General features: G+C 71.1%; 55 protein-coding genes and 1 pseudogene (2 of these 56 cut by a window edge). 30 read left to right on the top strand and 26 right to left on the bottom strand.

Translation table 11 applies throughout. From position 1 onward, the window contains the following. The 3 genes from ACFYSC_RS06410 to ACFYSC_RS06400 form a co-directional block, all read right to left on the bottom strand. A protein-coding gene (locus tag ACFYSC_RS06410) for a DUF1048 domain-containing protein (RefSeq protein ID WP_389957529.1) crosses the window boundary here: on the bottom strand, nucleotides 1-153 show its start. The gene continues 261 nt to the left of window position 1, outside the view; only the first 153 of its 414 coding nucleotides appear in the window; its start codon is at nucleotides 151-153; its stop codon lies beyond the left edge, outside the window. 2 nt (nucleotides 154-155) lie between these two features. Then, the gene (locus ACFYSC_RS06405) at nucleotides 156-485 is read right to left on the bottom strand and encodes a PadR family transcriptional regulator (protein WP_362931562.1); all 330 of its coding nucleotides are present in this window, start codon (nucleotides 483-485) and stop codon (nucleotides 156-158) included. Between the two features lie 244 nt (nucleotides 486-729). Then, nucleotides 730-1,299, bottom strand: coding sequence for a helix-turn-helix domain-containing protein (locus tag ACFYSC_RS06400; protein WP_389957525.1), 570 nt, complete (start codon nucleotides 1,297-1,299; stop codon nucleotides 730-732). Between the two features lie 247 nt (nucleotides 1,300-1,546). Here ACFYSC_RS06400 and ACFYSC_RS06395 point away from each other — a divergent pair, with 247 nt between their 5' ends. Genes ACFYSC_RS06395 through ACFYSC_RS06385 form a run of 3 tightly spaced genes read left to right on the top strand, consistent with a single transcriptional unit; the run spans nucleotide 1,547 to nucleotide 3,730 of the window. Beyond that, a complete protein-coding gene (locus ACFYSC_RS06395; RefSeq protein ID WP_389957522.1) occupies nucleotides 1,547-2,458 on the top strand; it encodes an alpha/beta fold hydrolase in 912 nt (303 codons plus the stop codon). Between the two features lie 58 nt (nucleotides 2,459-2,516). Beyond that, complete coding sequence (locus ACFYSC_RS06390) at nucleotides 2,517-2,870, top strand: hypothetical protein (protein WP_389957519.1); 354 nt, start codon at nucleotides 2,517-2,519, stop codon at nucleotides 2,868-2,870. A gap of 47 nt (nucleotides 2,871-2,917) precedes the next feature. Then, nucleotides 2,918-3,730: a GNAT family N-acetyltransferase gene (locus ACFYSC_RS06385; RefSeq protein ID WP_389957516.1), complete on the top strand. Its 813-nt coding sequence runs from the start codon at nucleotides 2,918-2,920 to the stop codon at nucleotides 3,728-3,730. A 67-nt stretch (nucleotides 3,731-3,797) separates the two neighbouring features. On the opposite strand, the gene ACFYSC_RS06380 is transcribed toward ACFYSC_RS06385, so the two are convergent. Continuing rightward, the gene (locus tag ACFYSC_RS06380) at nucleotides 3,798-4,286 is read right to left on the bottom strand and encodes a hypothetical protein (protein ID WP_389957514.1); all 489 of its coding nucleotides are present in this window, start codon (nucleotides 4,284-4,286) and stop codon (nucleotides 3,798-3,800) included. A gap of 121 nt (nucleotides 4,287-4,407) precedes the next feature. Here ACFYSC_RS06380 and ACFYSC_RS06375 point away from each other — a divergent pair, with 121 nt between their 5' ends. From ACFYSC_RS06375 to ACFYSC_RS06365, 3 genes are all read left to right on the top strand, one after another. Further along, on the top strand, nucleotides 4,408-4,893 hold the full coding sequence (locus tag ACFYSC_RS06375; protein ID WP_389957511.1) for a hypothetical protein: 486 nt from the start codon (nucleotides 4,408-4,410) through the stop codon (nucleotides 4,891-4,893). 104 nt (nucleotides 4,894-4,997) lie between these two features. Next, nucleotides 4,998-6,068: a hypothetical protein gene (locus ACFYSC_RS06370; RefSeq protein ID WP_389957508.1), complete on the top strand. Its 1,071-nt coding sequence runs from the start codon at nucleotides 4,998-5,000 to the stop codon at nucleotides 6,066-6,068. Nucleotides 6,069-6,192: 124 nt separating this feature from the next. Continuing rightward, complete coding sequence (locus ACFYSC_RS06365; protein WP_389957505.1) at nucleotides 6,193-7,464, top strand: serine hydrolase domain-containing protein; 1,272 nt, start codon at nucleotides 6,193-6,195, stop codon at nucleotides 7,462-7,464. A gap of 31 nt (nucleotides 7,465-7,495) precedes the next feature. Here the strand turns inward: ACFYSC_RS06365 and ACFYSC_RS06360 are convergent, their stop codons facing one another. Then, entirely contained in the window at nucleotides 7,496-8,434 is a 939-nt protein-coding gene (locus ACFYSC_RS06360; protein WP_389957501.1) for a hypothetical protein, read from the bottom strand. A gap of 130 nt (nucleotides 8,435-8,564) precedes the next feature. Between ACFYSC_RS06360 and ACFYSC_RS06355 the strand changes: the two genes are divergently transcribed. Continuing rightward, nucleotides 8,565-9,077 carry a SigE family RNA polymerase sigma factor gene (locus ACFYSC_RS06355; protein ID WP_362931580.1) on the top strand — a complete coding sequence of 171 codons (513 nt, stop codon included), beginning with the start codon at nucleotides 8,565-8,567 and terminating at the stop codon, nucleotides 9,075-9,077. Then, entirely contained in the window at nucleotides 9,064-9,804 is a 741-nt protein-coding gene (locus ACFYSC_RS06350; RefSeq protein ID WP_389957498.1) for a hypothetical protein, read from the top strand. The genes ACFYSC_RS06355 and ACFYSC_RS06350 overlap by 14 nt, the downstream gene beginning before the upstream one ends. Nucleotides 9,805-10,159: 355 nt before the next feature. Here ACFYSC_RS06350 and ACFYSC_RS06345 read toward each other — a convergent pair whose 3' ends face one another. Then, complete coding sequence (locus ACFYSC_RS06345; RefSeq protein ID WP_389957495.1) at nucleotides 10,160-10,708, bottom strand: ATP-binding protein; 549 nt, start codon at nucleotides 10,706-10,708, stop codon at nucleotides 10,160-10,162. A gap of 679 nt (nucleotides 10,709-11,387) precedes the next feature. After that, nucleotides 11,388-11,834 (bottom strand): hypothetical protein, encoded by a 447-nt coding sequence (locus ACFYSC_RS06340; protein ID WP_389957492.1) that lies wholly within the window; start codon nucleotides 11,832-11,834, stop codon nucleotides 11,388-11,390. 223 nt (nucleotides 11,835-12,057) lie between these two features. Here ACFYSC_RS06340 and ACFYSC_RS06335 point away from each other — a divergent pair, with 223 nt between their 5' ends. From ACFYSC_RS06335 to ACFYSC_RS06300, 8 genes and pseudogenes are all read left to right on the top strand, one after another. After that, nucleotides 12,058-13,287 carry a helix-turn-helix domain-containing protein gene (locus ACFYSC_RS06335; RefSeq protein ID WP_389957489.1) on the top strand — a complete coding sequence of 410 codons (1,230 nt, stop codon included), beginning with the start codon at nucleotides 12,058-12,060 and terminating at the stop codon, nucleotides 13,285-13,287. Further along, a complete protein-coding gene (locus ACFYSC_RS06330) occupies nucleotides 13,268-15,055 on the top strand; it encodes a S9 family peptidase (protein ID WP_389957486.1) in 1,788 nt (595 codons plus the stop codon). The genes ACFYSC_RS06335 and ACFYSC_RS06330 overlap by 20 nt, the downstream gene beginning before the upstream one ends. A 157-nt stretch (nucleotides 15,056-15,212) precedes the next feature. After that, nucleotides 15,213-16,187 carry a hypothetical protein gene (locus ACFYSC_RS06325; RefSeq protein WP_389957483.1) on the top strand — a complete coding sequence of 325 codons (975 nt, stop codon included), beginning with the start codon at nucleotides 15,213-15,215 and terminating at the stop codon, nucleotides 16,185-16,187. 184 nt (nucleotides 16,188-16,371) lie between these two features. Beyond that, complete coding sequence (locus ACFYSC_RS06320; RefSeq protein WP_389957480.1) at nucleotides 16,372-17,607, top strand: methyltransferase domain-containing protein; 1,236 nt, start codon at nucleotides 16,372-16,374, stop codon at nucleotides 17,605-17,607. Nucleotides 17,608-17,706: 99 nt separating this feature from the next. After that, nucleotides 17,707-17,912: pseudogene (locus tag ACFYSC_RS06315) on the top strand (IS5/IS1182 family transposase); the annotation flags it as partial. Nucleotides 17,913-18,285: 373 nt separating this feature from the next. Then, entirely contained in the window at nucleotides 18,286-18,525 is a 240-nt protein-coding gene (locus ACFYSC_RS06310; RefSeq protein ID WP_389957477.1) for a DUF3592 domain-containing protein, read from the top strand. 98 nt (nucleotides 18,526-18,623) lie between these two features. After that, a complete protein-coding gene (locus ACFYSC_RS06305; RefSeq protein WP_389957474.1) occupies nucleotides 18,624-19,568 on the top strand; it encodes a hypothetical protein in 945 nt (314 codons plus the stop codon). A gap of 93 nt (nucleotides 19,569-19,661) precedes the next feature. Next, a complete protein-coding gene (locus ACFYSC_RS06300) occupies nucleotides 19,662-19,859 on the top strand; it encodes a hypothetical protein (RefSeq protein WP_389957471.1) in 198 nt (65 codons plus the stop codon). A 148-nt stretch (nucleotides 19,860-20,007) separates the two neighbouring features. On the opposite strand, the gene ACFYSC_RS06295 is transcribed toward ACFYSC_RS06300, so the two are convergent. Then, nucleotides 20,008-20,811, bottom strand: coding sequence for an inositol monophosphatase family protein (locus ACFYSC_RS06295; protein WP_389957468.1), 804 nt, complete (start codon nucleotides 20,809-20,811; stop codon nucleotides 20,008-20,010). 254 nt (nucleotides 20,812-21,065) lie between these two features. On the opposite strand from ACFYSC_RS06295, the gene ACFYSC_RS06290 reads away from it, so the two are divergent. Beyond that, the gene (locus ACFYSC_RS06290) at nucleotides 21,066-21,824 is read left to right on the top strand and encodes a hypothetical protein (protein ID WP_389957465.1); all 759 of its coding nucleotides are present in this window, start codon (nucleotides 21,066-21,068) and stop codon (nucleotides 21,822-21,824) included. A 127-nt stretch (nucleotides 21,825-21,951) separates the two neighbouring features. Here the strand turns inward: ACFYSC_RS06290 and ACFYSC_RS06285 are convergent, their stop codons facing one another. The 3 genes from ACFYSC_RS06285 to ACFYSC_RS06275 form a co-directional block, all read right to left on the bottom strand. Then, a complete protein-coding gene (locus tag ACFYSC_RS06285; protein ID WP_389957463.1) occupies nucleotides 21,952-22,848 on the bottom strand; it encodes a family 16 glycosylhydrolase in 897 nt (298 codons plus the stop codon). 388 nt (nucleotides 22,849-23,236) lie between these two features. Continuing rightward, nucleotides 23,237-24,133, bottom strand: a complete 897-nt coding sequence (locus ACFYSC_RS06280) for a family 16 glycosylhydrolase (RefSeq protein WP_389957460.1) — start codon at nucleotides 24,131-24,133, stop codon at nucleotides 23,237-23,239. Between the two features lie 350 nt (nucleotides 24,134-24,483). After that, nucleotides 24,484-25,098: a TetR family transcriptional regulator gene (locus ACFYSC_RS06275; RefSeq protein WP_389957457.1), complete on the bottom strand. Its 615-nt coding sequence runs from the start codon at nucleotides 25,096-25,098 to the stop codon at nucleotides 24,484-24,486. 122 nt (nucleotides 25,099-25,220) lie between these two features. On the opposite strand from ACFYSC_RS06275, the gene ACFYSC_RS06270 reads away from it, so the two are divergent. After that, complete coding sequence (locus tag ACFYSC_RS06270; protein WP_389957454.1) at nucleotides 25,221-25,604, top strand: nuclear transport factor 2 family protein; 384 nt, start codon at nucleotides 25,221-25,223, stop codon at nucleotides 25,602-25,604. A gap of 119 nt (nucleotides 25,605-25,723) precedes the next feature. Here the strand turns inward: ACFYSC_RS06270 and ACFYSC_RS06265 are convergent, their stop codons facing one another. Continuing rightward, nucleotides 25,724-26,701 carry a zinc-binding dehydrogenase gene (locus ACFYSC_RS06265; RefSeq protein ID WP_389957451.1) on the bottom strand — a complete coding sequence of 326 codons (978 nt, stop codon included), beginning with the start codon at nucleotides 26,699-26,701 and terminating at the stop codon, nucleotides 25,724-25,726. 156 nt (nucleotides 26,702-26,857) lie between these two features. Here ACFYSC_RS06265 and ACFYSC_RS06260 point away from each other — a divergent pair, with 156 nt between their 5' ends. Then, entirely contained in the window at nucleotides 26,858-27,823 is a 966-nt protein-coding gene (locus tag ACFYSC_RS06260; RefSeq protein ID WP_389957448.1) for a hypothetical protein, read from the top strand. Between the two features lie 174 nt (nucleotides 27,824-27,997). Then, nucleotides 27,998-28,267: a hypothetical protein gene (locus ACFYSC_RS06255; protein WP_389957445.1), complete on the top strand. Its 270-nt coding sequence runs from the start codon at nucleotides 27,998-28,000 to the stop codon at nucleotides 28,265-28,267. Between the two features lie 84 nt (nucleotides 28,268-28,351). Here ACFYSC_RS06255 and ACFYSC_RS06250 read toward each other — a convergent pair whose 3' ends face one another. The 4 genes from ACFYSC_RS06250 to ACFYSC_RS06235 form a co-directional block, all read right to left on the bottom strand. After that, entirely contained in the window at nucleotides 28,352-28,729 is a 378-nt protein-coding gene (locus ACFYSC_RS06250) for a GntR family transcriptional regulator (RefSeq protein ID WP_362931645.1), read from the bottom strand. After that, nucleotides 28,726-29,535 carry a hypothetical protein gene (locus tag ACFYSC_RS06245; RefSeq protein ID WP_389957442.1) on the bottom strand — a complete coding sequence of 270 codons (810 nt, stop codon included), beginning with the start codon at nucleotides 29,533-29,535 and terminating at the stop codon, nucleotides 28,726-28,728. The genes ACFYSC_RS06250 and ACFYSC_RS06245 overlap by 4 nt, the downstream gene beginning before the upstream one ends. A 241-nt stretch (nucleotides 29,536-29,776) precedes the next feature. Continuing rightward, a complete protein-coding gene (locus ACFYSC_RS06240; protein ID WP_389957439.1) occupies nucleotides 29,777-30,559 on the bottom strand; it encodes an SAM-dependent methyltransferase in 783 nt (260 codons plus the stop codon). A 146-nt stretch (nucleotides 30,560-30,705) separates the two neighbouring features. Further along, nucleotides 30,706-31,317, bottom strand: coding sequence for a hypothetical protein (locus ACFYSC_RS06235; protein WP_389957436.1), 612 nt, complete (start codon nucleotides 31,315-31,317; stop codon nucleotides 30,706-30,708). 863 nt (nucleotides 31,318-32,180) lie between these two features. On the opposite strand from ACFYSC_RS06235, the gene ACFYSC_RS06230 reads away from it, so the two are divergent. Beyond that, on the top strand, nucleotides 32,181-32,435 hold the full coding sequence (locus ACFYSC_RS06230; protein ID WP_362931691.1) for a MerR family transcriptional regulator: 255 nt from the start codon (nucleotides 32,181-32,183) through the stop codon (nucleotides 32,433-32,435). A 183-nt stretch (nucleotides 32,436-32,618) separates the two neighbouring features. Further along, nucleotides 32,619-36,980, top strand: coding sequence for a hypothetical protein (locus ACFYSC_RS06225; RefSeq protein WP_389957433.1), 4,362 nt, complete (start codon nucleotides 32,619-32,621; stop codon nucleotides 36,978-36,980). Between the two features lie 76 nt (nucleotides 36,981-37,056). Here the strand turns inward: ACFYSC_RS06225 and ACFYSC_RS06220 are convergent, their stop codons facing one another. Both ACFYSC_RS06220 and ACFYSC_RS06215 read right to left on the bottom strand, forming a co-directional pair. After that, entirely contained in the window at nucleotides 37,057-38,439 is a 1,383-nt protein-coding gene (locus tag ACFYSC_RS06220; protein ID WP_389957430.1) for an RNA polymerase sigma factor, read from the bottom strand. Beyond that, a complete protein-coding gene (locus ACFYSC_RS06215; RefSeq protein WP_389957427.1) occupies nucleotides 38,436-38,807 on the bottom strand; it encodes a YciI family protein in 372 nt (123 codons plus the stop codon). Before ACFYSC_RS06215 ends, ACFYSC_RS06220 begins: the two co-directional genes overlap by 4 nt. A gap of 237 nt (nucleotides 38,808-39,044) precedes the next feature. Between ACFYSC_RS06215 and ACFYSC_RS06210 the strand changes: the two genes are divergently transcribed. Both ACFYSC_RS06210 and ACFYSC_RS06205 read left to right on the top strand, forming a co-directional pair. Beyond that, nucleotides 39,045-40,538, top strand: a complete 1,494-nt coding sequence (locus ACFYSC_RS06210) for an MFS transporter (protein WP_389957424.1) — start codon at nucleotides 39,045-39,047, stop codon at nucleotides 40,536-40,538. Nucleotides 40,539-40,570: 32 nt separating this feature from the next. Continuing rightward, the gene (locus ACFYSC_RS06205; protein ID WP_389957422.1) at nucleotides 40,571-40,726 is read left to right on the top strand and encodes a hypothetical protein; all 156 of its coding nucleotides are present in this window, start codon (nucleotides 40,571-40,573) and stop codon (nucleotides 40,724-40,726) included. Between the two features lie 16 nt (nucleotides 40,727-40,742). Here the strand turns inward: ACFYSC_RS06205 and ACFYSC_RS06200 are convergent, their stop codons facing one another. Continuing rightward, entirely contained in the window at nucleotides 40,743-41,162 is a 420-nt protein-coding gene (locus tag ACFYSC_RS06200) for an SgcJ/EcaC family oxidoreductase (RefSeq protein ID WP_389957419.1), read from the bottom strand. Between the two features lie 291 nt (nucleotides 41,163-41,453). Between ACFYSC_RS06200 and ACFYSC_RS06195 the strand changes: the two genes are divergently transcribed. Continuing rightward, nucleotides 41,454-42,875 (top strand): hypothetical protein, encoded by a 1,422-nt coding sequence (locus ACFYSC_RS06195; RefSeq protein WP_389957416.1) that lies wholly within the window; start codon nucleotides 41,454-41,456, stop codon nucleotides 42,873-42,875. A 63-nt stretch (nucleotides 42,876-42,938) separates the two neighbouring features. Here the strand turns inward: ACFYSC_RS06195 and ACFYSC_RS06190 are convergent, their stop codons facing one another. After that, complete coding sequence (locus ACFYSC_RS06190; RefSeq protein ID WP_389957413.1) at nucleotides 42,939-45,725, bottom strand: LuxR C-terminal-related transcriptional regulator; 2,787 nt, start codon at nucleotides 45,723-45,725, stop codon at nucleotides 42,939-42,941. A gap of 143 nt (nucleotides 45,726-45,868) precedes the next feature. On the opposite strand from ACFYSC_RS06190, the gene ACFYSC_RS06185 reads away from it, so the two are divergent. After that, complete coding sequence (locus ACFYSC_RS06185) at nucleotides 45,869-46,411, top strand: TetR/AcrR family transcriptional regulator (protein ID WP_389957410.1); 543 nt, start codon at nucleotides 45,869-45,871, stop codon at nucleotides 46,409-46,411. 119 nt (nucleotides 46,412-46,530) lie between these two features. Continuing rightward, entirely contained in the window at nucleotides 46,531-46,716 is a 186-nt protein-coding gene (locus ACFYSC_RS06180; protein ID WP_389957407.1) for a hypothetical protein, read from the top strand. On the opposite strand, the gene thrS is transcribed toward ACFYSC_RS06180, so the two are convergent. The 3 genes from thrS to ACFYSC_RS06165 form a co-directional block, all read right to left on the bottom strand. Then, a complete protein-coding gene (gene thrS, locus ACFYSC_RS06175) occupies nucleotides 46,709-48,181 on the bottom strand; it encodes a threonine--tRNA ligase (protein WP_389957404.1) in 1,473 nt (490 codons plus the stop codon). The two genes, ACFYSC_RS06180 and thrS, sit on opposite strands and share 8 nt — an antisense overlap. Before the next feature lie 68 nt (nucleotides 48,182-48,249). After that, the gene (locus ACFYSC_RS06170; protein ID WP_389957401.1) at nucleotides 48,250-48,840 is read right to left on the bottom strand and encodes a TetR/AcrR family transcriptional regulator; all 591 of its coding nucleotides are present in this window, start codon (nucleotides 48,838-48,840) and stop codon (nucleotides 48,250-48,252) included. 1 nt (nucleotide 48,841) lies between these two features. Beyond that, nucleotides 48,842-49,231 carry a hypothetical protein gene (locus ACFYSC_RS06165; protein ID WP_389957398.1) on the bottom strand — a complete coding sequence of 130 codons (390 nt, stop codon included), beginning with the start codon at nucleotides 49,229-49,231 and terminating at the stop codon, nucleotides 48,842-48,844. Between the two features lie 217 nt (nucleotides 49,232-49,448). Between ACFYSC_RS06165 and ACFYSC_RS06160 the strand changes: the two genes are divergently transcribed. Then, entirely contained in the window at nucleotides 49,449-50,774 is a 1,326-nt protein-coding gene (locus ACFYSC_RS06160; protein WP_389957949.1) for an alpha/beta hydrolase family protein, read from the top strand. Nucleotides 50,775-50,929: 155 nt separating this feature from the next. Here ACFYSC_RS06160 and ACFYSC_RS06155 read toward each other — a convergent pair whose 3' ends face one another. After that, entirely contained in the window at nucleotides 50,930-51,514 is a 585-nt protein-coding gene (locus ACFYSC_RS06155; protein WP_389957395.1) for a TetR/AcrR family transcriptional regulator, read from the bottom strand. Nucleotides 51,515-51,603: 89 nt separating this feature from the next. Here ACFYSC_RS06155 and ACFYSC_RS06150 point away from each other — a divergent pair, with 89 nt between their 5' ends. Beyond that, the gene (locus ACFYSC_RS06150) at nucleotides 51,604-51,975 is read left to right on the top strand and encodes a DUF4267 domain-containing protein (protein WP_389957392.1); all 372 of its coding nucleotides are present in this window, start codon (nucleotides 51,604-51,606) and stop codon (nucleotides 51,973-51,975) included. Between the two features lie 44 nt (nucleotides 51,976-52,019). On the opposite strand, the gene ACFYSC_RS06145 is transcribed toward ACFYSC_RS06150, so the two are convergent. Continuing rightward, nucleotides 52,020-52,436 (bottom strand): VOC family protein, encoded by a 417-nt coding sequence (locus ACFYSC_RS06145; RefSeq protein WP_389957389.1) that lies wholly within the window; start codon nucleotides 52,434-52,436, stop codon nucleotides 52,020-52,022. Nucleotides 52,437-52,677: 241 nt separating this feature from the next. Between ACFYSC_RS06145 and ACFYSC_RS06140 the strand changes: the two genes are divergently transcribed. After that, entirely contained in the window at nucleotides 52,678-53,223 is a 546-nt protein-coding gene (locus tag ACFYSC_RS06140) for a hemerythrin domain-containing protein (RefSeq protein ID WP_389957386.1), read from the top strand. A gap of 6 nt (nucleotides 53,224-53,229) precedes the next feature. Here ACFYSC_RS06140 and ACFYSC_RS06135 read toward each other — a convergent pair whose 3' ends face one another. Further along, nucleotides 53,230-54,290: the 3' portion of a hypothetical protein gene (locus ACFYSC_RS06135; protein WP_389957384.1), read on the bottom strand. 706 nt of this gene lie beyond the right edge of the window; 1,061 of the gene's 1,767 nt are visible here — the last part of the coding sequence; its start codon lies beyond the right edge, outside the window; its stop codon occupies nucleotides 53,230-53,232.

Raw genomic sequence — 54,290 nt, 5'->3', positions numbered from 1 at the left:
CTCCATCGCCTCGGCCGCCGTACGGTAGTCGGGGGGAAGCTCCTTGATCCGCGCCTTGTACCGCCGGTAGCGCCGCTTGTCCTCCAGCGACCCGGTGACCACCTCCAGATACCGCAGGTAGCGGTTCTTCGGCTCGTTCGACTCTGCCGCCATGGCTACTCGCCTCCTTCGCGGAGCTGTTCGAGCCTTCCGGCCAGGAAGCTCCAGGTCGTCCAGAATTCTTCGAGGTACTCCCGCCCCTGAGCGTTGAGGGAGTACACCTTGCGCGGCGGCCCCTTCTCGGACGGGACCTTCTCCACGTCGACCAGGCCGCGCTGCTCGACCCTGACCAGCAGGGCGTAGATGGTGCCCTCGGCGATGTCGGAGAAGCCCTGGTCGCGCAGCCAGGCAGTGATCTCGTAGCCGTAGGCGGACCGGCCGGCCAGGATCGCGAGGACGATGCCCTCCAGCGTTCCCTTGAGCATCTCCGTCACGAGCTTGCCCATGGAACACCCCCTTTCAGCTACTTCGTGTTGCTAGGTACCAGTAGAAAGTAACACTGACTACCAGTACTTAGCAACGCCGAATAGCTGAGGCGCAGGCCGGGACGTGAGACGAGATCGTGAACCGTGATCGTGAGCCGAGGGCGCGGGCCGAGGGCGCGGGCCGAGAGCGCGGGCCGAGAGCGCGGGCCGAGAGCGCGGGCCGAGGGCCGGCGTCCGCCGCGCCCCGGCCCCTCAGGTGCGCCCCCTACGGCGTTTCCCCGGACGTTTCTCCCGACGTCTCCCCCGGCGGTTCCTCGGCCGGGAACAGGATCGGGCTGAGCAGGTGCCGGGTGCGGTGCGGGGCCGGGCCGTACGCCAGCCGGGGGAGGATCGCGGCGCGCAGCTCCTCGATCAGCTCGGCGCGCTCCTCCTCGCCGAGCCAGATCGCGTGCTGCCGGTAGCCGACCAGGTCGGCCGCCGGGTCGGCGCCCTCCCGGTCGAGATACGCGCCGAACTCGGCGATCAGGGTGGCCATGGCGGCGGCGAACACGCGCCGGTGGTCCTCGGGGGACAGCGACGCGGCCGTCCCGGCGTCCACGACCACCCGCTCCCGGTGCAGCCGGTAGCGGCGCTCCACCGCGCCGCGCACCCGCTGCTCGCCGGCCACCTCCAGGAGGCCGTGCTCGGCGAGCAGGCCGACATGCCGGTACACGGTGGCCTTGGAGACGTCGGGCATCCGGTCGCACAGCTGGGCGGTGGTGAGGATCCGCCCACCGGACATGGCGTGCACGACGCGCAGCCGTACCGGATGTGCGAGCAGTTCCAACGCGTCCACCGCGTCATGTTCGCAGAGCGCCCGACCGTTCGCAATGTTGCGAACGGTTCCGTCCGGGTCTACCGTTCTCAAACATGCGAAAGGTCGGGCGCGTGCCCGGCCCGGTCGGGGAGATCGGGCCGCGCCCCGTCCGATCTCCCCGACCGGGCCGCACGCCCGGTTCGATCCCCCGCCCGAAGGAGCGATGATGCACGGTCGGCCCGTCGAGAACGCCCCCGCCAGTCCCACGAGTCCCACGAGCTCAGCGATGACGGCCGGCACGGAGCCGCCGCTGGGACGCCTCCACGACGTGGACGGCAGGCGGCTGCTGCTGCACCGCGCGGGCACCGGCGGTCCGAGCGTGGTGTTCCTGCCCGGAGCCGGACTGGTCGGGCTGGACTTCCTGAACCTCCAGGAGCGGGCCGCCGGACTCACCACCGCCGTCGTCTACGACCGCGGCGGAACCGGCTGGAGCGACCCGGCCCGCCTGCCCCGCTCCGCCGCCGAGGTCGCGGGCGAGCTCCGGGACCTGCTGCGCGCCGCCGGAGTGCCCGCGCCGTACCTGCTGGCCGGGCACTCGCTGGGCGCGTTCTACGCCCGCCGCTACGCGCAGCTCTTCCCCGGCGAGGTCGCCGGACTGCTGCTGCTCGACCCCGGCCACGAAGACATTTTCGACCACCTGCCCGAAGGGTCCGCCGAGCTGAACGAGCGGATGAAGCAGGACCCGAAGACGATGCCGGACCTCACCGGCGAGCAGCTCGCGTCCGCCCGCGCCGCGCTGACCGGGCTGCTGGCCGGGTGGCCCGACGAAGTCCGCGAAGCGCTCGTCGAGCACCACCTCACCGACTGGCGGACCCAGCTCCACGAGACGGCCAATTTCGAGACCGAGGTCTACGGCGAGCTGCGGAACGGCGGGCCCCTCCCCGACGTGCCGCTGATCCTCCTCACCGCCGGCGGGCGCAACCCGTACTGGGCGCACTTCATGACCGAGGAGCAGATGCGCGCCACGCACGACGGCATCCGCGCCATGCACGCCGCGCTGGCCGCGTCCGTCCCACGGGGGGAGCGCCGGGAACTGCCGGGAGCCTCACACCAGTACCTGCACATCGAGCAGCCCGACGCGGTGCTGGACGCGCTCCGCGACCTCCTCGCCGCCGCCCGCGCCGCGGACGACCGGTAGGATTCCGGCCATCACCGGCGCCCGTCGTGGCGTCCCCCTCCGGTGACGGGAGCGACGGATGGCACACTCGGCGACCGCCGGACGCGTGGTGGGAGCGGCTCTCGCCGTACTGCTGCTGGCCGGCTGTTCGGACCAGCTCGGCGACCGCGGCGGCAAGGACGGCGCGCCGCCTGACCGGATCGGTGACGTCGACTACGTCGAGGTCTTCCGCAACGCCGACAACTTCCCCAACATCGCCCGGATCTGCGTCGAGGGCCTGGCCTTCGCCGGCACGTCGAGCGGGTCGCGGGGCGAGGACGTCGCCGACCCCGCGCTGGTCCGCGTCCCGGAGTGGGACATCAAGTGCGCCGCCCACGCGAAGTCCGCCCCGGGCCCCGGGACGAGCCCCTCACCCACCTCCTCGCCCGGCTGACTCCCGGCCGTGCGGCCCTCCCGCCGTGGGTGGCAGACTCTTCCGCGATGAACGGCGAACGGAAGACACTGACCGGGCCCGACGGCGCCCCGGTGATCGGCTATGTGGAGGACGTCCGTGAGGGGCGTCCCTGGGCCCGTCACGTCGAGGAACTCGGCCCGGGAGCCGTCGACGCCGTCATGGCGAACCTGTCCGGCTGGGCCGTGTCGGCGCCGGTCGAGTTCGCCGGGCGTCTCGTCGCGCGAGGCGCCCGGACGCTGCGGCACGCGCACCGGATGCGATGCGACCTGCCGGCCGTACGGCCCGCCGCGACCTCCGGCGCGCGGTCCACGCCCGTGGCCCCCGGCGACCCGAGACCCACGCCCGCGGGCGCGGCTCCGGACGGCTTCCGGTTCGTCTCCTGGGACCGCGAGCCCGCCGACGTCTTCCCCGCGTGGTTCGCGGCCTACCCGCCCGGACACCCCGACCACCGTTCCCGGGACCCCCGGAAGGCGCTCGACGAGGAGCTCACGCCCCTGATGCGCGGCGAGGTGATCGGCCCCCTGCTCCCGTGCGGCGTCCTCGCCGTACGGGACGCCGCCGGGGACGCCGGGGACGTCACAGGGAACGGGGAGGAGGTGGTGGGCGGCGTCCTGGTCACCGACTCGAACGACGGCCCGTGGCTCACCGAGGTCTTCCGGCACCCGGACCGGTCGCCCCGCGGCCTCGGCTCGCTCATGCTCTCGGCGGTCCTGTCCCGGGCCGCCGCCGACGGGCTGACCGAGATCGGCCTGGCGGTCACCGAGGGGAACCCCGCGCGGCGCCTGTACGAGAGGCTCGGGTTCCAGGTGGTCACCACCTCGATCACCGTCCTGATCTGACGGCCCCCTCCGGTGCCCTTTCCGGTGTCCACCTGGATCGGCGCCCCCGGGCGGGGTCCCGTCCGGCTCAGCAGTACGAGCGCACGTGCCAGAGCTTCAGCAGCGCCTTCGGCGCCTTGTCCAGGCAGCCGCCCGTGTCGCCGCGGTACGACCACGCGCCGTGCGCGCTCCTGCGCCACACGTGCGGCCCGTCCTGGTAGCTGATCGGGTCGCCCTTGACGCCGATGGAGCCGACCGCCCAGTACACGTCCTTGCCGCCGCTCCTGACCTTGCCGTAGTAGACATGCTTCGGCCCGTCCACCTTCGCGCGGCCGGTCCCCGGGCGGTATGGCCTGACGTACTGCTTCCAGTAGGCGTCGGCGAGCGCGTGGCGGACCTTCTCGGTCACCTTGAGGTTGACGGCCGTCTCCCGGGGCCGCGAGGCCTGTGCGACCGTCTCCTGGGACTGCGGGGCCGTCGAGGACCGCACGGCGCTCATCGCCGTCCCCGGTGAGAGGGTGGTCACGGTGACCGCCGCCACCGCGGCGACCGCGAACCGGTGTGCTGTCTTGGTCATGTCCGCTCTCCCATCGCGTTTTGAACTTCGACGCTCCTCCGCGCCGAAAAGTTGGGAGCGGACGGACGGGTTCAGCGAAAGCCGCTGGGCCGGCGGGGCTTCCGCGTGCCATCCTCGGGAGGTGACAGCGATCAAGGAGAGCGGGCCGGCGGCCGGTCGGAGACTTCCCCGGCGGCTGCTCTTGGCCGCACTGACCGGGGTGATCCTCACCGCCCTCCTGGTGGGAGCCGCCTTCCTGATGACGCGGTCCCTCACCGGCTCGGGGACCTGCGACCAGTCCTTCGCCTGCCTCGGCGCCATCGGCCTGACCTGGTTCGTGGGACGCTGGGTGGCGGTCCTCATCGCCTGGCCGCTGCTGCACCTGTTGCGCGTACGGCCGGCCTGGCCCGTCGCCGTCGCGGCGGTCCTCTTCCTGGTGGCGATCTGGCGGTTCGCCCAGTCGCCCTGGGCGGGGGACGGCGCCTCCGCCCTCATCCTGCTCAGCGGTGTGATCGCCTACCCGCTCGCCGCCCTGGTCACCGCGCCGCGCCTCGCCTGGCCGTGGCGCGCCGTACCCGCCGCCCTGTTCCTGGCGCTCTGCGTCCTGACCTTCCTGCCCGCACCCTGACAGCCGGAGTACGGCGGCGCGGCCTCCTCCGGGTCTGTCAACGGTGATTCGGGATCCGTCGTCACGGGAGGAACCGATCGCGCCGGGAGGCGGTCCAACCCGGTGTGATCGACACGTCAGGCACGCCGCCGCGACAGGTGCGCGTCGCGACCGCGCTGCTGTGGTCCGTGGTCCCGTACGGCCTGGCCGTCACGGTGCTCAACGGCGTCGCGCTCGTCATGACCGACCGGCGGCTCCCGCAGGCGCCGGTGACGATGAACGCGGACGCCGTCCCCGTCGCATTGCGGGAGTTCGCCGGGTTCGCCTGGGGACGGACCGCGCTCATCGCGCTCTTCTTCGCCGTCGCCGCCGTCGCGTCCGGGCTGCTCGCCCGAGCCGCCCGGCGGGGCGTGCGGCGGAGGTCCGGGCGGATCCCCCTGTTCGCGGGGCTGCTCGCCATCCCCTACACGATCGGCCTGGCCCTGGCGGGCGGTCTCAACCCCGTCCTGGCCTACCAGAGCCGGCTGTTCCGGGTGGGTGACGGGTCGTTGGCCGCCGGAGCGCCCTTCGACATGGCGGCGGCCGCCCCGTCCTGGTACCTCCTCCCGCTCGCGGCGCTCCTCGCGACCGGCTGGGCCTGCCAGCTCGCGGGCATGATCCTGCTGACCCGACCGGCCACCGTCGGCTGGTACGCCGGACAGGAGACGGCGGCCCCGGCGCGGCAGCCCCGTACGGTCCTTACGGCGGCACTCGGTCCCGTCTTCGTCGCCGTGATCGCCGCGTACAACCAGGCGGCCATCTGGCTGACCGAGAACGCGGCCGACCGGGCCGCCTCCGTCGGGTCCGTCGCGTCCGTGGCGGACAGCGCGCGGCACGCGGCGCTCATCCAGTCCGCGCTCCTCGGCGTCCCGGCGGTCGCGCTGGCGATCCTCCGCGTGCATCCTCTGCTGTGGACACGTCCGGCAGCCCTGTTCGCCTCGGGCGTGCTCACCGTCCTCTACCTGCTCGCCCTGACGCCGGCCCAGCTGGCCAACCCCCTGAGCACCGGTGTGCTCCCCGACGACCAGTCCGGATTCAGTGAGCACATCCCGCCGTGGTACCTGCCCGCCCTCACGGTAATCCAGGTTCTCGCCGCACTCACACAGCTGGCCGCCCTGGCCGAACGGTCCCGCGGGTCGCTCACCCGGCCGGGATGAGCGGCTGGGGAGGATCTCCCTCCCGGGAGGGAGAGGGAAGATCCCCTGCGTCGGCGATCCGTACGGCGGGGCCGGATCGGCAGGATCGACGACATCACCAGCACTTCCCCCCGAACCTCTGGAGATGTCCACGATGAAGCGCACCCGCGTCGCCGCCGCCGGCCTCGCCCTCGCCGCCCTGGTCCCGGTCACGCTCTCTGCGGCGAGCACTCCGGCGCTCGCCGCCGTCACCGCGGGGCCGCCCGCCACCGCGACGGGGTCCTCCTTCGTCATGGCGGGGCCGTCCGCCGTCACCGCCGGGCGGGCCACCGTACGGACCGGAGTGCCGCCGATCAACGCGGCGGCGCTGAAGCGGAGCATCGCCGGGCTCCCCGCAGCCGACGCCACCGCCGCCGAGGTCAGGGTGGGCGGCTCGGCCGGATCCTGGCACGGCGTCGCGGGCATCACCGACCTGCGCACCAGGCGGCCCGCCAGGGAGGGCGCCCGCTTCCGGGCCGGCAGCATCACCAAGATCCTCACCGTCTCGGTCGTGCTGCAGCTCGTGGCCGAGGGCAAGGTCTCGCTCGACGGCACGGTGCAGGAGTATCTCCCCGGCCTGCTGCCCGCCGGCTACCCCGTGATCACGGTCGGACAGCTCCTCAACCACACCAGCGGCCTGCCCGCGCCGACGTTCGACGGCGGCTTCGAGCGGGTCTACGCCACCAGGTTCGAGAAGGTGACTCCCGAGGAGTACGTCGCGGAGGCCGTGAAGAACCCGATCGAGTTCGAGCCGGGCACCCGGCAGCACTACCTCAACATCAACACGTTCGTGGCGGGCCTGCTGATCGAGAAGGTCACCGGCCGCTCCTACGAGCGCGAGGTGACCACCCGCGTCCTGCGGCCCGTCGGCATGCGCGACAGCTACCTGCCCGGCGAGTCCGTCAGGATCCGCGGGCGGCACAACCACGGCTACCAGACCGTCCCCGCGGGCTTCCCGGACGCGATCAGGTACGGCCAGGGCCACGTCGTGGACATGACCGAGGGCAGTGCGACCTCCACCTGGGCCTCCGGCGACCTGATCTCCACCACGGCCGACCTGGAGAAATTCATCAAGGCCCTGTTCCGCGGCAAGGTGGTGCCCGCCGCGCAGATCGAGCCCATGTTCACCGTGCCGAAGGTCACGATGTACGGCACCGGCGAGCCCGCCGTCTACACCTCGGGCCTGACCGAGCTGAAGCTGCCCGGCGGCATCACCGCGTACGCCAAGACCGGAGCGAGGTACGGCAGCGCGGCCGGCGTCGGCGCCACCCGCGACCTGAGCCGCACGGTCGTCTACTCGATCAACTCCACCGACGCCAAGGCCGCGGGCCAGAACGAACGCGGCCTCGGCATCGCACTCGCGGCCTTCGCCGACTGACGTGCTCTCCCGCGCTCCCCCGCGTGCGCCGCTACGGCAGGGCGGGTACGGCCGGCGCGGTGTTGGTCCAGCCGACCTCGAGCATGGTCCGGGTGCTGGTCTCGTTGAAGGACAACTTGCCTCTGACCGTGGTCGCCTGGCTCTCGGACAGCAGAAGCATCGTGCCGGTGTCCACGATCAGGTCGACCTTGTCCTTGACCGTCAGTCCGTTCATCTGAACGGTCTTCGGGCGGTCGATCGACAGGGCCGCGCCGGCTCTGCCCATGCCGTCCTTGGACTCTCCCCGCGCACGGACGGCGGGCATCGTCAGCAAGGCCTGGTAGGCCGCGGCGCGGACGTTCCTGGGCGCCGGAAGCTGATAGAGCATCCCCGGCAGCGCCCCGGTGATGTACTCGTCCACCCTGTCCTGCTTGACCCGTGAGACCCGTGCGGCCTCGGAGAGCCAGGACTTCAACGCGTTCGGGTCCGCGGGCAGTCGCTGGACCTCGTCGTACGTCAGCCGCTGTCCGGCCAGAGAGAACATGTCATGCGTGCCACGCACGGGCCCGACGTGGCCCTTGTCCGGTCCGGTCGACAGCTTCACGACCTGGCCGTCGGCCGTGCGGGTCCACTTGGCCGGCGAGCCGTCGCGACGCCACGCCTTCCGGTCCGCCGCGCTCTTCGGGTACGCCCCCGCCTCCCGGTATCCGGACCAGGCCTTGCCGTCGGGCGCGGTCCATTCCTCGCTGAGCTCCCGCTCCACCACCCAGTAGCGATTCGCGCCGCTGCCCATCTGGCGGGGACCGGTGCGCTGGATCAGCACCCTCGTATGCCAGTAGGCGCCTTCCGGCAGATCTGACGCGGCGGCGGCGAGCCGCGTCTCCGGTGCCCGCACGACGCTCGGCAGGCCCGGCAGGGCGGCGGCACCCACAGCGGCCAGGCCGGCGCCGACGGCGATCAGCAGCCGGACCGGTGCGGTCGCGAGCTTCATGTGTCTCCTCCAGAGGTTCGAAGCGATGCCTCCCAATACGCCTGAGCGCCGCACAAGGTTGCCCGCGAAACCCGGGCAACTGTTGGAGGATCGAAAGCGTATTAGGTGGCGTGAAACCGGATGGACAAACGTGAGCAGCGCGGAGGGTGACTTCGGCGCATTCGTAGCCGCGAGGGCTACCGCCCTGCTGCGGGTCGCCTACCTCGCCTGCGGGAACAAGGCGGAAGCGGAGGACCTGCTGCAGACGGCGCTGGAGCGCACCTACAAGAACTGGGACAGGGTGCGGTACGAAAGGCCCGAGCCCTACGTGCGCCGCATCATCATCAACACCGCCATCAGCCAGGCCCGCCGCCGGGCGATTCTGAACATCATCCCGATGCGCATCCTGCCGGACAGGGCGGCGCGTTCGACCGACGTCGATCTGCGCCACCTGCTCATGGACGCGCTGCGTGGCCTGCCTCCCCGGCAGCGCGCGGTGGTCGTCCTGCGGTACTGGGAGGACCTCACCGAGGCGCAGACCGCGGAGGTGCTCGGCTGCACGGTCGGCACGGTGAAAAGTCAGACGTCGAAGGCGATGGCCAAGCTGCGTGTAGCGCTCGGCGAGGCACCCGTGGAAGGAGCGATCGGCAATGCCCACACTTGAGGAACGCCTCCGCCAGCTCATGGCGGACGAGACCGCGGAGCTGCACGCCGCGCCCGACCTGATGGACCGGGTCACCGGGCCCACGAGGCGGAAGAGGACACCGGGCAGGGTCGCGGCCCTGGCCGCGACGGTGGCCGCCCTCGTGGCGGGCCCCTTCTATCTGACGGTGGGTCCGGGCGCCGTGCAGTCGCCCGTCGCGTCGGAGACGGCGGCCGTCTCCGAGACGCTGGGGCCGCCCGCCATCGACGACACCCCGCCCGTGCCGTCCGCCCGCCCCAGCCTCGGGGACCTGGGTGACGGGAAGACTCTCAAGCACGTCAAGGTGGGTTACCTGCCCGAAGGCCTGAAGTGGAGCAACTGGTCGGTGGACTACGGCGACAGCTACTCCACCTCGTGGAACTTCGACGGCGACAAGAAGGGCTTCTACTGCGTGCAGATCTTCGTGTACGAGGGTGAGGCCGTCCAGGAGGTCGACGACCGTATGCAGACATACCGCGATGAGGGGGAGGGCGAAGCGGTGACCATCGGCGACCGGACCGGCTATTCGGTCCTCGCGAATGTCGGCGAGGACGGCATGAAGGGCACCCCCACGCTCATCCTGAACATGGGGGAGCAACGGCGGGCCGAGATCACGTTCAGCCCCGTGTACGTGAAGAAATTCCCCGACGCCAAGGCCGTCGACCGCGAGCTGACCAAGATCGCCGAAGGTCTCACCGCCGACAGCTGACGCTGTGGCCGGAAACATTCGCCGGGTCGGTGGTCAGCTTGCACCGAAGTGGCGAACCCGACCGACCGACCCGCGTGGTGAAGACCCACAGACACCGCTTCGTCGCCCGCGGTTCGCCGAGAACGGCGCACCGGCCGCCGAGGGCGGCCGGTGCGATCGTCACCATGCCTGATGCTCATCGGCTCAGTCGTCTCGGCCGAGCGCGGGAAGCAGACGGCCCCGGACCGCCATCCGTCCGGGAGGGCCGCCGGTGGCGTGGGGCACGGGCATCCGTGTCCCGGCCACCGGCGGCCCGCCGCTGACGTGGTGGTGCGGCTCCCCCTCCGCCGCACCACCGCACGGGAGCACCGGGTCTTCAGACAGGCGGGCCGAGTTCGAACCAGATGACGGTGCCGACGGAGTCGCGGTGGAAGCCCCAGCGGGCGGCGAGCGCGTCGACCAGCGCCAGTCCGCGTCCGCCGACGGTGTCGGGTCCGGGGTCGCGGGGGCAGGGGATCCGGGAGGAGCCGGGGTCCTGGACGGTGACCAGCACGCCGCGCCCGACGAACGCCACGGTGACGAGGAACTCCCGTGGTCCGCTGTTCGGCCCGGCCGCGTGTTCGACGGCGTTGGTGGACAGTTCGCTGGTCAGCAGTACGGCGTCGTCGCGCAGCGGGTGGCCGTCGCCGAGCAGTTGGGCGACGAAGTCGCGGGCATGCCGGACCTGGTCACGGCTCGCGGGGAAGCGGTGGGAGATCACCGGCAGGTCTGCCCCGGTCCGCCCGGGACGCGGCGGCCAGGCGGCTTGCGCCTCTCCCCGCGCGGGCTTCGGCCGTACCGGTCCGGTGCTGTCCGGTTGTGTCATTCCGGCACGGCGGACGAGCACGCCGAGCAGCCGCGACAACAGTCGTGCCGCTCTCTCCACCTCTCCATCCGGTCGGGAACGCGGGGTCGGGTCCATCGGTTCGTCGGTCTGACGCTTCGAAATCATGCCGGCACCCCTTCATGACGTGCCCCGCGCCTGCTTCCGTACGGTGGACGTGGACCCGGCGGTGAGTTCCGCACGTATGGATCCTGCGAATGCGGCCCTCCTCGTCCGTACGGTGTGACGGCGGCCGCGGCCGGTCGCGCGTGCCGTCCTTGGCCCGCGGGGAGTCCCGCAGCCGACCTGCCGGCCGGGAATCCCGTGGCCGGGTGGAACAGCCTGGGGGAGCGGGCCGTGGTGGGCTTCGCCGTGCCGGGGAAGGGGCGGTCGCACAGGCCGAGCCGTCGCCGGGCGCTCATGCGGGCGCGTACCTGGACGGGCGTGGGCTGCTCCCACAGGTGGCCGGGCCGGTGCGGCAGGCCGGCGGCGTCGTGGGCGTAGGGCGGATGTCCGCACCACCGGCACCCGAGGGGGGTGGGTGGTTGTTCGGCGTGCCAGCGGACCCGGATGATCCGTAGGGCTCGGTTAGGGTTGGGCATGGGTCGCACCTCCGCGTGCGATCAAGGCCCTGCCCGGTGACTAGACCTCGCCTGGTGGGGCCGTTTCCTTCATGGACTATGAGGGTTCCGGGGCTTGCTGGAGGCTTTTTTCCACAGGCTGTGGATAAGTGTGCGGATCGTCAGACGGGACCCTGAGGCCGCTCAGGCTCCGGGGCCGTCGCCCGCTCGTCGGCCTGGGCTCTCGGCCACTCGGCCTGCTCCCCGGACCGGACCCGCCCCGGGTCGGTCCGTTCTCCGAACCGGACTCGCCGCAACTCCGTGCATCGAACGGCGACCAGGCGGGCGACCTCCTCGACCCCGGACACCGGCCGCGACGCGTAGGCGGGCCGCCCGCACTGCTCGTCCCACCCGGCCTGCCACCAGAACCGATCCCCGTTGCACCACACCACCAGGCCGACCCAGACCGACACCAATGCCAGCTCGTGGCCTACGTGAACGTCGGCAACGACGCCCTGCTGCTCAAGCTCTCGTTGTAGAAGCTCGGCGTACTGACGGGGATCGACGGTTCTCTGCGGTGCGATGTCGTCCGGCACGTTTCCTCCAGGGCGGATGAGCCACTGCTGCACAGAGCGCAGGACCGCCCGTTTCCCCGCAGGTGACGGGTGTTTGCGGTGCCGGTCCTTGCAGCCTGTGCCTCTCGTGCTTGAAGTTGTTCAACGTGCTGACAGGAGACCTCACGGCCTGATTTGCTCGCAACGAGCAGCAAAAACAACAGGAGGTGCGCACGTGGACACGGAGGGGAAACGCGGGCGTGGGCGCCCTTCCAAGGACCTCGATCCTGGGACGTCGTTGCTCGCAGCCCTCGGCGTCAAGCTGCGTCGGCTCCGCAAAGAGCGATCACTGACGTTGATGGAACTCGGCGCGCTCACGGGCTACTCCTGGCAACACCTCGGCGCGGTGGAGCGAGGCACCGTCGCTCCTTCGGAGTCGGTGATCTGCGCCTGCGACACCGCTCTCGGTGCCGGAGGAGCATTGACCGGCATGTTCCCCGAGGTGATCCGGGAACAGGCGCACCTACGTCACAGCAGCGAGGCCGCGCGCCGGTCCGTCCCGAAGGAGGCCGGCCCGGACATCGACTGGGGCCGACTCAGCGCGTGCGGCGAACGCGCCTCCAGCATCACCTCGGTGGTGGCGGACGACATCGAAGCGATCACGGCACATCAGCGGCGTCTCTACCACGAGCTGACGTCGACGCAGATGCTCACTCCCGTCGACGCGCATCTCGGCCTGTTGCTCTCCCTGTTGGAGGTGCCCACGCCAGAGACGTTGCGGCGACGCATCGCCTCAGCCGCCGGGGAAGCGGCCGGATTCTCGGCGTGGATCTGGTTCGACCTCGGCGATCACTTCAAGACCCGGCGCCGGTACGGCACCGCTCTGAACGCCCTCAAGGAGGCCGGCGACGGCGGGCTGCTCTCCTACGTCAGCGCCTACCAGGCGGTGACCACCGACGCCGCGGGACGGCCCGACGAAGCCGTCCACCACGCGGCGATGGCCGTGGACACCGCGAAGCGCTCCGTCTCGCACACCACGAGATCCTGGCTGCACGCCGTTCACGCCACCGCCCGCGTCCACGCGGGTGACGGCCGTACCGCTCTTGCCGAGCTAGACCGGGCGCACAAGGCCATGGAACGGGCCGGGGGAGAGAACGACGAGTGGATGTACGACTTCGACCACGAGCGGCTGATGGGCTACGAGGGAAACTGCCACCTGGAACTGGGGCGCTACGCCCAGGCGGCGCGGTCCTTCGAGCAGGCGCTGAGCGGTGTACCCGCCACCTGCGTACGGCGGCGCGCGGAGTTGACCGTGGACCTGGCACGAGCCCGCCTCGGAGAAGGAGAAACCGCCGAAGCCGTACGGCTGGCAACCGAGGCGATCACCGTGTTCGCCCAGCGGGGATCGACTGCGGGCATCGCCCAGGTCCGCAGACTCCGCGACCACATGATGAAGGGCGATTCGGCTGTGGCTCGCGAACTGGACGAGTTCGTCCGAACATTACAGAGTGAGCCCTATCCCGGCTGAGCTGGTCGCCCGCGCCACTGTCTCGTACGACGCCGTCCAGGCCGTCGGCGAGACCGTCTACTGGATCGAGGGACGGCCCGACGGGGACGTGCTCGTACGGTGGACTCCTCACGACGGCACCCAGGATGTCCTGCCCGAAGGGGTGCACGTCGCCTCCTACGTGCACGAGTACGGCGGAGGCGCGTACCTCGCCACCGAAGGCGACATCTGGTACTGCGATGCTGAAGACCAACGGATCTATCGAGCGAGCGGAGGCGCCGGTCCCGTCCCGGTGACGCCTCCTGCGGCCCGCCCTGGGGCTCTGCGCTATGCCGATCTGCGTCTCGTACCGGGCAGTGACACGCTGGTCTGCGTCCGGGAACGCCATGAGGACGATGGCACCGTGCACAACGAGCTTGTCGCCCTGTCGGCCACCAAGCCGGGTGAGCCAGTGGTGATCGCATCCGGCGACGACTTCTACATGTCACCCGAGCCCAGCCCCGACGGGAGGCGCCTGGCATGGGTGTCATGGAACGCACCGCTCATGCCCTGGGACGGCTCCCAGCTGTGGACAGCCGATCTCCAGCCAAACGCGACCCTGACCGACCGGCGGCTCGTCGCGGGAGGTGAGGACGAGTCGGTGTGCCAGCCGCGGTGGAGCCCGGACGGCGTGCTGCACCTCCTCTCGGACCGCTCAGGCTGGTGGAACCTGTACGCCTGGCATGACGGCCGTCTTGAACCGGTGATCACTGGAGAGTTCGAGGTCGCGGCTGCTCCCTGGGAGTTCGGCTACCGAACGTACGGGTTCCAGGCCGGCCGGATCGTGGCCGTTGTCCAGGAAGGCCCGCTGCACCGCCTCGTGATGAGGAACGCCGACGGCTCCGTTGAACCGGTGGCTCTGCCGTACACCTCGATCAAGCCCTACCTGGCTGTGGTGGGAGAGTTGCTCGCCTTCATTGGCTCCAGTCCTGCCAAGCTTCCTACCGTGGTACTCGCTGACACGGCCGGGGCGGTCCGTGAACTCACCACGAACGATCTCGGCATCGACGAGTCATCTCTTGTCGTTCCGGAGCCCTTCATCTTTCCCACCCGGGACGGTGAGCGGGCGTACGGCCTGTACTACTCGCCTCCGCCGTCCTCACGGACCAATGAGCGGCCTCCGCCGCTACTCGTCCGAGCGCATCCGGGACCAACGGCGAACTGGCCGATGCGACTCGACCTTCACGCCCAGTTCTTCGTCAGCCGTGGCTTCGCTGTCGCGGACATCGACTACCGGGGCAGCACCGGGTACGGCCGCGCGTACCGGCTCGGCCTCCGCCACCGATGGGGAACGGTCGACGCCACCGACTGCGCTGACGCTGCGCTTCACCTGGCCTCCATCGGCCGGGCGGATCTGGAGCGCATGGCTATCTGGGGAGCGAGCGCGGGCGGCTATACCGTTCTGCGGGCTCTAACCACAACTGATGTGTTCGTAGCCGGGACTGCCAGATCGGCTGTCGTGAACCTCACGACCTGGGGTGATGCCGCGCCGAAGTTCCAGGCCCATCATGCGGAACTGCTGCGTTGCGAGGAGCCAGATAGGTCTGAAGTCCAGGTAAGACGTCCACTGTTGCTGACTCACGGAGATGAAGATCGTGTCACGCCCTTAGAGGAGGTTCAGTGCTTCATGCGTAACGTTGGGCCCGGCTCATGCCTAGTTGTCATCTCTGGAGCGAGCCATACCTTGCGGCGCTCGGTAGACGTTTGTCGATTGCTTGGTTTAGAGCTTGATCACATCAGGGCGTGCTGATCTCAGCTTTGCTGATAACGGTTTTGTCGCGACAGCCGTTTGCGCGCTGTATATATGAAACCTTTTATGCACCAATATCCCTTTTGATGTCGTGTGGGTGATTTAGGCGTTCGGTCGCATAAGGCTAAAAGATGGACAAGTAGCCTAGAATCCCTGTATGGCTGATCTGCACCCTCCAGTAGGAAAAATAACTACACGTGACAAGATGAAGAGGGTCTTCGGGGGAAGCACGCAGGGAGGAATCTGTCCAGCTAAAAAGTCTTCGACCGTTCTGATCTACTCGGATCCGGAGAGTGGGGAGCGGAGGGGGTACAAGGATGGTTGGCTGGCTGAGAGGGACGATCGTGGCCTGATTTTTGAATACACCGGCCATGGCGAGGGAGACCAAGTATTCGGGGGTCGAAACGGCGTGGGAAACCAGGCCATCCTGCGTCATCGAGAGGACGGCCGGAAACTTCATCTATTTCGTGCCGCTGGTAAAGTTCCTGGATCTGGAACTAAGCTACAACGTTACATCGGTGAGTTCGAGCTAGATATTGAGCGGCCATATGTAATGCGCCAAGAAAGGAATAACGACGGGGTTCTTCGCTGGGTGATTGTATTTATGATGCGCCCGGTGGGGAAATTTTTCCTAGATGAGCAAGATAATATCCCTCTGGCGAGGGAGACCGAAGTTCGCAGAATTCCGGCAAGCGCTACGGTTAGCGTAGTTGTTAGCCCGGAAACTAGCAGGGCTACTCGGACGCTTCGGTCGGAGGTTCCTGGAACGGTGATGGAACGACGGGAGGCAAGGCTGTCGGATGAGTTTCGCGACTTCCTGGAGTCGCGACATCACGAAGTGCGGCGCTTTCAGGTGAAACCGAAGGGGTCTACTTCTACGCTGCTTACAGACCTCTATGATGTTACGGACCATGTCCTATATGAGGTCAAGGCGAACTCTTCTCGGAATTCTGTACGGATGGCTGTTGGTCAGCTCTTGGATTACCGACGTCACGTTGATCCCGTCGAACCAAAGCTTGCTGTTCTTCTACCAGAAGAGCCGGAGGGCGACTTGAAGGAATATCTAGAATCTGTTGACATATCCCTTGTTTATAGGGAAAATGGCAATTTTTGCGGTTATCCCGTTAAGTAGCGACTGGTTGTCGCTGTGGCAATGTCGCGAAGAGCCGCCTAGGAAAATCTGCTTCTGCCTGCGGATGGATAACCACGTGGTCACACTAGAAAAGTTCCTCGGAGGGTGCGCGACGTCACTCACCATGGATCGCCAGGTCCTAAGCCATCGTTGCTCCTAGGCGCCCTGATTTATGAGGGAAAATGTGATCGACCACAGGACATCCGACCTAGCCGTACGGCTTCGCCGTACGCTGGCCGACCATCTCGCCCGCGACGGCTGCCTCACCGACCCCGCGTGGCGGGCGGCCGTCGAGGCCGTGCCGCGGGAGGTGTTCCTCGGGTCGGCGATCGCTGGCCCCACCGGGCACGGTGACCGGTGGGAGGTGGTCCGGCGGGACGACGTGGCGGCCGATGAGTGGCTGGAGCTGGTCTACCGCGACGAGACCTGGGTGACCCAGCTCGACGAGGCCATGGTTGAGGGCACCCCGGGAACCGAGGGCGCGCCGAAGGCCGAAGCCGTGCCAGGGGCCGGAAAAGCACCAGAGACCGAAGCTGTACCGGAGGCCGGAGGCGTTCGGAGGGTCGTCTCCGGCGGGCCCACGTCTTCATCCACCATGCCCGGCCTGGTCATACGGATGCTGGAAGCCGCCCAGATCTCCGACGGTGACATGGTGCTGGAGATCGGCACCGGCACCGGTTACTCCGCCGCGCTGATGTGCCACCGGCTCGGCCCGGCCGCCGTGACCTCCGTCGAGTACGACCCGGTGGTGGCCGGCCGGGCACGGGAGGCGCTCGCCGCCGCCGGGTACGCGCCGACGCTCGTGACCGGGGACGGCCTCGCCGGATACGACGAGAACGCCGAGTACGACCGGCTGATCGCCACCTGCTCGATCCGCTACGTCCCCCTGCCGTGGCTGTGGCAGGTCCGCGACGGCGGCACGATCACCGCGCCGCTGTCCGGGTGGCTGGGCGGCGGCGCGTTCGCGCACCTCACGCTCGCCGACGACGGTACGGCCAGCGGGCGGTTCCTCCCGGACGACCTCCACTTCATGACCGCCCGGCCCCACGGCCGCCCTCCGCTGGCCTCCCCGCACCTCGGGGTGGGTGAGGTCCGGGACGGCCGGGTGGACCCCCGGGTCCTGGACGACCGGACCGGGGTGTTCGTGGCGCAGCTCGCCGTACCGTCCGCCGTACGGCTGGGCGGTGGAGACGAGGTCGTGCTGTGGGACGTGGGCACCGGCTCGCTCGCCGAGGTCACCGCCGGGACCGTACGGCAGCGCGGGCCGCTGCGGCTGTGGGACGCGGTGGAGGACGCCGTGCTGACCTGGCGGGCCGCCGGATCCCCGGACCAGACGGCCTTCGGGCTCACCGTCACCCCGGCCCGCCAGTACGTCTGGCTGGGCGAACCGGACGGCCCGAACTGGGACCTCCCCGCCTGATCGGTACGGCGGAGCCGTCGCGGTCACCGGCCTCCGCAGCCGGCCTGGGCCCAGCGGTTCGGGACGGTCCGGTCCGAGGGCCGGTGCTTGATCGGGGTGGAGCACCACCGGCACCGGCCGCGCCTGTCGCGCCACCAGAAGTTCGTCAACCGTTCCCACGCCCGTATCCGGGTTGTCGGGGAACGCGTCGCCGTGATTTTGAAGACCTGGAAGGTGCCGGCTGGTCGCGCTGCCGCCCGCGCCGCGCCACCGCGGTCCAGGCCATCGTCGTCCCGCAGTTCATCGAAAAGGGCCGCTACTCAGGATGGGAAGCGCTCCGTGGGCTGGTACTTCGCCGTCCGGCGCGACGAGGGCGTCCTCATCCGGCTCATCGGCGCTCGTTCACCCTCGTGAAGACGTATTGTGATGAGAAACGTATATGCCGTCGCCATGGAGATTGACATGGCCATCAGTGCCGGACCGCCTCCCAGGGCTGACCTATTTCAGCGAAAAATTCCTTTTGGTCCGGATCGATTAGCCCGGAAAAGTATTGAGACTCCTTCCGCGCTCTGATCACTTTCATGGACAAACCCTCCGATACCTCAGTCGACCAGCTGAAGAAGTCATTTCACATCTGCACACCACGTGCCCGAAGGAGAAGTCTGACCTGGTGCGGAGTCGCGACCCCGATAGCTCTACGTGCAGTCCGATCTTCCGCTTCGCCGCGCTCGAAGGCCACGAGGTCGAGGTCACCTCGAAGTTCGACGAAGCCAACCCCCTCGACCAGGAGATCGCGTCATGATTCTCTACGACCCTCAAAAGCCGCGACATGCTCGCATCGACACCGGCGGTCAGCGCGGTTCCACCATGGGGTGGATCCTGACGGGCCTCGGCCTTCTCGCGACCCTCGGCGTGCTCACAGCCGTCGATATCGTCTGACCCCGGTGGGGCCGCGCTCCGACCTCCTGCGAACTCTGACCCCGCAGCGCGACCATCGGAGCGTCCACGGCACCGAGTCGATAACACAAGGGAGCCGGATGTCCGCAGTACGATCGAAACACGGCCGCAGCCTCGAACCGGATAATGGCAACGGCTTCAGGCGTGTCATCGTCACCGTGCTCTTTCCATGGATGGCCGCCAGGTTCCTGTTCAAACCCCGGGTCGGCCCATCGCGCGAAGACAGGATGCTGGATCGGCTCGCGTTCTGGCGATCGACGATCGGTCTCGGCGTGGTCCTGGTGGCGACCTCCCGCTACCAGAACGTCTGGGTCAACACCTTCCGAAAGATGGGGGACACCGGGTGGCTTGCCTTCCTTTTGCTGCCGCTGCCGATCCTCGCGATATTCATCGTGACCCGCTCCGGCCGCCGCGCCAGCCTTCTGCCTGGCGTGCTGCTCCTGATGAGACGTGCGTTGCTCACACTGGCCGTCATCTACCTGCCGATCGGGTTGCTCATCGTCGCGGCCGATGAGCGTAACACCGACCCCCTCGCTGACAGTGACATCCAGCTTCGATATGACATCGACCTCAACGTCCAGGGGGAAGCAGGATTCTGGCTGCTCGTCGCGATAGCCTTGGCGATCGTCCTCGTTCTCTGGTTCTGCTGCTTCTGGTACTGCACGCTCTACTGGGCGGCGCGCACCGGATTCTGGATGGGCCATATGCATCCGCTGCTCGCACCGATCGGCGCAGTGAGTCTCATGCTGCTGATCAGCGGCCAGGAGATCATCACTCACAACACCAATGGCGTGCCCGACGGGCTGTGGCTTACGCTGAACCTTTGCGGCGCGGCCACGGTGCTGGTGCTGGCTGCGTTCGAGTACCGGCACCTCCGGTCGGTCGGCTACCGGTTTCGCAACGGGCCGGAACCCATAACCATGGATTCGGGCGGCCGGACGGCCGGCGTGGAGGGCGCGATCGGGGCCGCGGGATCAGAGACCGCACCGCCCATTGCCGGCACACCTATCCAGCCGGACGAATAGATCCTCTAGCCTGGGCTACGGTCCCGGCATCTCGAAGTTCTGACCGAGTTTCATTCCTCGCGCGCGAATGGCCGCGCCCCCGCGAACTCGGCGGTGAAGACCACCATGATGTCGTCGGTGCCCAGGTGGTACGTCTCGTCCGACGGCCAGTCCGCCGGGCGTCCGGCGGTGATCCACACCGTCCCCTCCTGTGAGCGCAACCGGATGGCCTTCGGGCTCACCGTCACCCCGGCCCGCCAGTACGTCTGGCTGGGCGACCCGGACGGCCCGAGCTGGGACCTGCCCGCCTGACCGGTGCCACGGTGTGCCGTCATCGGGCCGCGACGCCGGACGGGGAGAACGTCCCACCGAGGCAGGACACGAGGCAGGACGGCGGAGCGTACCGCCATGGCAGGACGGGGAGAGCCCAGCCGTGGCGGGGGCCGGGCAGGCGCGTGGCCTACCGGTCGGGTGGGGACTGGTCGGCGATGAGGTTCAGCAGCGTCGCGTGGGTCTCCGCGTCGGCCGCCACGACGAGGCCGCCCGCGCCGGTGTGCAACGGCTGGCCGTGGATGCCGGTCACCACGCATCCGGCGGCCCGGCACACCGCGATGCCGGCGGCGAAGTGCACGTTGTCCCGCAGTCGGCCGTCGGTGACGTACGCGGCGCGCCGTCCGGCGGCGACCCAGACGAGCGCCAGGGTGGTGGAGACGACACGTGGGCGGAACCGTTCGGCGAATCCCGGTTCGGCGAGGAGCCGGACGGCGCGGAAGCGCGGTTCGTTCGGGAACGGCGGGTCGAGGTTGACGTCCACCAGCCGTGAGTCGGGCGACGGTGTGAGTTCCTGGTCCGTGCCGTCGCACCGGACGCGGGCGTGCTCGCCGTCGGTCCAGAAGATCTCGCCGGAGAACGGGTCGGCGCAGGCCGCAGCCGTGATGCCCGAGCTCGTGCGCAGGGCGACGTTCACCGCGACCAGCATGTTCCGCGCGGCGTAGTTCAGCGTGCCGCACAGGGGGTCGACCAGCCACATGCGTTCCGCGTCGCCCGAGCCGGTGCGCCCGCTCTCCTCGCCCGTCACGGCGTCATCCGGCCGGGCCGTACGGAGGACGTCGAGGATGGCCTTCTCCGCTTCGATGTCCGCTGTCGTGGCGAAGTCACCCGCGGATTTCTCGAAGCGTGTCAGCGGCGCGCCGTACCGGGCGTGCACGACGGCGGCTCCCGCCTGGGCCGCGGTCAGGGCCAGCTCCCCGTCTGTGATCAGCATGCGCGCAGGATAAAGCAGGATGGAGCGGACCCGCGCGGCCTGCCGGGGCCGGCCGGCGTCCCGGCTCGCCGAGCATAGGCCCTGGAGATCGAGCGCGAGGCCGCCGAGCACGGAAGACGCCGACAGGGACAGGCTCGACATAAGCTCCGATTCGGTTTCAGCGCGCTGAAAGTATGCGTTCAGCTCATGATCAAGGCCATTGAAAGAGGCGATTCCTAACGTTCTGCGTGGAAACTTCAATCGCAAGGAGTGACATGAGGTCAATCGCAGCAATCGCCGCCACAATGGTGCTCGTCTCCTCCCCGGCCGCGGCCGAATCCGAGGAGAGCGACCGGGAGATTCCCCTGGCGCACATCGAATACACGAGCGGTCTCACCGTGGACTTCTCCGACAGCCAGCCCTCCAACGAAGTGGGGATGTCCCAGCTCGGGATCATCGGCCGCGCGCCGCTCATCGCCTGGGACCGGAGCAACAGCTACCTGCAGACCTACCTGGAGATCACCCCGCCCGACGTGCCGGTGCCCCAGCGTCTCGTCGACGACCACGGCCCCGACCTACCCGCCGAGTTACAGCGGCGGCGGGTCACCAGCGAGCCGGTCACCGTACGGGGCCTGACCGCTCCGGCCGCCGCCGTGCTCTCCGCCTCGTGCACCGCCGAATACTGGAGCTGGCACCTCTGGCACGACAACGCCAAGGCCGGTATGGCTCCCAAGTCGTACACCACCCAAGACTTCGGCGGCTTCAAGGAGCGTCGCGCGGAGAGCTTCGTCTTCAACTGCCTGCCTGAGGGCTCGCCGAGCCACCTGTGGGCCCGGCACCGGCTGTACTACTGGAACGGCACCGGCTGGTGGAAGCAGAAGGAGGAGAAGGTCGGCCCCGGGCTTCAGGCGGAAGAGGTCAAGGGCATTGCCAAGTACCACCGCAAGGTCACCTATGACGACAACTGGGGGTCCAACCCCAACTGCCTCAGCGGGGCTTGCAAGTACACCCGTGAGGGACGTTTCACCAGCTGACGGGTGGCCGGTCGCCTGCCGGCCGCTCACCGCGGGCGAACGTCCGGGGTTGACGCGTCGCCGGGCGCGCATGCGGCCGGCCCGGGTGACCACCGGGCGCGCGCGTGCGGCCGGCCGGGGTGACGCGTCACCGGGCGCGCGTGCGACCGACCCACACGTTGCGGGCGCGGAGATAGGTGTTTCCGGCGGGACCCGGCTGCTTGTCCCAGCCGGGGTCGTCGGATTCGATTCCCGAAGCCCAGGCGCCCATCTGCAGGTTGATGATGAGCCACTGGGGGACGCCGGCCCAGCCGACTCCCCGGTGGGTCGCCTTCCGGACCCCGTCGAAGTAGTAGTCGAGCATGACGTCTTTTCCCCGTTTGGACATCCGGACGCGGTACCGGTGCCAGGCATCGGGGTCGCGGACGCTGATCCGCTTACGCTCGACGAGCTCATTGTCGTCGGCGCTTCTGTTCCAGGTGTTGAAGAGGTTGGTGGAATTCCCCACGTATTCCAGGATGTCGCTCTCCGGCGGCCAGTCCGGCCAGATCCCGATGGTCCAGAAGGCCGGCCAGATGCCCTTCCCGGTCTGCGTGCGGAACTCGCCCTCGATGTCGTATTCGGGGAACCGGTCGTCGACGAGGATCTGCTCCTTGGCGTGGACGGCGCCCGAGCGGTACCACAGCGGAGCGTACGGCGCGTGCGGACTGTCTCCGTCGGGCTGAGCCAGCCGGGTCGCCGTCAGGGTCAGCACACCTTTGGCGAGGGAGACCTTGTCGGCGTGCATCCTGGCGGCGCCGTTATGGGTGTCGGCGTCGGCATCCCAGGGGTAGAGGTGGTTCCAGCTCCGGTCGAAGGCCGAGGAGCTGCTGAGGGAGGACCTCTTGATGACGTTCTCCCACGAGGCGCCGGTCCGGCGGGGGCGGCCGGCGGCTGAGGACGTGGCGTGCGCCCCGGCGGGGACGAGCGAAAGCCCTAACGACAGGCCGCCGACGCCCGCCGCCGAGGCCAGGAGCCGACGCCGGCTGACTTCTCGTTCGGACATGTTCTTTCCTTTCTCCGGCCCCCGAAGTCTCCGGCCCCCGAAGTCTCCGGCCCCCGAAGTCTCCGGCCCCTGAAGTCTCCGGACTCCGAAGTCTCCGGCCTCGAAGGCTCCGGACTCTGAAGCCGTCGGTCACCGGCGTCCGGAGGGAGGCCGGCCGCCGAGCCGGACCCGGGCCTGATCGCAGAAAAGCACATGAACGTCACAGATCGCGTACGGCCCGCCGTGAGTTTCCTCCCCGTGGGACGGACACCTCGTCCTGCGATCCGCGGCTCTGCTCCCCGAACCCCGAACCGGTCTCCCGAAGCCGTTCCCCCGGGGCTCGGACCGGCCCCCGATAGCCAGAGAAGCCCGGTGACGCGTCACCCCGGTGGACCCCCGGGGCGACGTGTCACCGGGCGCGCATGCGGCGGACCCACACGTTGCGGGCACGGAAGTAGGTGTCGCCGGAGGGGCCCGGTTGGCGACTCCAGTCAGGACCGAGGGGTTCGAGTCCCGAAGCCCAGGAGCCCATCTGCAGGTTGATGATGAGCCACTGCGGGGCGCCGGCCCAGCCGATCCCCCGGTGGGTCGCCTTCCGGGCCCCGTCGAAGTAGTAGTCGAGCACGACGTCGTCTCCCTGCTTGGACATCCGGACGCGGTACCGGTGCCAGGCATCGGGGTCGCGGACGCTGACCCGCTCACGCTCGACGAGTTCCTCGCCGTTGGCGCCCTTGCTCCAGGTGTTGAAGAGGTTGGTGGAATCCCCCACGTATTCGAGGATGTCGCTCTCCGGCGGGAAGACCGGCCAGATCCCGGTGGTCCAGAAGGCCGGCCAGATGCCCGGCCCGGTCTGCGTGCGGAACTCGCCCTCGATGTCGTACTCGGGGAACCGGTCGTCGACGACGATCGGCTCCTTGGCGTGGACGGCGCCTGAGAGGTACCACAGCGGAGCGTACGGCGCGTTCTGGCTGAATCCATCAGGTGTGGTCAGCCTGGTCGCCGTCAGGGTCAGCACACCCTGGGCGAGGGAGACCTTGTCGGCGTGCATCCTGGCGGCGCCGTTGTGGGTGTCGATCCTGTCGTTCCAGGGGTAGAGATGCTTCCAGCTCCGGTTGAAGGCCGAGGGGCCGCTGAAGGAGGACCTCTCGATGACGTCCTCCCACGAGCCGCCGGCCCGGCGGATATGGCTGCCGGCTGAGGACGCGGCGTTCGCCCCGGCGGGGACGAGTGAAAGCCCTAATGACAGACCGCCGACCCCCGCCGCCGAAGCCAGGAGCCGACGCCGGCTGACTTCTCGTTCGGACATGTTCGTTCCTTTCTCCGCCCCCTGAGTGCCTTTCTCCGGTCCCCGAAGCCGTCGGTCACCGACGTCCGAAAGGAGGCCGGCCGCCGAGCCGAAACTCGGGCCCCACCGCAGAAAAGCACAGAAATGCCACAGATCGCGTACGGCCCGCCGTACATCTGGGCGCCGGCTTTCCTGGGCACGCGGACCGGCGTGTCAGGTGGGCCGACTCGCAAGAGGTCCGATGGGGGCTCGCGGGGAGAACGCCGGGCACGCCGGTGTCGCCGGGCGGACGGCTCGTGGGCCGCTCACCGCGTCTGAGGCCGTGGGTCGTGGGCCGCTCACCGCGTCTGAGGCCGTGGGTCGTGGGCCGCTCACCGGGCCTGGGGCCGGAGCCCGTCGAGGATGAGACGGGCGAGGTGCGCGGAGCGTTCGCGGCTGGTCTCCGCGCCCGCGTGGCGGATCGCGGCGAAGGCCCCGGCGACCAGCGCCATCACCTCGTCGGCGGCGAGGTCGGGCCGTACGGCGCCGGCCGCGTGCGCGCGGTCCAGCAGGTCCGAGACGTGGCGGGTGAGGTCTGCCGCGAGGTCGGGGGCGGCGGTGCGCAGGTCGAACTCGGCGGCCACGAGGGCGCTCTTCACCGCCACGTTCTCGGCGCCGCTGGTCATCATCGCGGACAGCAGTGTGAACAGGGCCGCGGGATCGCCGGACGCGGCGAGTGCCTCCGCCTCCGCCACCAACCGCCGGATCTGGTCGGTCGCGACGGCGAGATACAGCGCTTCCTTCGTCGGGAAGTGCCGGTGGACGGTGCCGGGGCCGACACCCGCGCGGCGGGCGATCTCGTCGAGCGGGACGCCGAGACCCTCGGTCGCGAAGAGGCGCTGCGCGGTCCGCAGGACCCGCTCGCGGTTGCGGCGCGCGTCGGCCCGCAGCTCCCGGTCGCCGCCGGGGGCCGACGCCGAAACCGGCTTGGGTGGCTGGCTGGACATGTCGGGATCAGTATAACCGGGGCGTCGCACCGTATAGTGTGTCTGTAAGCGGGGCGGCGCACCGGTTGGAGTGCGCGCCGTTTCCCGTGCCCCGATCCGCCGGCCGCGAGGAGAGCACGCCGATGACCACACGCGAGGACGCCGCCGACCTGATCCGGCGGATGCAGGAGTGCTTCAACAGCCGGCGGTTCGACCAGGCCGCCGACCTGCACACCCCCGGCTTCTTCAGCCACCCGCTCGGCATCGCCGGGTTCGAGGCGGGCAGGGAGGCATGGCGGGCGGTCACCACCCGGTTCCCCGGCATGCGCGTCGTCGCCGAGGACATCCTGGTCGACGGCGACCGGGCCGCCGTCCGCTCGGTCGTCGAGGGGATCGCCGTCCCGGACGGCGACGCGCGGCCCGCGCTGTTCGAGATCTTCCGCTTCGAGGACGGCCGCTTCGCGGAGATGTGGGGGGCCAGCACGGGATTTCCCGCTTCCGCCGGTCCCGAGGACCTGGTCGGTTAGACCCGGGAACGCGCACCGCGCACCGCGCACCGTACACCGCGGAGTGCGGGCCGGCCTCCGCCGTCGTTCCCGCCACTCCGGTCCCGTCGTCGTCACGCGGCCCCCGGCCCGGCGGCCGGTCAGGCCCCGGTGGCGCCGGGCAGCAGCAGTGACTTGCCCACCGTGATGCGGGCGGCCAGTGCGCGGTGGGCGTCGGCGGCCCGCTCCAGCGGGTAGGTCGCGCCGATCGCGGGCCGCAGTCGTCCCTCCGCGGCCAGCTCCAGTGCCAGGGCCAGCCGTTCGCGCGCGGCCTCCCGGGTCGGCCGGCCGTCGGCCAGCGGGGTGAACACCCGCAGGTCGCGGCGCGCGGCCAGCTCCCGGTCCGGGGCGGCGAAGCCCTCGGCGGTGCCGTAGGTGACGAACCGCCCGCCGTCGGCCAGCGCGTTCAGGGCGGCCGTGCCGAGCGGGCCGCCCGCGCCGTCGTAGACCAGCGCGGCGCCGCCGCCGGTCGCCTCGCGGACCCGCTCGATCCAGTCCGGCCGCGTGTAGTCGACGGTGACCTCCGCGTCCAGCTCGCGGGCCAGCGCCAGCTTGGCGTCGCTGGACGCGGCGGCGACCACCCGCGCGCCGGCGTCGACGGCCAGCTGCACCAGCAGCGAGCCTGCTCCGCCGGCCGCCGCGGTCACCAGCACCCACTCGCCCTTCTGTGCCACACCCAGCCGTTCCATCATGATCGCGGTCGTGCCGTCGTGCACCAGCGCCGCCGCCGTCTCGAAGGTCATTCCGTCGGGGATCGGCATGATCTCATCGACGTCGGCGACGACCCGCTCGGCGTAGCCGGTGCCGGTACGGGCGACCACCCGCCGGCCGGCCCACGCCGGGTCCACGCCCTCGCCGACCGCCACGACCTCACCCGATCCACCGCCGCCCGGGATGTACGGCAGCTCGCGCGGGAAGAAGTCCCGGCCCCAGCCGCTGCGCAGCAGGGTGTCGAGGAAGATGACGTCCGCCGCGGCCATGCCGACGACGACCTGACCCGGGCCGGGCTCCGGGTCGGGCAGTTCCACCGGGGACAGCACCTCAGGACCGCCGAACGCGGCCACCTGGATCGCACGCATGAGCAAGCACCCTTCATGGGGAGAACGTGCGGCCCACTCTTCAACCTGAACCATGGTTTAGGTCAAATGGGTGGCCGACGGACCGTGTCCCCGTCGCGCGGTGTCCGGCTCCGGCGTGCCGAGGGCCCGGCCGCAGGTGCCCGTAGTCTTGCGTTCATGATCGAACGGGTGAAGGTCGCGGTGGTCGGTGTCGGCAACAACGTGTCCGCGCTGGTGCAGGGGATAGCGCTGTACCGGGCCTCGGGGAGTGCGGCGGGGATTCGCCGGCCGATGCTGGAGGGGCTGGGCGTGGGCGATGTCGACTTCGTGGCGGCCTTCGCCACCTCGCCGGAGAAGATCGGACGGGACCTGTCCGAGGTGATCTTCCTGCCGCCCAACAACTACCCGCGGATCACCGGCGAGCTGCCGCTCTCCGGCGTCGCGGTGTGCCGGGGCATCACCGACACCGCCGACGGCGCCGAGGTGGATCGGGTGGCCGGGGAACTCGCCGGAGCAGAGGTCGTGCTCTATGCCGCTCCCAGTGGCCGGCCGGAGACGGCGCGCGCCTACGCGGAGGCGGCGCTGCGGGCGGGAGCGGCGTTCGTCAACACCACCTCCGATCCGGTGGCCCGTGATCCGCGGCTGCTGGACCGCTATGCCGCGGCCGGGGTGCCGCTGCTGGGCGACGACCTGACCAGCCAGTTCGGCACCTCGGTCGTGCATCACGCGCTGCTGCGGCTGCTGGAGGAGCGCGGGCTCACCCTCACCAGCTCATACCAGGTCAACCTGGGAGGCACCGAGGACTTCCGCAACCTGGCCGAGAACGGCGACACCAAGATGCGGTCCAAGCTCAACGCCCTCGCCTCGGAGGGCGAGGCGTCCGCCCGGGTGCAGGTCGCTCCGCTGGGATATCTGCCGCACCTGAGGTCGCACAAGGTGGCGCACATCAACATCGAGGCGCAGGCCTGGGGTGAGACCACGGTTTCCCTGGACGTGAAGCTGAAGGTGCACGACCCCAGTGGCGCCGCCGGAGTCAACATCGATCTGATCCGCATGGCGGCCGGCGCGTTGCGGCGGCGTCGTGGCGGTTACCTCGACGAGGCCGCGTCGCTGCTCAAGTCCCCTCCGGGGACCGCTGTCTAGTTCCTCTGGATAATTCTGATTCCTGATTATTGAATGTTGCCCAGGTGGTGACTGTCACGTCCGCGTTCCACGGGCGACCGCCGCCATCCGACCTGCGAAAAGAAGCGCCCGTGTAATGACATGGGCGTCAAACCGGTGCGAAGTCATCGGCTTGGCGAGCGTAGGAGGCAGACCGTGGAAGTGCTGGTGATCCTGATAATCATCGGAGTCGTCCTCTACGCGTTGGACGGCTCCGGCTCCGGCTCCAGTTCCAGTTCCAGTTCCGGCAGAGGCTCCGGCAGTCGCGCCGCGGACAGGTACGCGAGGAAGGTGCAGCGGAAGCGGGATCGGGAGATCGAGGAAAAGCTAAAGAAAATGCGCCGGTCCGGCTATTCCGACAGCGGCGCGGGTGCCGGATTCGGTGGAGGCGGGTACGGCGGTGGCGACGGCGACGGCGGCGACTGACCACTCCTCACCGGTGACGAGGCGGCGGACACCCGGGCCCCGGCGTCGAGGGGCCCGGGGGCTGCAGGAGCGGTCGGGGCGCGGTCATGGCGAGGCCGGTGCCGTCGTGCCGGACGCCAGAGCCGCCTGCACGATGCGGATCGCCTCGCCCGCGTCGAGGCCGACGCTGGCGATCACGGCCGCGTAGTCGGCGGCGGCCCGGCGGGCCCGCTCCCGGCCTTCCTCGCCGGCGGCCGACACGAACGAGCCCGCCCGCCCGCGCGTCTCGATCAGCCCCGCCTCCTCCAGCTCCCGGTAGGCCCGGCCGACCGTGTTGACGGCCAGGCCCAGGTCGGCCGCGAGGTGGCGGATGGTCGGCAGCCGGGCGCCCACGGCCAGCGTGCGGTCCTGGATCTGCCGGGCGAGCTGGGCCCGCAGCTGCTCGAACGGCGGCACCGGCGAGGCCGCGTCGATGACGATCATCGGACGCCCATGGCCCGCCGGGCCGTCGTCGCGCTCGACGGCGTCCTGGCGTGGAGCGCGACGCCCGTGACCAGGCTCAGGATCAGGTAGGCGATCGCGGCGGCTCTCCACCAGCCGGGCGCGGTGCCGAACAGCAGCACCACGGGCAGCGCCCACTGCACGGCCGGCAGGTTGAGGTCGCGGGCGTCCTCGACGCGCATGATGACGTCGGCGGTCAGCGACTCCTCGTCCTCGGCCACGACCGGGTGCCCGAGCAGGTGACGCAGCTGCACGGCGATGATGGCCGTCACGCCGAGCAGGCCGATCAGCAGGACGACGGCCGGTTGCCGTACGGCGGGGTCGGGAACGGCCAGGGCGCTCCCGGCCAGCACCACCGCGCCGGCGGACGTGGCGACCGCGAAGACGGCGTACGGCCGGCCGAGCACGGCGCGCCAGCCGGGCTGGACCAGGTGGGTGGCCCTGCGGGACAGCGTCGCGCCCGCCCGCTGGTCGACGCGCCGCACCCACCGGTCGAGCAGCGACTGCGCCAGCAGCAGCCCGGCCATCGACGCGGTCAGGGCGAGCAGCGGCAGCGGGCGATACGGCTGGAAGCCGCTGAGGGCCGTGACGAGCGCGCTCACGAGGATCAGCGCGGCCAGGACGACGTGGGTGGCGAGGCGGGCGCGTCTGCGGACCGCCAGCCGGCCGGCCAGCAGCGGGGTCGGCTGGGCGTCGCCCAGGTCGTGCCCGGCCAGCCATTCGGCGGCCGACCGCAGATCGGCCGCACGCGTCGGCGGGCCGGCGTCCGGCGATGACTCGCGGGTCATGGCGTCTCCTTTTGTCGCAAGGTTTGTATTAACAGTGTGCGTCATAACTTGCGACAAAATCAATGCCCCGCGAGCTTCCGCCGATCGGGCCCGGAGCATGGACGGGGGAGCGGCGCGGAGGGTCCGCCCGGCGCCGCGCTCCTCGAACGTGCCGGAGGGAGCGGGCCACCTGGTCCCCGAGGAGACGGGAGGCGACTTCTGAACCGGCCGTCCCCGGCGGCCCGCCCCGCTCATCGGGGACTCAGCGGGCAGGGAGCCGGCCGACGCCGGCGAGGATCTCGTGGGCCGTTTCGGGATAGAGCTCGATGTCGGGGGCGGGCCGCCAGTCGGCGGGGAAGACGACGCCGGGGGGAAGGATGTCGAAGCCGTCGAACAGGTGGTGGATCTCGGTCCGGGTGCGGGGATGCACGGGGTTGGCGGTCTGGGCGTAGACGGCTTTGCCGAGATCGAGTTCCTGCTCCGACATGGTGTCGGAGCAGGCGTGGGTGGCGGCCAGGCAGCTTCCCGGGGCGAGGGCGTCGCGGAGGGTCGCGATGACGGCGTGGACGTCGCCGGGGATGAAGTGCAGGACGCCGACCGCGAGCACGCCGAGGGGCCGGGTGAAGTCGAGGGTCGCCCGTACGTCCGCGTTGCCGAGGATGGCCTCGGGGTCGCGGAGGTCGCCGGCGATGGTGACGACGCCGCCGCCGTCGACGACGGCCTGGCTGTAGGAGACGACGGCGGGGTCGTTGTCGACGTGGACGACGCGGGCGTCGGGGTGGGTTTCGCGGGCGATGTCGTGGACGTCGGGGTGGACGGGCAGTCCCGATCCGAGGTCGAGGAACTGGGTGATGCCGGCGGCGGCGAGGTCGCGGACGGCGCGCAGCAGGAACCCGCGGTTGGCGCGGCCGCTGTCGCGGACGCTGGGGAAGGCGCTGACGAGCGTCTCGGCGGCTTCGCGGTCGGCGCGGTGGGTGTCCTTGCTGCCGATCAGGCAGGCGTAGATGCGGGCGGAGCTGGGCTGTGAGCCGTCGGCGGGGATCATGCGGGGGCGGCCTTTCACGGGGGGAGGGGGGACCTTTCACGGGGGGAGATGGTGGATGCGGCGGAAGCCGCGGTGCCCGTTCTTCAGACGGCTGATCTCCGAGGCGATCACGCGGATGCGCCGGAGTCCGGGCGGATCGAAGGTGCTCAGAGTGGCGGGTGGTCGGTGATGCCGGGGCGGTGGTGCGGTCGCAGGCTCTGCAGCGCCTCGTTGATTCCGGCGCCGGAGCCGGCGGCGACCTCGGTGCCGGCGGGCCCGCGGACGCTGGCGTGGTAGACCGGCTCGACCGGCCCGGCGGTCGCCGCTCCGTCGTCATCGAGGCGACCGGTCCGCCCGGGGCCGAACCGCAGGACGATCTGCGCGCCGTCGCGCAGCAGCGCCTCGGCGTCCAGGAGGTCGGGGGGGACCGGGCGCGGGGCGAGGGAGTCGGCGGGGCACAGGGCGGCGATCGGCGTGCGGTGGCGGGTCAGCAGGATCGCCGAGCCACTGGGGCGGCCGGCCTGGCGGACGAGGTCGCCGAGCTTGGCGCGGGCCGAGGTCGCGGGCCAGGTGGGCAGGCCCATCATCGGGCCGGTGACCTCGCTCATGGGGACGAGGGCGGCCCATTCCCAGTGTTCGCGGGTGATCAGCGTGGTGCGGCCCTCCCGGGCGGCGCGCACCAGTGCCCCCCAGTGGGTGCGGGCCTCTTCGACGCCGAGCGGGGCGCCGTACCGGTCGACCAGGGCGGTGTAGGCGGAAGGCGTGGAGACGTCCATCATGCGAAAATCGTAAGCCGCCTTACGAATATATTGCAAGGCGGCTTACGAAAAATGAGGGTGGCCGGGGGTGGTCCTCATCGGCTTCGGCCCGCATGGCGGCCGTGTCGCCGACGCCGCCCCTGATCGGGCGGATCCGGATGGAGGGTCTGCTCTCTCCATGGCCGAAAATCTGTAGTGGCGACGGTAGACATTCGCGATGAGCGAGGGTAGGGTTTCTGACATCGCAAGGGACGGATCCACGAGGGCAGAGCAGTACGCAAGCACCACGACGAACTGCCCGGACGCACGTGGACAGCAGAAGACGAGGTAGATGGACGGCAGAAGGTCGGACGTGCCGGGGCCGACGAAGTGGAAGGGTCCTGGCCGTGGACGCGCTGCCGAAGCAGTGGCGGATGAAGTCGAAGTAGAAGTAGAGATACCGAAGGGAGCGTTGAACGCCATCAGGATCGCCCGTCGTCGGCTGAAGTTCGCCGCACGGGTGCCGCACCTCCACGGATTGGACGGTGGTTCACGGTCACGCATACGCGATCCCCGCACCCTCGCCCTCTCGGGCGGCCGGTGCGGAAGCAGTGAACCGGTCACAGGGCCGGTAGATGGTGTTGAACCTCAATTGGGCCCCGGCGCATCATGGCGCCGGGGCCCCTGTCCGCGTTAGGGAAGGTTTTATGGATCAATCAGTCATATCCCCGGGCTCTGGCGCCCGGGACATCGCTGGGAAAGCGAAGACGAAGGCGGCCCGCACACCCCCCGACGCGGCCGGTGACAAGGCGGCCCGGACGTCACCCGATGCGGCCGGCGGCAAGGACACGGCCGACGACGGGCCCGGCCGGAAACTCGATGACGAGAACTACCCCGCCTACAGCATGGGCCGGGCAGCGGAGATCCTCGGCGTCACCCCGGCCTTCCTGCGCAGCCTCGGCGCCGCCAAGCTGATCGAGCCGCAGCGATCCGAAGGCGGCCACCGCCGCTACTCGCGCTACCAGCTGCGACTGGCCGCCCGCGCCCGGGAACTGGTCGACCAGGGCACCGCCCTGGAGGCCGCCTGCCGCATCATCATCCTGGAAGACCAGCTCACCGAAGCCCTGCGCATCAACGACGAACTGCGCCGCCGCGGCTGATCGGTCACCAGCCTCACCACACCTGGATCCGCGATCCGTCCCGCCTTCCGTCGCCGGGTGCCGGCCACCCGATGCGGGACGGCGTCCACTCCCACGTCGCCGGCGACGACCCGGTTCGGGGGCGTCTGGCCGGGGATCGGGATTGTGCGGACTTTCCGGCCCCGGGTGGGTGATAGTGGCGGGGTGAGCGCTGAGGAGCAGGAGGGGCAGGAGGCTCGGTCGGAGCTGATGCGGGCCGGGGTACGGGCCCGGGTGGCACGGCTGGCCCGCACCTCTGTCTCCGGAGCGCGCCGCTGGTCGACTCCGGCGCTGCTGGCGATACTGTCGGCCGGGGCGTTCGGGGCGTTCCTGGAACCGGGCGAGGCCACGGCGGGGGCCGCGATGCTCGGAGCCGCCACCGCGGTCGGCGGCAACCTGCTGACCGACATCGTCAAGACAGGCATCGCCCGCCTCGGCCGAAACAGCGGTGACGACGCCGTCGGCGGCGAGTCCTCGCGGGAGGCGCTGGAGGCCGAGCTGGAGCAGCGCATCCAGCGGATCCTGGAGAGCGGCGGGCCCGAGGCCGAGGAGTTGCGCGCGGAGATCGCGCGCCTGCTGGAGGAGGTCGGCGCGGTCGGCGCCGCGATCGAGGCGACGATCGAGGTAGGAGACCGCGACCTGCAGGCGCATCTGACCCGTGGCCTGGCCGGTCTGGGCCGGGAGTTCGTCGAGTTCGCCTTCACGCTGGCCGCCGTAGAAGATCAGCTGCGGGTGCTGCGGGACGGCCAGGACGTCCAAGGGGCGCAGCTCGGCCTGGTGGTGGATCTGCAGTATCGGCAGGCGACCGACATCCGGCTACTGCTGCAGCTGGTGTCGGAGCTTCCCCGGCCGCACCCCGGCGGGACGCCCGGCGCCGGCCGGGCACGCTGGAGTGGCGGGAGCCCGTACCGGGGGCTGGTGCCCTTCGGCGAGGCCGACGCCGAGATCTTCCACGGCCGGGAGGTGACCACCGCGCAGCTGGTCACCACCGTCTCCCGGCGGCTGACCACCCCGGGCCTGGTGGTGGTGACCGGGGCCTCGGGGGCGGGCAAGTCCTCACTGCTGCGCGCGGGCCTGCTGCCGGCGATCGGCCGCGGTGAGCTGACGGCGGCGGCCCGGGACTGGCCGGTGCAGATCCTGGAGCCGACCGGCTCCCCTCTGGTCCGTCTGGCGACCTCCCTGGCCGCGCTGGCGGGTGTTCCGGCCCCTGACGTGGTGCGCGGCCTGCGAGAGGATCCCGGGCAGACGCCGCTGCTGGTGCGCCAGGCCGTCGAGGCCGACGCCCGCCGCCGTACCCTCCCGGCCGTGGCCGAGGGCAGGCTCGTCCTGGTCGTCGACCAGTTCGAGGAGGTCTTCACCCTCGTCCCCGACACCGCCGAGCCGGCCGTGGCGGAGCGGGAGGCGTTCGTCACCGCGTTGCACGCGGCCGCGACCGTCCCGTGCGGGCCGCACGGCGCCGCGGCGGCGCTGGTGGTGCTCGCGGTGCGCGGTGACTTCGTCGACCGCTGCGCCGCCCACCCCCACCTGGCCACCGCCCTGCAGGACGGGGCGTTCGTCGTCGGCCCGATGACGCGGACGGACCTGCGGCGGGTGATCACCGGCCCCGCCGACACAGCCGGCCTGGAAATCGAGCCGGGCCTGGTCGACGTCGTCCTCGGCGAGCTGCGCGCGCCGGGCGGCGGCTATGAGGCGGGGGCGTTGCCGCTGCTGTCGCAGACCATGCTGACCGTCTGGGAACACCGCGACGGCGAGCGGCTGACCAGCCGGGGATACGCCCGCACCGGCGGGGTGACCAAGGCGGTGGCCTCCAGCGCCGATTCCGCCTACACCGATCTGGCCCCGGATCGCCAGGAGACGGCGCGGCGGGTGTTCGAGCAGCTGACGGCCGTCACCGGCGATGACACTCTGGCCCGCCGTACCGTCGAGCGTGCCGCTCTGCACGCTGGCCGTTCCGAGGCCGAGCGTGCCGCCGTCGATGAGGTTCTGGAGGTCTTCGCCCGGAGGCGGCTCGTCGTCGTCGACGCCGGCCGGGTCCAGATCGCCCATGACGTGCTGCTGGGCTCCTGGCCGCGGCTGCGCGGCTGGCTGGCCGACGAGCGCGCCGACCGCGCCCTGCACACCGAGATCCTGGAGGACGCCGCCGAATGGGATCAGCGCGATCGGGACGCGTCGTTCCTGTACGGCGGAGTTCGTCTGCAGGCCGCCGAAGAAGCCGTCGCGCGTTGGCGGGCCGACCCGGACCGCTACGACGGATTCGGTCTGCCCGGCCCCGCCGCGGTCTTCCTGCACGCGGGCACCCGCGTCGCCACCCGGGCCCGGCGCCGTCGGCAGCTCCGGTTCACGGTGCTGGCGGGGCTGCTGGTGGTCGCGGTCATCACCGCGGTGGTGGCGGTACGTTCCAGCTGGGAGGCCGACCGGCAACGCGCCTTGGCGTTGACCCGCAGCGCCCAGGCCGCCTCCCAGAATGCGGCGACCTACAGCCAAGCCCTGCCCGACGACCCGGTGGTATCGGCGCGGCTCGCCATCGCGGCGCAAGCCATCACCGACACCGACGAGGCACGGGTGAGCCTGGCCGCGCTTCTCAGCAGACCCGCACGCGCTGTCTTGACCGGCCACACCGGCTCGGTGCGCTCGGTGGCGTTCAGCCCGGATGGTGAACGCCTGGTCTCCGCCGGAGACGACGGGACGGTTCGGGTCTGGGACGCGGCCACCGGCAGGCAGCTCGGTGCCCTCCTCACCGGCGACACCGGCGCGGTGAACTCGGTGGCGTTCAGCCCGGACGGCGAACGCCTGGTCTCCGCCGGCGCCGATGGCACGGTTCGGGTCTGGGACGCGGCCACCCACAGGCAGCTCGGTGCCCCTCTCACCGGCCACACCGGCTGGGTGCGCTCGGTGGCGTTCAGGCCGGACGGTGAACGCCTGGCTTCCGCCGGAGACGACGGGACGGTGCGGATCTGGAACGTGGCCACCGGCAAGAAGGTCGGTGCCCCTCTCGTCGGCCACACCGGCTGGGTGCGCTCGGTGGCGTTCAGCCCGGATGGCGAACGCCTGGTCTCCGCCGGAGCCGACAAGACGGTGCGGATCTGGAACGCGGCCACCGGCAGGCAGATCGGCGCCTCCCTCACCGGCCACACCAGCGCGGTGAACTCGGTGGCGTTCAGCCCGGATGGCGAACGCCTGGTCTCCGCCGGAGCCGACAAGACGGTGCGGATCTGGAACGCGGCCACCCACAGGCGGATCGGCGCCCCCCTCACCGGCCACACCGGACCGGTGTACTCGGTGTACTCGGTGGCGTTCAGTCCGGATGGTGAACGTCTGGTCTCCGCCGGAGACGACGGGGCGGTGTGGGTCTGGGACGCGGCCACCGGCAGGCAGATCGGTGCCCCTTTCACCGGCCACACCGGCTGGGTGCGCTCGGTGGCGTTCAGTCCGGATGGTGAAAGTCTGGTCTCCGCCGGAGACGACGGGGCGGTGCGGGTCTGGGACGCGGCCACCTACAGGCAGATCGGTGCCCTTTTCACCGGCGATACCGGCCCGGTGTACTCGGTGGCGTTCAGGCCGGACGGTGAACGCCTGGCTTCCGCCGGCGCCGATGGCACGGTGCGGGTCTGGGACGCGGTCACCCACAGGCAGATCGGTGTCCCCTTCACCGGCCACACCAGCTTGGTGTACTCGGTGGTGTTCGGTCCGGACGGTGAACGTCTGGCTTCCGTCGGAGTCGAGGACACGGTGCGGGTCTGGGACGCGGTCACCCACAGGCAGATCGGTGCCCCTTTCACCGGCCACACCGGCTGGGTGAACTCGGTGGTGTTCGGTCCGGGTCGTGAACGTCTGGCTTCCGCCGGAGACGACGGGACGGTGCGGATCTGGGACGTGGCCACCGGCAAGAAGGTCGGCGCCCCTTTCACCGGCCACACCGGCCCGGTGTACTCGGTGGTGTTCAGCTGGGATGGTGAACGTCTGGCTTCCGCCGGAGCCGACAGGACGGTGCGGATCTGGGACGCGGCCACCGGCAGGCAGATCGGCGCTCCTCTCGCAGGCCACACCGGCCCGGTGCGCTCGGTGGCGTTCAGTCCGAACGGTGAACGCCTGGCCTCCGCCGGAGTCGATGGCACGGTGCGGGTCTGGGACGCGGCCACCGGCAGGCGGATCGGTGCCCCTTTCACCGGCCACACCGGCTCGGTGCGCTCGGTGGCGTTCAGTCCGAACGGTGAACGCCTGGCCTCCGCCGGAGACGACGGGGCGGTGCGGGTCTGGGACGCGGCCACCGGCAGGCAGATCGGCGCCCCTCTCACCGGCCACACCGGCTCGGTGCGCTCGGTGGCGTTCAGCCCGGACGGTGAACGTCTGGCCTCCGCCGGCGCCGATGGCACGGTGCGGATCTGGAACGTCGGGATACCGTACGACCTTCAGAGCCTCCTGCGGGCCGCGTGCGGTATCGCGGTTCGGCCGTTCGCCCCCGAAGAGTGGCGGCGATACATCCCCGGCGAGCCGTACCGTCAGCCCAACTGCCCGGTCACTCGATGAGGTCAGCCGCTCCCGCCCGCCGTACCGGACCCGCCATGGCCGAGGCGGAGGTCGATCGGAAGAGGAACGTTCGGGGCTACGGTCGCAGGCGGGCGGCGCGGGACTCCAGGTGGCGTTGTTCGGCGATGCTGGCGGTGGCCTTCGCCGCGCGCCGGTAGTGCTCGTACGCCCCGGCCGCGTCACCGGTCTCCTCCAGCAGGTGAGCCCGTACGGACAGCAGCCGGTGGTGCCCGGCCATCCGCTCGTCGCCGTCCAGGGCGGCCAGCAGGTCCAGCCCGGCCGCCGGGCCCTCGACCTCGGCGAGCGCGATCGCGCGGTTGAGGGTGACCATCGGGTTGGGCGCGATCCGTTCCAGGATCAGGTAGAGCGCGTGGACCTGCCGCCAGTCGGTCTCCGCGGCCGTGACCGCGGCGGCGTGCGTGGCGGCGATGGCGGCCTGCAGTCGGTACGGCCCCAGCTCCGGGCCGGCCAGCGACGCCTTGACCAGATCGAGGCCCTCGTCGATCATCCCGCGGTCCCAGCGCGTACGGTCCTGCTCGTCCAGCGGCACCAGGTCGCCGGTCGCGGTCGTGCGCGCCGTACGGCGGGCGTGGGTCAGCAGCATCAGCGCGAGCAGCCCGGTCACCTCGCCGTCGCCGGGGAGCTGCGCGTGCACCATCCTGGTCAGCCGGATCGCCTCGTGCGCGAGGTCGGCGCGGTGCAGCTCGCTGCCCGAGGAGGCGGTGTAGCCCTCGTTGAAGATCAGGTAGAGCACGTGCAGGACGACGCGGAGCCGTTCCTCACGCTCCGGACCGGCCGGCAGGCCGAAACCGGAGCCGTCCGGGCCTGAGCCGGAGCCGGAGCCAACGCCGGAGGCGGTGCCGGTGCCGGAGCCAACGCCGGAGGCGGTGCCGGTGCCGGAATCCGAGCCGCCCGGACCTGAGCCGGAGGCGACGCCGGAGCCGCCCGGCGGGCCGAACGAGGCGCCCGCGGCCCTGATGCGCTGCTTGGCCCGGCTGATCCTGGCCGCCATCGTGGCCTCCGGCACCAGGAACGCGCGGGCGATCTCGGCGGTGGTCAGGCCGCCGACCGCCCGCAGCGTCAGGGCGGTCTGGGAGGCCGGGGTCAGCGTCGGGTGGCAGCACAGGAACAGCAGGACGAGCGTGTCGTCGGTGTCCGGCACGTCCTCCGGGACCACCTCGGCGGCGGCCGTCGCCGTCTCCCGCTCGCGGCGGGCGTGCTCGCTGCGGATCTGGTCGATGAGCCGCCGGGACGCGACGGTCACCAGCCAGCCGCGCGGATTGTCCGGCACCCCCTCGGCCGGCCACTGCACCGTGGCGGCGAGGAGGGCCTCCTGCACGGCGTCCTCGCACTCCTCGAACCGGCCGTGCCGGCGGATCAGAGCGCCGAGAACCTGCGGCGTGAGTTCACGCAGCAGGTCCTCGATGGGCAGCGGGTCCTCGGTGGATGGCGACGTCACATCTCCGATTGTCCATCGGCGAACATCACCTGGCGCACCTCGACCCCCAGGCCCTCGATCGCGGCGTCCGGGATCTGCGCCGCCAGCTCGATCGCCCGCTCCTTGCTCTCGCAGTCGACGAAGTAGAAGCCGCCGAGGTACTCCTTCGCCTCCAGGAAGGGGCCGTCGGTCACCACCGGCTGGCCGTTGCGCACGGACACGACGGCGGCCTGCGACGGGTCGACGAGCGCCTGCGTGGTGATCAGCTCACCGGACTCCTTCAGCATCTCCATGAACCTTCCGTGGCCTTCGCCGATCGCGGCCTTCTCCTCGTCGGTCAGCGCGTCCAGCACGGCCGGGTTGATGTGCATGCTGATCAGGAACTTCATCTGGCACTCCTCGTGGTTCGCGGGCCCCGTCCGGGTCCTTCGCCGGTCGGTCGGAGCCGTCGCCGTCGTCTTGACATCCCCACCGGAACTTTCTCAGAAGATTTTCGCCGCCCCGCGCCGGCGGTGCCGGAAACCGCCTGCCGGCGGTGCCGGAAACCGCCTGCCGTACGGATGTCAAGAAACCCCCCCGCCGCTCCGACCAGGCGGCGAGACGTCGAGAGGACAGGGGTTTTCGATATGAGAGTCGACCGGACATGGCTGGGGCTGGCGCTCCTCACACTGCCGACGCTGCTCGTCGCGGTGGACACGACGGCGCTGCTCCTCGCGCTCCCGCGGCTGAGCGCCGACCTGGGGGCCACGAACGTCCAGCAGCTGTGGATCAGCGACGGCTACGGGTTCATGGTCGCCGGGCTGGTCATCACGATGGGCACGCTCGGCGACCGGATCGGACGGCGGCGGCTGCTGCTGGTCGGCGCGGCGGCGTTCGCGACGCTGTCGGTCGTGGCGGCCTTCGCGACCGGCCCGCTGACGCTGATCGTCGTACGGGCGCTGCTGGGCGTCGCCGGAGCGACCCTGGCTCCGTCCACGCTCGCCCTGATCACCGATATGTTCCGTGACGAGCGGCGGCGCGGGAAGGCCATCGCGATCTGGGCGACCTGCCAGTTCACCGGCGGCGCGCTCGGGCCCGTGCTCGCCGGGTTCCTGCTCCAGCGCTTCTGGTGGGGATCGGTGTTCCTGATCGCCGTGCCGGCGATGGCGATGCTGCTGTTCGCCGGGCCGTTCCTGCTGCCGGAGTTCCGCGACGACCGGGCCGGGCGGCTCGACCTCGCGAGCGCCGGACTGTCGCTCGTGGCGGTGCTCGCGATGGTCTACGGGGTCAAGCAGCTGACCGTCGAAGGCGTGTCGGTCGTGCCGGCGGTGGTCCTCGTCGCCGGCGCGGCCGTCGGGGCCGTGTTCGTACGGCGGCAGCTGCGCCTCGCGACGCCGCTGCTGGACCTGCGGCTGTTCCTCAACCGCCCGTTCACGGCCGTGATCGTCGGGCTGGTCCTCGCCGGTGTCGCCATGGCCGGCACGGGCCTGATGGTGACCCAGTACCTGCAGGGTGTGCTGGGCTTCTCGCCGTTCGCGTCGGCGGTGTTGTTCGCGCCGATGGGCCTGGGCGTGGCGGCCGGCACCATGACCGCGCCGATGCTGGTCCGGTGGATGAGGCCGGCGACCGCGATCGCGGGCGGGCTGGCGGTGTCGGCGCTGGGCGGTCTGCTGCTGGCCGTGGTCGGCGGTCCGTACGCCCTGCCGCTGGCGATGACCGGCATCACCGTGCTGGCACTCGGCGCCGGACCGCTGTTCGCGCTGGGCACCGGGCTGGTCCTCGGGTCCGTGCCGCCGGAGCGCGCCGGTTCGGCGGCGTCGATGTCGGAGACCGGCAACTACCTCGGCGGCTCGCTCGGGTTCGCGCTGCTCGGCGTGGTGGCCGCGGTGGTCTACCGCGGCCGGATGGGCGGCACGTCCGACTCGCTGGCCGCCGCGCTCGTGGCCGCCGGACGCCTTCCGGCCGGGCGGGGCGCGGAGCTGCTGGCCGCCGCGCGGGAGGCGTTCACCGCGAGCCTGCACGTCGTCGGCGTCATCGCCGCGGTCCTCTTCGCCGGGCTGGCCGTACTGGTCCTGACGATGCGCCCGGTGGACGGGGCCGTCCCGGCGGCGCTCCCCGAGTACGAGGAGGCCCGCCCGTAGGGGCCGGTGTCGCGGTGCGGTGTCCGGCGCCGGTGCCGCGAACCGCAGGCGGTCCGGCCTTCCTGCCGCTGGACGCCGTCGCCCGACGCGCGGGTCTCTCCTCGGCGACGAACCTCCGCAGGCGCTTCCTCAACGCCCTGGGCACGACGCCGGGCGCCTGCCGCCGGGCGTTCCGGGCCGCGGAGTGACCGTCCGGGCGAGTCGTCACGTGTCGAGGACCTCGGTGTTCTGGCAGGCGGTCAGGAGCCAGCGGCCGTCCTCCTTGGACATGACGTACATCGGGCTGCCCGCGTTCCCGACCGGTTCGCCGCCGGGCGTGAGGTAGCGCTGGCGTATTTTGACCGCGGCGACGTCGGGCCGGATGAACAGCACGTGCTCCACCTCGTACGTGGGCGTGACGTCCGTCATCGCGCCGGGGAGCACCTTGTGGGTGAACTCCGAGATCTCGTCGCGGCCGAAGAGCCGTCTGCCGTGGGCCGTCGTCCAGACGGCGTCGTGCCGGAAGAGGCCGGCGAACTCCCCGGGGAGCATGTTCCGCTGGGAGTGCTGGACGGCGGCGACCACCCGCCTGATCGCCTCGATCTCGGTCTCATGGGTGTGCTCGTCGATGTGCTCCGCGTTCATGCGGACCACGGTGCCGCCTCAACCTGACTTGAGGTCAATCCGTCCCGCCCGCCGGAGCCGAGCCGTCCGGGCGGAGCGGTGCGCGGCGGGGTTCAGTCGGCGGCGTGCAGTCAGATGACTCAAGCCACCAGACCTTCGGAGCCTCATCGTCGGAGACGTCAGAACGGGGTGCCCGGGGAGAGAACCGGGCCCTCCTCGACCCGGGAGAGGATCGAGTTGTTTCCAACGACCAAGAAGGTTCGCTCCGGCATCGGCGAGGAACGCGGGCGTTCTTCGCACCGTTTCCGGCCGATGGCCCTGCCTTCGCGGGTGCGCCTGCTGGCCGTCACGACGGTGACGTTCGGCGCGGTGATGACGTCGAGCGCCCTCGGCGGCGCCGCCTCCGCCGACCCCGCTCCGGCGGGAGCGAACCGGACCGTCACGGCCACCCCCGATCCGGGCGCGGCCCAGGCCAGGAAGAAGATGGAGACCGCCCTGGCCTCGCAGAAGGAGATGGAGACCCGCGCGGAGAGCAGGGAGCGCTGGGCGAAGGAGCACGGCATCATCGGGATGTCCGCCGACAGCGCCGGGCATGTCACGGCGGTCGTGCCGCGGACGGCTTCGGCCCGCGAGCTGACCGAGGTCAGGACCGCCGCCGAGGCGAGGCGCACGTCCTCCGGCGGCACGCCGAACGCACCGGCCGTGAAGGCGCCGAACACGCCGGACGCCTCGAACGCGCCGGACACGCCGAGCGGGCTGGACGCGCCGAGCGCGCCGATCACCGTGAAGCGCAGCACCCTCACCGCGGCCGACATCAAGGCCACGGCGGACAGGCTCATGGCCTTCCACGCCGAGCATCCGCGGTACGGGATCAGTTTCCGGTTCGACGCGGCCGAGGACGCGACCGTGGTCACCGGAGACCTGCCCGACGCCCTCGCCGCGGAGCTGAGGAGGACGGCGGGCAGGCTCGTTCTGCGTACGGCCCCCGGCACCGTCGTCAAGGAGGACGTGGGCCACTACTCGCCCGCCGCCTCCCTCCGCCTCATGGAGGGCGTGGGAAGGGTTCAGGATCGGGGCCCGTGGCATTTCGGCGGGGCGAGGATCTACGCCAGTGACGGCTCCGTCTGCTCCAGCGGGTTCTCGATGGACGCCGACCCGGGGAGCGACGCCACGTACTCGACGACCGCCGGGCACTGCGGGTGGATCGGCGCGAACTGGCTCTCGGGCGGCTACGAGTACGGCACGGCCGTCTACCGGGTCGACTATCCCCGGGACGACGTGCTGAAGCTCGACTGCTGCGCCGAGAACTACGGCGACCGGATCTGGACCAGCCCGACCACCACCAGGAAGGTCTCGTGGGCGTGGGACCCGGGACTCGGCTACAACACCCCCGACGGGGGCAGCGGCATCTGCGTCTCCGGCGGCGTCACCGGTGACGAGCGCTGCTTCGCGAAGATCACCAACACGAGCGCGACCGTCTGCTTCGCGAACCACGGCGGGTGCACCCAGAACCTGCTGGCGTACGAGCGGGCGAACGGAGAGCAGATGACCTGGTCCGGCGACTCCGGGTCTCCCGTCTACTCCCTCATCAGCGACGGCAGCGCCGAGATGCACGGAACGCACGTCGGGCTGGAGCGTTACGCCTACGGGGGCGGCGCCGAGAAGTACGTCCACTACGCGGTGAAGTACTCGACCATCAGATACAACTTCGGTGGGTCCGTCAGGAACTGGTGACCGGCCGGGCCGGGTGCGGCCACCGTGCGGTGGCCGCACCCGGCCCGCTCGCCGTCTCCGTCCTCAGAGCGCGTCCCCGAGCCTGCCCAGGGCGTCGCGCAGGGCGGCGCGGGAGGTGACGCCGAGCTTGGGGAAGATCCGGTAGAGGTGGGAGCCGACGGTGCGCGGCGACAGATGCATCCGTTCGCCGATCTCCTTGTTCGTCAGCCCGGCGGCGGCGAGGTCGGCGATCCGGCGTTCCTGCCAGGTCAGAGCGGTCGGGTGCGGCGACGCGGAGCCGGCGGGTACCCCCGAGGCCCGCAGTTCGGCTCGGGCCCGCCCGGCCCAGCCCGCGGCGCCGAGCCGTTCGAAGGTCTCGGCGGCGCGAGCCAGGAGGGGCCGGGCCGCCCCGGGCCCCCGGGTGTGCCGGCGCCGCACGCCGTGGGCGAGGCGGATACGGGCCAGCTCGAAAGGGAACCCGGCGCCCGCCGGGTCGGCCTCGGCCCTGCCGTACATGTCCTCCGCCTCCTTCTCGTCGACGGTCGTCATGGCCAGGGCGCCATAGGTGATCAGCGCCAGCCGGGGCGAGACGCCGGGCAGACCCGCGTCGAGCGCGGCCAGGGCGTGCCGGCGGGCCTGCTCCAGACGACCCGTGCGCACCGCCGCCTCGACCAGGTCGAGCAGTGTGCGCGAGGCCTGGTGCGCGTAGCGCTCGAACGATCCCGGCGGCGTGATGCCGATGGCGTGGAGGTAGGCGGCCTCGTAGTCTCCCTCGCTCAGCGCCGCCGCCGTGCCGACGGCGTCCGCGATCTGCGTCAGGAACCCGACTCCGCGCGGTCTGGCCCAGGCGTCCGTGACGGCCTGCAGCTCCCGTGCGCGTTCCACCCGGCCGCGCAGTGCCGAGAGGAGCCCCAGGTACGCGCGCGTATGGTGGGCGAACAGCGCGTACCCGCAGGAGGTGGTCAGCTCCAGCGCCCGCTGTCCCGTGCGTTCGGCCTCGTCCCACTCGCCGGCGGCCAGCTGATCGAGCATGATCAGGTGCAGCATGGTCATGCCGTTCGCCACGGCACCGGTCTCCACCTCGCGGTCTACGGCACGCCGCAGGTGAGGGCGGTATCGGCTCAGCGTGTCGACGTGGTAGGCGGCGACCGCCAGGCGTGAGACGTCCCACGGCTCCAGGCCCTGCACGTCGGTGAACGCCCGCTCGACGCGCTCGTGCACGCCCGTGCCGTACCGGACCACGTCGCTCCACGCGTCGCGGTAGATCGCCGAACGCGGATCGACGCGGTCTCCCAGGGAGTCCAGTAACCGCCCGGTACGGTCCCACAGCGTGGCGTCGCTCGCGTACTGGCTGATGGCCAGGAGCAGGTTCACCAGCCGGGCGAGCGTCTCGGCGGACCCGCGGCCGTCACGGGGGTCCGCGCGCGGGCTCCCATGCGGGGCCTGACGCAGGTCCTCGATCGCCGCCGCGACCCGGCGGTGCGCCCACCGTACGTCGCCGTCCTCGTAGAGGGCCGCGTACGCCGAGGTGACGACCGTGGCGGGGGAGTCGGCCCCGCCCGGCGCGGGGTCCGCACGGAGGAGTTCCCGCGCCTGGTCCAGGAGCGCGGCGTGTCCGGCGATGAACGCGGCGTCACCGAGCCGCCTGGACCGATCGGCGGGGTTCTCGCTCAGCTCGGCCGCACGGGTCAGCCAGGCCACGGCCGTCACCGCGCCGCCCCGCCGGGTCGCGGAGCCGGCCGCCGCCTCCAACGCGGCGGCCACCTCCTCGTCGGGGTCCACCTGCGAGGCCGCCAGATGGTAGGCGCGCCGCTCGACGTCGTCGCGGTGCACCCGCGCGAGGTGCGCGTGCGCCGCGCGGCGCTGGTCGGGGGTCGCGAGCCCCACGACGGTCGAACGGACCAGCGGGTGCCGGAAGACGACCTCGCCGGTGAGGGGGTCGGTGTCCAGCAGGCCGGCCGCGACCGCCTCGTCGGTGCCGCGCATGCGGTACCGCGCGCCGGCCGGGCGGTTTCCGCCCGGTCCCGCCCCGGCGCCGTCGAGGGCGCCCCGCAGCAGCTCCTCGCGTACGGTGGCGCCGAGCCGTTCGATGCGCACGCCGTAGACGTGCTGGAGCCGGCGGGACGGCAGGAGACCGCCGGCCCCCGGCGGCTCCCCGGCCGTACGGCGCGCGTGGTCGCCGCCCAGGTGGGAGGGGAGCTCGAGGAGGGCGAGCGGATTGCCCATGGACTGGTTCAGGACGACGCGCCGGGTTCGTGGGTCGAGCCGCGGGTGGCGCGCGTCCAGCAGCCGTTCGGCGGCCTCGCCGGAAAGGGCCGCCACCGGGAGCTCGGGAAGCGCGGCCGTGTCGAACCGCGAACCGACATCGGACCGTACCGCGATCAGCATCTTCACCGGGACGCCGGTGAGCCGGCGTCCCACGAACCCGCACACCTCGATGCTGGAGGCGTCCAGCCACTGGCCGTCGTCGAGCAACAGCAGTAACGGCCTTTCCTCCGTCGCCAGGGCCAGCAGGTCGAGTACGGCGATGCCGAGCGACATGACCGACGGCGTCCTCCCCTCGCACAGGCCGAAGGCCACGTCGAAGACGGCGCGACGCCCCTCGCCGAGTCCGGGCAGGCGGGGCAGGAGCGGGTGGAGGAGCTGGTGCAGGCCGGCATGGGGCAACTCCGACTCCGCCTCGACCCCCGCGGCGCGGATCACCTCGTGTCCGGGGGTCGCGAGGCCGGCCACATGGTCGAGCAGGGCGCTCTTGCCGACCCCGGTCTCGCCCCTGAGAACGAGGGCCCGCCCCTCGGCGGCCGTCACGAACGCGGACAGCCGCTCCCGCTCGTCATTCCGGTCCACCATCGTCTGGATGAGCGATTCCACGACTCTCCCGCGCTCGGCGCCGTCACGACGGACGATGACGTGTCTTCATGATGTGCGTCAGTTATGTGACAGTTAAATCTATATTCTTCATCATGAAGAGGCATAAGGAAAGTCATGTGCCACACCGCGGGTAGGTTGTGGAAATGAGAGTAGACGCGACACGCAACCTGGAGCGCGTCCTGAGCACGGGTGCCCGCCTGCTGGCCGACGACCCCTCGGTGAGCATGGCCGCCATCGCCGCCGGGGCGGGAGTCGATCGCCGTACGGTCTACCGGCGTTTCGCATCCCGCGAGGAACTGCTGGCCGCCGTGTACCAGGCGCGGTACGACGCGGTCGAGGAGGTCGTCGACGCCGCCAGGCTGCGGGAGGCCCCCGTCGCCGTCGCGTTGCACCGGTACGTCGAGGGAGTCATCGCGGTCAACCGCAGATGGCCCGTGGAAACGAGTCGGCTGCTCGCGGAGGAGACGCTCCGCGAGCGTCGCAGACGGCTGATCGACGAAGTCGACCGCTTCCTGCGGCGTGCCACCGATGAGGGCCTCCTGCGATCCGACCTGCCGCCCGGCTGGTTGGCCGCGATCCTGCCGTCGCTGATGCTGCACGCCGCGGAGAATCTGCCCGAACTGAGCGCCGCGCAGGCCGCCGACGTGGTCGTCGACACGCTGCTGCGGGGCGCCGGAATCTCATAGCGGGTCAGTGCGCGGCGCGCTGGAACCAGGTCACCTGCGCCCCGTTGCCGAACGACTCCCGCCCGACGGGGGTGAAGAGCGTGGGGTCGAACCCACTCACCGGGAGGGTGCGCGCGGACATGGACGCGAACGTCTCCTACCGCCTGAAGCGGGGCCTGCCGGGCGACGCGAACTCGGTCAGGCTCCTCATGCCGGCGCTCAACCGGCTGATCGTGGAGACGCTGACGCTCCCGGAGCCGTTCGCCCCCGAGGAAGTGGACGAGCTGGTGGTCAAGGCGGTCGAGCGCAGCCTCGCCGTCACCTGACCCCCGGGAGCGGCCCGGCGATCCACGGGGGCGTCTTCCGTACGGTCTCCGTACGGCTCAGCCCGCGGTCAGACCGGCCCGCCACCCCGGCCCCGGCCCCGACCTCGGTGCCGGTGCCGGTGCCGGTGTCGGTGTCGGTGTCCCACAGGGCGGTGCCGTGGGACTCGACGAGGGCGTGGATGCGGGCCAGCGCCTCGGCGGCCGGCAGGCCCTCCAGCCGTCGTCCGTCCCGCAGCCGCAGGGCGACCTGGCCGGCGGCTGCCTCCCGGGCGCCGATGACGACGTGGTAGGGCGCCAGGCGGGCCTGCCGTACGCGGGCGCCCAGGCTGCCGTGCTCCGGCCCGGCGACCTCGGCCCGCAGCCCGAGCCCGGTGCAGCGGCCGGCGAGCGCGGCGGCGTCCGGCAGTTCGGCGTCGGACACCGGGAGGACCACCACCTGGACGGGGGCGAGCCAGGCGGGGAAGGCGCCGCCGTGGTGCTCGATGAGGTGCGCCACGGCGCGTTCCACGCTGCCGATGATGCTGCGGTGGACCATCACCGGCCGGTGCCTGGCGCCGTCCGCGCCGACGTAGTGCAGGCCGAACCGTTCGGGCTGGTGGAAGTCGACCTGGACGGTGGACAGGGTGGACTCGCGGCCGGCGGCGTCGGCGACCTGGACGTCGATCTTGGGACCGTAGAACGCGGCCTCGCCCTCGGCCGCCTCGTACGGCAGACCGGAGCGGTCGAGGACCTCGGTCAGCAGCTCGGTGGAGCGCCGCCACAGCTCGGGGGCGGCGACGTACTTCCCGCCGGGGCCGGGCAGGGAGAGCCGGTAGCGGGCCGGGACGATCCCCATCGCCCGGTGCGCCCGGCGGATCATCTCCAGCGCGGTCCCCGCCTCGTCGGCGACCTGCTCCAGGGTGCAGAAGATGTGCGCGTCGTTGAGCTGGATGGCCCGGACGCGGGTCAGCCCGCCGAGCACGCCCGACAGCTCCGAGCGGTACATGCCGCCCAGCTCGGCCATGCGCAGAGGCAGCTCGCGGTGGCTGCGCGAACGGGAACGGAAGATCAGCGCGTGGTGCGGGCACAGGCTCGGCCGCAGGACGAACCGCTCACCGCCCAGGTCCATGGGCGGGAACATGTCGTCGCTGTAGTGCGACCAGTGCCCGGAGATCTCGTACAGCTCCCGTTTGCCCAGCACCGGCGAGTACACGTGCCGGTAGCCGGCTCTCCGTTCGGCCTCGCGGATGTACTCCTCCAGCGCGTGCCGTACGGCGGCGCCGTCCGGCAGCCAGTACGGCAGGCCCGCGCCGATCAGCGGGTCGGTGTCGAACAGGCCGAGCTCGCGGCCGAGTCTGCGGTGGTCGTGCATGGCGGTCTCCTCGTGGATGCGGTCCCGGGAGGCGAGTGACCGCGAAGACCGAGAAGCCCCGGGGCATTCGCCCCGGGGCTTCGGATCAAGACATCTGTCAGCGCGCCGGGACACTCTCCGGCGTCGTCGTCATGGCGGCACGCTGCATACGGAAAACGGTAGCAGAGTGACATCCCCGGCCCCTAGCCTTCAGGCGCACGGGTCGCCCGGTCGAACAGCTCGACGAGCTCGTCCGCGCAGAGGCCGGGATCGAGGCCGTCGACGACCCGCTCGGCCATCGTGTCGATGGACGCGCGAAGGGCCGCCCCCATCACGGTGCAGTCGAACGCCCGGAAGGCCCCCGTACGCTGCCCGTCCGCGAACAGCGCCGTCAGCCTGGCTGTCGCGGCGTCCCGCTCCCCGCCCCCGACGGGGGCCTGGTTGAAGGCGATCTGCTGCACCGCGCGCACGTGCCCCGGGTGGCGGGCGACGAAGGCGATGTTCGACCTGATGAACGCCTCCAGCTGGGCGCGGGCCCCGCGCGCCGCCTCCAGCGCCGGGCGCATGAAGGCCGCGGCATCGGCGACGACCTGCTGGACGACGGCCTCCAGCAGCCGGTCCTTGCTGGAGAAGTGGTAGGTGATCAGTCTCTTGCTGCTGAGCCCGGCGTGCTCGCAGATGGCTTCGAACGTGGTCTCCGCGTAGCCGCGCTCGGCGAGCACGGCGATCGCGGCCGAGGCGATCTGGGCTCTGCGCGCCTCGGTGGCCGCCTGACGAGTCCCGGGGCTTCTCATGTCACCCGAGCTTGCCACCCTTGGGGTACGCCTCACGCACGGAGCGCCGGTTGACGATGAGCGCGACGGCGGCGACCAGGACGCCGACCACTCCTTGCTCCGCCTTCATCCACACCGGATAGCCGCTGTCGGGTGCGAGCAGGATGAGCAGGATCCCGATGGGCGCGGCGACGCTGACGAAGCGGATGCGCACGTACGCGGATCTCCTCCCGCGTTCGGCCTGCCCGGTCAGGGCGACGAGCCAGACGGACGCCGCGGCCACGGCCGCCCCGCGCAGCCACACCACCCAGTTGCCGCCGACGACGGCGGACACACCGAGCGTCGCGACCGAGATGACGAGGACGGCGACGAAGATCGCCCGGACGGGGGTCCATGTCGATTTCTTATCCATGCGAATAAATTTATCCGTGCGGATAATCTATGGCAAGCCTCATCGTGGCCCGCGCACGGCCGCCGTCGCCGGGGAGGCCGGGCCGCACCCCTGACGAAGGTGGGGGAAGGGGGCCTGCCGATCGGCCGATGTGGCGGGGTGGTCCCGGCTTCTACCTTCGATCCCGTCCCCCCGAGGGGCTCTCCCTTTCACCCCGTAGAACGGAGTTCCCGTGGTCATGCCCGTGCGCCGCGCCGCCGCCCTGACGCTCTCCCTGTCGGCCGCCGCCGCCGCCCTCACCGCCGTCGCCGCTTCGCCGTCCGATGCCGCGTCGTCATCGGGTGCCGCGCCGGCCGCCGCCGTGGAGCTGCGGCTTCCCGCGCCCAGCGGCCCGTACGCGGTCGGCCGGGACGTCCTGCACCTCGTGGACGACACCCGCACCGACCCGTGGGTGCCGTCGGCGGGCGCGCGACGGCTCATGGTGTCGGTGTACTACCCGGCCAGGACCGCCGGGGACGGCGCTGCGGCGCCGTACATGACGACCGAGGAAGCCCGGCTGCTGCTGAAGGCCCAGGGGCGGGACAAACTGCTCGCGCCCGAGGTGCTCGCCGGGACCCGGACGAACGCGCGGACCGGTGCCCGCCCCGCCGGGGGCAGGCACCCGCTGGTGCTGGTCTCGCCGGGCTTCTCGCTGAACCGCGCCACGCTCACCGTGCTCTCCGAGGACCTGGCCTCGCGCGGCTACGTCGTCGCGCTCGTCGACCACGCCTACGAGTCGTTCGGCACGACCTTCCCGGACGGCCGGACCCTCACCTGCGTGGCCTGCGAGACCGTCGAGGGCGCGCCGGCGGACGGGGCCGAGAAGGGGATGATGGCCAGGGTCGCGACCGGCAGGGCGACCGACCTCTCCTTCGTCCTGGACGCGCTGACCGGCCGCCGCGCGTCCGCGGCGGCTCGGACGTCCACAGCGGCTCAGGCGTCCACGACGGCTCAGGCGGCGACGGCGGCTCAGGCGTCCACGACGGCTCAGGCGGCGACGGCGGGCGACCGTACGGCGGGCCACCGGCCCGCATGGAAGCGGTCGGGGATGATCGACACGAGGCGGATCGGGGCGGTGGGCCACTCCATCGGGGGCAACGCCGCGGCGAGCCTCATGGCGGGCGACCGGCGGGTCCGCGCCGGGGTGAACATGGACGGCACGTTCTTCGCGCCCGTCCCCGGCTCCGGGCTCGGAGGCCGGCCCTTCATGATGCTCGGCACCGCCGCCGGGCACTCACCCGGCTCCGAGGACGTCTCCTGGTCCCGCGACTGGGCACGTCTCGACGGCTGGAAGCGCTGGCTGACCGTGAAGGACACCGGCCACTTCTCCTTCATCGACATCCCGGTCCTGGGCCGGCAGCTCGGGGTGACCGACCCCGAGGCGCCGCTGCCCGGCGACCGGTCGGCGGAGATCACCACCTCCTACGTGGGCGCCTTCTTCGACCGGCACCTGCGCGGGAAGGCCCAGCCGCTGCTCGACGGGCCGACCCCTGCCACCCCCGAGCTGACCTTCCACAACCCCTGACCATCGGGGCCGGTACGGCGGGCGGTCGGAAACGGATCGGCGGGAGGCCGGCGCCGGTGCGATGGGCGCGAGCAGGCCGGCGGGGCCGGCGCCGGTACGGCGGGCGTGGGCGGATCGGCGGCGAGATCGGCGTCGGTGTGGCGGGTGCGGGCGGGTCAGCGGGAGAAGCGGTCGAGCAGGAGCGCCATCCGGAGGTCGTGGTGCTCGCTCCGGAACCTGCCGTCGCGCATGAGCGTGACGAGGCCGTGCAGCCCACCCCAGAAGACCTCGGTGAGCGTCTCCAGGTCGGCTTCCGTCTCGTCCTCCCGCAGCAGAGGCCGTACGGCCTCGCGCAGCTCGCCGAAGGCCTCCTTCAGGGCGGGCGGGGCCTCGTCGGTGGCGAACGGCAGATCCACGGCGTGCGTGAACATCACGTCGTACAGCGCGGGCCGCCGTTCGGCGAATCCGGTGTACACGGCGCCAACGGCGGCGAGGGCCTGCCGGGGGCCGGCCGCCGCCGTACGGGCCGTGCGGAGCTCGGCGGCGAGGTCGGCGCAGCCCTCGATCGCGACCGCCGCCATGATGGCGCCCTTCCCCTTGAAGTGGCTGTAGAGGACCGGCTGGCTGTACTCGATCTCCTGGGCGAGGCGGCGCGTGGTCACCGCGTCCCAGCCCTCCGACTCGGCCAGCTCCCGGGCGGCCCGGATGATCAGCCGCTCCCGCTCCGCTCGTTCGCGCTCCCGGCGCGTCTGGATCGACATGGTCCTCAGTCTAGCGCCGCTAGCGGAACTGTCGAAGCTATGCTAGCTTCACTCTTGTTCCTAGCGGTGCTAGATAAAAAGGAGGGGCAATGCTCGCCCCCATCGCCTACGGGCTCGCCGTCGTGCTCAACCTGTTCATCATCTTCATCGGCGCGCGGTTCCTGCTGTCCCCCCGGCCCTCCGCCGCCGGCTACGGCGTCCCCGCCAAGGAGAACGGGGACGCCGTCTACCTGACCATCAAGGGCCAGCGCGACTTCGTCTACGGCATCCTCGGCCTCGCGCTGCTGATCTTCGTGGGCGCCCGCGCCGAAGCCTGGTACATGCTCGTCGTCGCGCTGTTGCCCCTTACGGACACCCTCATCGTCCTGCGCAACGGCGGCACGAAGGCGGTCGCCTTCGGCATCCACTTCGCCACCGCCGTGGTCGTCCTGATCAACGCCGCCCTGCTGTTCGCCGTCTGATCCCCCGCACCCGCCCGATCCCCGGGTTCCGTCCGCCGGGCCGCTCAGCAGACACAGAACTCATTGCCCTCGGGATCGGCCATGATCACGTGATGGCCGGGGAACTCGTGCAGCGCCGTGCCGCCGGCCGCCGTCAGCCGTTCGACCTCCTCGACGACCCTGGCCCACCGCTCCTCGGGACCGCCCGTCCCGGCCACCCGGACGTCGATGTGCAGCCGGTTCTTGGCCGTCTTCGGCTCGGGAACCTCCAGGAACACCAGGCGGGGGCCGACCCCGGCCGGATCGTGCAGCCAGGCCCCGCCCTCCGCGGTGTCGGAGGGGTCGAAGTGCTTCACCCACTCGTCCCTGGTCGTGAACGGCGCGGGCGGCGGCTCGTCCTCGTATCCCAGCGCCAGCTTCCAGAACCCGCCCAGCCTGCCCGCATCCGAGCAGTCCATCGTCAGGTCGATCCTGCGTGCCATACGGCCTCCTTCGTCCGGAAGGCAAGACCGTACCGGAGGGGCGCGACGGTTCCGGGGCCGCGGAGGTTCTTCCCCGGCGTTCCCGCGACGTCGCCGCCGTCGCCGTCTTCGAGGAGTCGTCCCCTCCGGGCGGCGGTTGACGATGCGCTGCCGGGATGGTGGAATCTCGGCTCAGCGTCGCAGTGCACCCGGTGAAGAGACCGCCGTGGGCATGGAGGCGCCGAATCATGGGACGACATCCATGACCGCATCCGACCAGCCGGGTGACCGCCTCGCGGCGTTCGGCAACCAGCTCGTCGAAGTCCACCTTCAGCTCCGCGAGGAGCTCGACCGGATCCGCGAGGATCTCGACTCCCACCTCGACGGCGGCGAACGCCCGCGCACGCTGTGGGCGCACTGCATGACCTTCTGCTCCGCGCTGACCAGGCACCACACCGGTGAGGACGGCGGCGCGTTCCCCGTCCTCGCCGAACGGTTCCCCGAACTGCGCCCCGTGATCGAGCAGCTGGAGCACGACCACCTGATGGTCACCGGGATCCTGTCGCGGGTGGAGGAACTGCTCGGCGGCCTCACACCGCGTACCGGAATGACCGGCATGACCGATACGGAGGACGCGGATGATACGGCCGGTGCGCGGGCCGTACGGGACGAACTGGACGGCCTGAGCGCCATCTTGGAGTCGCACTTCCGCTACGAGGAGAAGAAGATCGTCGAGGCCCTCAACTCCCTGGACCTCCCGGAGTGGAAGGGCTCGCCGCCCGCCTTCCTCCGGGTCCGCGGAGACTGAACGGGATCACCCGCGGCGCCTCCGCCGCACGCGCAGCCGTTTCGACGGCGGGGAACCGGGTGCGGACGGGGACGGCTCCGCGGATGCGTCCTCGTCCGGGGAGCCGGGGACGGCGATCCCCCCGGCCGCCGGGGCGAGGGCTTCGTGGACCTTGTTGTAGGAGGGGTCGAAAGCCGGTGCCTCGGCCGTGTCCCGGGCTTCGGCCGCGGTCCCGGTTCCGTCCCCGGTCCCGTTTCCGGGCTCGTCTCCGGTCCCACTCCCGCTCCGGGATCCGATCTCGTCTCCGAGTCCGGACTCGGTTCCCGACCTGACCACCGGTCCGTTCCGGATTCCCGTTCCGGACTCGGTCCCGGCTACGGACTCGGTCCTGGCCATGGACTCGGGTTCGGCTCTGGCCAGGGGTTCGGCGCCGGTCGCGACAGGCCGGGGTTCGGTTCCGGCCGGGCGCCGTGCCTCGGGTTCGGTCCGGGGAGCGGGCCGGGGCGCTCTGCGGGGGCGGCCGGTCCTGGAGGTCCCCGCCGGCACGGCCGGGGTGGAGACGCTGCGGCGGATGAGGTCGAGGTCGAGGCCGAAGAGAGGGCGCGCCGCGCTCGAGGCGGGGGCGCGGCCCGGCGCGGTGTCGCGGACGGGAGAGGCGGAGGAAGGGGCGGAGGAAGAAGAGGTGCTCGCGGAACGGCCGGCGGAAGAAAAAGAGGAACGGCCAGTGGAGGAGGAGGCGGTCCCGGAGGAACAGCCGGCGGAGGAGGACCGGTCGGTGGCGGAAGCGGTGGGGGAGTCGAGGCCGGGCCACGGAGAAGCGGGCGCGGTGCGGCGGCCGGCGGGGGAGCGGGACGGGGACGCGGCCCCGCCGTACGGGCCGCCACCCATGAGGCCGGTGGACATCAGACCGGGGTAGAGGAACGGGAGGAGATACCGGCCATCGGCGTCCGGCACGCCGGAGGCGGCATCGCCTGCGGACCATTCCGCGCCCGACCGCTCCTCGGTGATCACATCGTCGGCGGCGGCGACGTGATCGGCCAGCTCGGCGAGCGTGGTCGTCGCCGGGCGCCGCGCGTCGAGGGCGTCAC

This window comes from Streptosporangium sp. NPDC004379, from assembly GCF_042873875.1.
In the GTDB taxonomy this organism is placed as follows: domain Bacteria; phylum Actinomycetota; class Actinomycetes; order Streptosporangiales; family Streptosporangiaceae; genus Streptosporangium.
This window is presented reverse-complemented; position numbering and strand designations above follow the sequence as displayed.

What these genes read in the sequence shown, in the direction of transcription:
- ACFYSC_RS06395 (WP_389957522.1), top strand. Translation starts at nt 1,547, where the DNA reads ATGACGGCCGGCACGGAGCCGCCGCTGGGACGCCTCCACGACGTGGAC.
- ACFYSC_RS06325 (WP_389957483.1), top strand. Translation starts at nt 15,213, where the DNA reads ATGGCTGATCTGCACCCTCCAGTAGGAAAAATAACTACACGTGACAAG.
- ACFYSC_RS06140 (WP_389957386.1), top strand. Translation starts at nt 52,678, where the DNA reads ATGACCGCATCCGACCAGCCGGGTGACCGCCTCGCGGCGTTCGGCAAC.
- ACFYSC_RS06275 (WP_389957457.1), bottom strand. Translation starts at nt 25,098, where the DNA reads ATGTCCAGCCAGCCACCCAAGCCGGTTTCGGCGTCGGCCCCCGGCGGC.
- ACFYSC_RS06405 (WP_362931562.1), bottom strand. Translation starts at nt 485, where the DNA reads ATGGGCAAGCTCGTGACGGAGATGCTCAAGGGAACGCTGGAGGGCATC.
- ACFYSC_RS06305 (WP_389957474.1), top strand. Translation starts at nt 18,624, where the DNA reads ATGTCCGCAGTACGATCGAAACACGGCCGCAGCCTCGAACCGGATAAT.
- ACFYSC_RS06155 (WP_389957395.1), bottom strand. Translation starts at nt 51,514, where the DNA reads ATGTCGATCCAGACGCGCCGGGAGCGCGAACGAGCGGAGCGGGAGCGG.
- ACFYSC_RS06260 (WP_389957448.1), top strand. Translation starts at nt 26,858, where the DNA reads ATGATCGAACGGGTGAAGGTCGCGGTGGTCGGTGTCGGCAACAACGTG.
- ACFYSC_RS06380 (WP_389957514.1), bottom strand. Translation starts at nt 4,286, where the DNA reads ATGACCAAGACAGCACACCGGTTCGCGGTCGCCGCGGTGGCGGCGGTC.
- ACFYSC_RS06290 (WP_389957465.1), top strand. Translation starts at nt 21,066, where the DNA reads ATGAGGTCAATCGCAGCAATCGCCGCCACAATGGTGCTCGTCTCCTCC.
- ACFYSC_RS06245 (WP_389957442.1), bottom strand. Translation starts at nt 29,535, where the DNA reads ATGACCCGCGAGTCATCGCCGGACGCCGGCCCGCCGACGCGTGCGGCC.
- ACFYSC_RS06240 (WP_389957439.1), bottom strand. Translation starts at nt 30,559, where the DNA reads ATGATCCCCGCCGACGGCTCACAGCCCAGCTCCGCCCGCATCTACGCC.
- ACFYSC_RS06385 (WP_389957516.1), top strand. Translation starts at nt 2,918, where the DNA reads ATGAACGGCGAACGGAAGACACTGACCGGGCCCGACGGCGCCCCGGTG.
- ACFYSC_RS06365 (WP_389957505.1), top strand. Translation starts at nt 6,193, where the DNA reads ATGTCCACGATGAAGCGCACCCGCGTCGCCGCCGCCGGCCTCGCCCTC.
- ACFYSC_RS06210 (WP_389957424.1), top strand. Translation starts at nt 39,045, where the DNA reads ATGAGAGTCGACCGGACATGGCTGGGGCTGGCGCTCCTCACACTGCCG.
- ACFYSC_RS06265 (WP_389957451.1), bottom strand. Translation starts at nt 26,701, where the DNA reads ATGCGTGCGATCCAGGTGGCCGCGTTCGGCGGTCCTGAGGTGCTGTCC.
- ACFYSC_RS06160 (WP_389957949.1), top strand. Translation starts at nt 49,449, where the DNA reads ATGCCCGTGCGCCGCGCCGCCGCCCTGACGCTCTCCCTGTCGGCCGCC.
- ACFYSC_RS06185 (WP_389957410.1), top strand. Translation starts at nt 45,869, where the DNA reads ATGAGAGTAGACGCGACACGCAACCTGGAGCGCGTCCTGAGCACGGGT.
- ACFYSC_RS06230 (WP_362931691.1), top strand. Translation starts at nt 32,181, where the DNA reads ATGGGCCGGGCAGCGGAGATCCTCGGCGTCACCCCGGCCTTCCTGCGC.
- ACFYSC_RS06270 (WP_389957454.1), top strand. Translation starts at nt 25,221, where the DNA reads ATGACCACACGCGAGGACGCCGCCGACCTGATCCGGCGGATGCAGGAG.
- ACFYSC_RS06170 (WP_389957401.1), bottom strand. Translation starts at nt 48,840, where the DNA reads ATGAGAAGCCCCGGGACTCGTCAGGCGGCCACCGAGGCGCGCAGAGCC.
- ACFYSC_RS06350 (WP_389957498.1), top strand. Translation starts at nt 9,064, where the DNA reads ATGCCCACACTTGAGGAACGCCTCCGCCAGCTCATGGCGGACGAGACC.
- ACFYSC_RS06180 (WP_389957407.1), top strand. Translation starts at nt 46,531, where the DNA reads ATGGACGCGAACGTCTCCTACCGCCTGAAGCGGGGCCTGCCGGGCGAC.
- ACFYSC_RS06250 (WP_362931645.1), bottom strand. Translation starts at nt 28,729, where the DNA reads ATGATCGTCATCGACGCGGCCTCGCCGGTGCCGCCGTTCGAGCAGCTG.
- ACFYSC_RS06165 (WP_389957398.1), bottom strand. Translation starts at nt 49,231, where the DNA reads ATGGATAAGAAATCGACATGGACCCCCGTCCGGGCGATCTTCGTCGCC.
- ACFYSC_RS06215 (WP_389957427.1), bottom strand. Translation starts at nt 38,807, where the DNA reads ATGAAGTTCCTGATCAGCATGCACATCAACCCGGCCGTGCTGGACGCG.
- ACFYSC_RS06145 (WP_389957389.1), bottom strand. Translation starts at nt 52,436, where the DNA reads ATGGCACGCAGGATCGACCTGACGATGGACTGCTCGGATGCGGGCAGG.
- ACFYSC_RS06195 (WP_389957416.1), top strand. Translation starts at nt 41,454, where the DNA reads ATGGCCCTGCCTTCGCGGGTGCGCCTGCTGGCCGTCACGACGGTGACG.
- ACFYSC_RS06150 (WP_389957392.1), top strand. Translation starts at nt 51,604, where the DNA reads ATGCTCGCCCCCATCGCCTACGGGCTCGCCGTCGTGCTCAACCTGTTC.
- ACFYSC_RS06360 (WP_389957501.1), bottom strand. Translation starts at nt 8,434, where the DNA reads ATGAAGCTCGCGACCGCACCGGTCCGGCTGCTGATCGCCGTCGGCGCC.
- ACFYSC_RS06295 (WP_389957468.1), bottom strand. Translation starts at nt 20,811, where the DNA reads ATGCTGATCACAGACGGGGAGCTGGCCCTGACCGCGGCCCAGGCGGGA.
- ACFYSC_RS06390 (WP_389957519.1), top strand. Translation starts at nt 2,517, where the DNA reads ATGGCACACTCGGCGACCGCCGGACGCGTGGTGGGAGCGGCTCTCGCC.
- ACFYSC_RS06280 (WP_389957460.1), bottom strand. Translation starts at nt 24,133, where the DNA reads ATGTCCGAACGAGAAGTCAGCCGGCGTCGGCTCCTGGCTTCGGCGGCG.
- ACFYSC_RS06285 (WP_389957463.1), bottom strand. Translation starts at nt 22,848, where the DNA reads ATGTCCGAACGAGAAGTCAGCCGGCGTCGGCTCCTGGCCTCGGCGGCG.
- ACFYSC_RS06200 (WP_389957419.1), bottom strand. Translation starts at nt 41,162, where the DNA reads ATGAACGCGGAGCACATCGACGAGCACACCCATGAGACCGAGATCGAG.
- ACFYSC_RS06235 (WP_389957436.1), bottom strand. Translation starts at nt 31,317, where the DNA reads ATGATGGACGTCTCCACGCCTTCCGCCTACACCGCCCTGGTCGACCGG.